The organism is Polynucleobacter sp. 15G-AUS-farblos (assembly GCF_018882445.1).
Taxonomy (GTDB): domain Bacteria; phylum Pseudomonadota; class Gammaproteobacteria; order Burkholderiales; family Burkholderiaceae; genus Polynucleobacter.
In genome coordinates this window covers 1-57671 of the sequence record NZ_JACVOM010000004.1, presented here as the reverse complement: position 1 = coordinate 57671, position 57671 = coordinate 1, and the positions used below count along the sequence as shown (strand labels likewise).

61 protein-coding genes (1 of these 61 running past the window's edge) are annotated in these 57671 nt (G+C 44.6%); 34 read left to right on the top strand and 27 right to left on the bottom strand.

The genetic code is table 11. The annotated features are described in order from the left end of the window. The 6 genes in view from ICN41_RS07260 to waaC are tightly spaced (at most 35 nt apart) and all read left to right on the top strand, a layout consistent with a single transcriptional unit that may run on beyond the window. Window positions 1–1075 carry the 3' portion of a glycosyltransferase family 10 domain-containing protein gene (locus tag ICN41_RS07260; RefSeq protein WP_216292287.1) on the top strand. The gene continues 5 nt to the left of window position 1, outside the view, so 1075 of the gene's 1080 nt are visible here — the last part of the coding sequence; its start codon lies off the left edge, out of view; the stop codon is at window positions 1073–1075. Continuing rightward, window positions 1072–2130, top strand: coding sequence for a dTDP-glucose 4,6-dehydratase (gene rfbB / locus ICN41_RS07255; RefSeq protein ID WP_216292286.1), 1059 nt, complete (start codon window positions 1072–1074; stop codon window positions 2128–2130). Before ICN41_RS07260 ends, rfbB begins: the two co-directional genes overlap by 4 nt. A gap of 25 nt (window positions 2131–2155) precedes the next feature. Further along, the gene (gene rfbD, locus ICN41_RS07250) at window positions 2156–3109 is read left to right on the top strand and encodes a dTDP-4-dehydrorhamnose reductase (RefSeq protein WP_216292285.1); all 954 of its coding nucleotides are present in this window, start codon (window positions 2156–2158) and stop codon (window positions 3107–3109) included. 19 nt (window positions 3110–3128) lie between these two features. Beyond that, window positions 3129–4043 (top strand): glucose-1-phosphate thymidylyltransferase RfbA, encoded by a 915-nt coding sequence (gene rfbA, locus ICN41_RS07245; protein WP_216292529.1) that lies wholly within the window; start codon window positions 3129–3131, stop codon window positions 4041–4043. Window positions 4044–4055: 12 nt separating this feature from the next. Then, window positions 4056–4619: a dTDP-4-dehydrorhamnose 3,5-epimerase gene (rfbC, locus tag ICN41_RS07240; RefSeq protein ID WP_216292284.1), complete on the top strand. Its 564-nt coding sequence runs from the start codon at window positions 4056–4058 to the stop codon at window positions 4617–4619. A 35-nt stretch (window positions 4620–4654) separates the two neighbouring features. Further along, entirely contained in the window at window positions 4655–5692 is a 1038-nt protein-coding gene (gene waaC / locus ICN41_RS07235) for a lipopolysaccharide heptosyltransferase I (protein WP_216292283.1), read from the top strand. A gap of 31 nt (window positions 5693–5723) precedes the next feature. Here waaC and ICN41_RS07230 read toward each other — a convergent pair whose 3' ends face one another. Continuing rightward, the gene (locus tag ICN41_RS07230) at window positions 5724–7346 is read right to left on the bottom strand and encodes a TolC family protein (RefSeq protein WP_216292282.1); all 1623 of its coding nucleotides are present in this window, start codon (window positions 7344–7346) and stop codon (window positions 5724–5726) included. A gap of 121 nt (window positions 7347–7467) precedes the next feature. On the opposite strand from ICN41_RS07230, the gene ICN41_RS07225 reads away from it, so the two are divergent. Genes ICN41_RS07225 through trmB form a run of 4 tightly spaced genes read left to right on the top strand, consistent with a single transcriptional unit; the run spans window position 7468 to window position 10576 of the window. Beyond that, window positions 7468–8313: an undecaprenyl-diphosphate phosphatase gene (locus ICN41_RS07225; protein WP_216292281.1), complete on the top strand. Its 846-nt coding sequence runs from the start codon at window positions 7468–7470 to the stop codon at window positions 8311–8313. Window positions 8314–8340: 27 nt separating this feature from the next. Then, the gene (locus ICN41_RS07220) at window positions 8341–8796 is read left to right on the top strand and encodes a DUF2721 domain-containing protein (protein ID WP_216292280.1); all 456 of its coding nucleotides are present in this window, start codon (window positions 8341–8343) and stop codon (window positions 8794–8796) included. A gap of 48 nt (window positions 8797–8844) precedes the next feature. Next, window positions 8845–9780: a UDP-glucuronic acid decarboxylase family protein gene (locus ICN41_RS07215; RefSeq protein ID WP_216292279.1), complete on the top strand. Its 936-nt coding sequence runs from the start codon at window positions 8845–8847 to the stop codon at window positions 9778–9780. Window position 9781: 1 nt separating this feature from the next. After that, on the top strand, window positions 9782–10576 hold the full coding sequence (gene trmB / locus ICN41_RS07210; protein ID WP_255537934.1) for a tRNA (guanosine(46)-N7)-methyltransferase TrmB: 795 nt from the start codon (window positions 9782–9784) through the stop codon (window positions 10574–10576). Between the two features lie 30 nt (window positions 10577–10606). Here the strand turns inward: trmB and ICN41_RS07205 are convergent, their stop codons facing one another. From ICN41_RS07205 to ribBA, 4 genes are all read right to left on the bottom strand, one after another. Next, window positions 10607–12082: an NAD-dependent succinate-semialdehyde dehydrogenase gene (locus tag ICN41_RS07205; RefSeq protein ID WP_216292277.1), complete on the bottom strand. Its 1476-nt coding sequence runs from the start codon at window positions 12080–12082 to the stop codon at window positions 10607–10609. Window positions 12083–12297: 215 nt separating this feature from the next. Then, window positions 12298–12819 (bottom strand): transcription antitermination factor NusB, encoded by a 522-nt coding sequence (gene nusB / locus ICN41_RS07200; protein WP_370629112.1) that lies wholly within the window; start codon window positions 12817–12819, stop codon window positions 12298–12300. Then, on the bottom strand, window positions 12819–13331 hold the full coding sequence (ribH, locus tag ICN41_RS07195) for a 6,7-dimethyl-8-ribityllumazine synthase (RefSeq protein WP_216292276.1): 513 nt from the start codon (window positions 13329–13331) through the stop codon (window positions 12819–12821). The genes nusB and ribH overlap by 1 nt, the downstream gene beginning before the upstream one ends. A gap of 5 nt (window positions 13332–13336) precedes the next feature. Next, window positions 13337–14482, bottom strand: coding sequence for a bifunctional 3,4-dihydroxy-2-butanone-4-phosphate synthase/GTP cyclohydrolase II (gene ribBA, locus ICN41_RS07190; protein ID WP_216292275.1), 1146 nt, complete (start codon window positions 14480–14482; stop codon window positions 13337–13339). Between the two features lie 122 nt (window positions 14483–14604). Here ribBA and ICN41_RS07185 point away from each other — a divergent pair, with 122 nt between their 5' ends. The 8 genes from ICN41_RS07185 (at window position 14605) to ICN41_RS07150 (ending at window position 18942) form a co-directional block, all read left to right on the top strand. Next, entirely contained in the window at window positions 14605–14961 is a 357-nt protein-coding gene (locus tag ICN41_RS07185) for a hypothetical protein (protein WP_216292274.1), read from the top strand. Then, the gene (locus ICN41_RS07180; RefSeq protein WP_216292273.1) at window positions 14951–15514 is read left to right on the top strand and encodes a hypothetical protein; all 564 of its coding nucleotides are present in this window, start codon (window positions 14951–14953) and stop codon (window positions 15512–15514) included. The genes ICN41_RS07185 and ICN41_RS07180 overlap by 11 nt, the downstream gene beginning before the upstream one ends. Then, window positions 15511–15840 carry a hypothetical protein gene (locus ICN41_RS07175; RefSeq protein WP_216292272.1) on the top strand — a complete coding sequence of 110 codons (330 nt, stop codon included), beginning with the start codon at window positions 15511–15513 and terminating at the stop codon, window positions 15838–15840. Before ICN41_RS07180 ends, ICN41_RS07175 begins: the two co-directional genes overlap by 4 nt. Next, a complete protein-coding gene (locus tag ICN41_RS07170) occupies window positions 15833–16390 on the top strand; it encodes a Tfp pilus assembly protein FimT/FimU (RefSeq protein WP_255537933.1) in 558 nt (185 codons plus the stop codon). The genes ICN41_RS07175 and ICN41_RS07170 overlap by 8 nt, the downstream gene beginning before the upstream one ends. Window positions 16391–16453: 63 nt before the next feature. Beyond that, window positions 16454–17569, top strand: coding sequence for a bifunctional diaminohydroxyphosphoribosylaminopyrimidine deaminase/5-amino-6-(5-phosphoribosylamino)uracil reductase RibD (gene ribD / locus ICN41_RS07165; protein WP_216292271.1), 1116 nt, complete (start codon window positions 16454–16456; stop codon window positions 17567–17569). 9 nt (window positions 17570–17578) lie between these two features. After that, window positions 17579–18196, top strand: a complete 618-nt coding sequence (locus tag ICN41_RS07160; protein WP_216292270.1) for a riboflavin synthase — start codon at window positions 17579–17581, stop codon at window positions 18194–18196. A gap of 57 nt (window positions 18197–18253) precedes the next feature. Then, complete coding sequence (locus ICN41_RS07155; RefSeq protein ID WP_216292269.1) at window positions 18254–18562, top strand: type II toxin-antitoxin system HigB family toxin; 309 nt, start codon at window positions 18254–18256, stop codon at window positions 18560–18562. Then, window positions 18559–18942, top strand: coding sequence for a type II toxin-antitoxin system HigA family antitoxin (locus ICN41_RS07150; RefSeq protein ID WP_216292268.1), 384 nt, complete (start codon window positions 18559–18561; stop codon window positions 18940–18942). Before ICN41_RS07155 ends, ICN41_RS07150 begins: the two co-directional genes overlap by 4 nt. Window position 18943: 1 nt before the next feature. Here ICN41_RS07150 and queC read toward each other — a convergent pair whose 3' ends face one another. The 7 genes from queC to tolQ all read right to left on the bottom strand — a co-directional run bounded on the left by queC (window position 18944) and on the right by tolQ (window position 24339). Beyond that, complete coding sequence (gene queC / locus ICN41_RS07145; protein WP_216292267.1) at window positions 18944–19684, bottom strand: 7-cyano-7-deazaguanine synthase QueC; 741 nt, start codon at window positions 19682–19684, stop codon at window positions 18944–18946. Window positions 19685–19699: 15 nt separating this feature from the next. Beyond that, window positions 19700–20431, bottom strand: coding sequence for a tol-pal system protein YbgF (ybgF, locus tag ICN41_RS07140; protein WP_216292266.1), 732 nt, complete (start codon window positions 20429–20431; stop codon window positions 19700–19702). After that, window positions 20431–20925 (bottom strand): peptidoglycan-associated lipoprotein Pal, encoded by a 495-nt coding sequence (pal, locus tag ICN41_RS07135; RefSeq protein ID WP_216292265.1) that lies wholly within the window; start codon window positions 20923–20925, stop codon window positions 20431–20433. The genes ybgF and pal overlap by 1 nt, the downstream gene beginning before the upstream one ends. A gap of 130 nt (window positions 20926–21055) precedes the next feature. Further along, window positions 21056–22360 carry a Tol-Pal system beta propeller repeat protein TolB gene (gene tolB, locus ICN41_RS07130; RefSeq protein WP_370629111.1) on the bottom strand — a complete coding sequence of 435 codons (1305 nt, stop codon included), beginning with the start codon at window positions 22358–22360 and terminating at the stop codon, window positions 21056–21058. Window positions 22361–22370: 10 nt separating this feature from the next. Then, window positions 22371–23204: a cell envelope integrity protein TolA gene (tolA, locus tag ICN41_RS07125; protein WP_216292264.1), complete on the bottom strand. Its 834-nt coding sequence runs from the start codon at window positions 23202–23204 to the stop codon at window positions 22371–22373. Between the two features lie 45 nt (window positions 23205–23249). After that, window positions 23250–23669, bottom strand: a complete 420-nt coding sequence (gene tolR, locus ICN41_RS07120; RefSeq protein WP_216292263.1) for a protein TolR — start codon at window positions 23667–23669, stop codon at window positions 23250–23252. A 13-nt stretch (window positions 23670–23682) separates the two neighbouring features. Further along, window positions 23683–24339, bottom strand: coding sequence for a protein TolQ (tolQ, locus tag ICN41_RS07115; RefSeq protein ID WP_216292262.1), 657 nt, complete (start codon window positions 24337–24339; stop codon window positions 23683–23685). 64 nt (window positions 24340–24403) lie between these two features. Here tolQ and glyA point away from each other — a divergent pair, with 64 nt between their 5' ends. Beyond that, complete coding sequence (gene glyA, locus ICN41_RS07110) at window positions 24404–25648, top strand: serine hydroxymethyltransferase (RefSeq protein ID WP_216292261.1); 1245 nt, start codon at window positions 24404–24406, stop codon at window positions 25646–25648. A gap of 35 nt (window positions 25649–25683) precedes the next feature. Continuing rightward, entirely contained in the window at window positions 25684–26130 is a 447-nt protein-coding gene (gene nrdR, locus ICN41_RS07105; RefSeq protein WP_068947890.1) for a transcriptional regulator NrdR, read from the top strand. A gap of 7 nt (window positions 26131–26137) precedes the next feature. Here the strand turns inward: nrdR and ICN41_RS07100 are convergent, their stop codons facing one another. From ICN41_RS07100 to ICN41_RS07070, 7 genes are all read right to left on the bottom strand, one after another. Then, the gene (locus ICN41_RS07100; RefSeq protein ID WP_216862313.1) at window positions 26138–26830 is read right to left on the bottom strand and encodes a glycosyltransferase family 2 protein; all 693 of its coding nucleotides are present in this window, start codon (window positions 26828–26830) and stop codon (window positions 26138–26140) included. A 126-nt stretch (window positions 26831–26956) separates the two neighbouring features. Further along, a complete protein-coding gene (gene adk / locus ICN41_RS07095) occupies window positions 26957–27622 on the bottom strand; it encodes an adenylate kinase (protein WP_216292260.1) in 666 nt (221 codons plus the stop codon). Between the two features lie 86 nt (window positions 27623–27708). Further along, complete coding sequence (gene kdsB / locus ICN41_RS07090; RefSeq protein ID WP_216292259.1) at window positions 27709–28479, bottom strand: 3-deoxy-manno-octulosonate cytidylyltransferase; 771 nt, start codon at window positions 28477–28479, stop codon at window positions 27709–27711. A 20-nt stretch (window positions 28480–28499) separates the two neighbouring features. Beyond that, on the bottom strand, window positions 28500–28676 hold the full coding sequence (locus ICN41_RS07085; RefSeq protein ID WP_216292258.1) for a Trm112 family protein: 177 nt from the start codon (window positions 28674–28676) through the stop codon (window positions 28500–28502). Window positions 28677–28706: 30 nt separating this feature from the next. Then, window positions 28707–29795: a tetraacyldisaccharide 4'-kinase gene (gene lpxK / locus ICN41_RS07080; protein ID WP_216292257.1), complete on the bottom strand. Its 1089-nt coding sequence runs from the start codon at window positions 29793–29795 to the stop codon at window positions 28707–28709. Between the two features lie 18 nt (window positions 29796–29813). Next, window positions 29814–30275: a biopolymer transporter ExbD gene (locus tag ICN41_RS07075; protein WP_216292256.1), complete on the bottom strand. Its 462-nt coding sequence runs from the start codon at window positions 30273–30275 to the stop codon at window positions 29814–29816. Continuing rightward, the gene (locus ICN41_RS07070) at window positions 30272–30913 is read right to left on the bottom strand and encodes a MotA/TolQ/ExbB proton channel family protein (RefSeq protein WP_216292255.1); all 642 of its coding nucleotides are present in this window, start codon (window positions 30911–30913) and stop codon (window positions 30272–30274) included. Before ICN41_RS07070 ends, ICN41_RS07075 begins: the two co-directional genes overlap by 4 nt. Window positions 30914–31227: 314 nt before the next feature. Between ICN41_RS07070 and xseA the strand changes: the two genes are divergently transcribed. Beyond that, window positions 31228–32439, top strand: coding sequence for an exodeoxyribonuclease VII large subunit (xseA, locus tag ICN41_RS07065; protein WP_216292254.1), 1212 nt, complete (start codon window positions 31228–31230; stop codon window positions 32437–32439). 12 nt (window positions 32440–32451) lie between these two features. Here xseA and murB read toward each other — a convergent pair whose 3' ends face one another. Next, window positions 32452–33501, bottom strand: a complete 1050-nt coding sequence (gene murB / locus ICN41_RS07060) for a UDP-N-acetylmuramate dehydrogenase (protein WP_216292253.1) — start codon at window positions 33499–33501, stop codon at window positions 32452–32454. 106 nt (window positions 33502–33607) lie between these two features. On the opposite strand from murB, the gene ICN41_RS07055 reads away from it, so the two are divergent. The 7 genes from ICN41_RS07055 (at window position 33608) to ICN41_RS07025 (ending at window position 38623) form a co-directional block, all read left to right on the top strand. Further along, window positions 33608–34093, top strand: a complete 486-nt coding sequence (locus tag ICN41_RS07055; protein ID WP_216292252.1) for a YajQ family cyclic di-GMP-binding protein — start codon at window positions 33608–33610, stop codon at window positions 34091–34093. Window positions 34094–34103: 10 nt separating this feature from the next. Further along, window positions 34104–35042, top strand: a complete 939-nt coding sequence (xerD, locus tag ICN41_RS07050) for a site-specific tyrosine recombinase XerD (protein WP_216292524.1) — start codon at window positions 34104–34106, stop codon at window positions 35040–35042. A gap of 103 nt (window positions 35043–35145) precedes the next feature. After that, entirely contained in the window at window positions 35146–35802 is a 657-nt protein-coding gene (gene plsY, locus ICN41_RS07045) for a glycerol-3-phosphate 1-O-acyltransferase PlsY (RefSeq protein WP_216292251.1), read from the top strand. Continuing rightward, window positions 35799–36170, top strand: coding sequence for an MAPEG family protein (locus ICN41_RS07040; RefSeq protein ID WP_216292250.1), 372 nt, complete (start codon window positions 35799–35801; stop codon window positions 36168–36170). The genes plsY and ICN41_RS07040 overlap by 4 nt, the downstream gene beginning before the upstream one ends. 28 nt (window positions 36171–36198) lie before the next feature. Next, window positions 36199–36978: a GTP cyclohydrolase I gene (gene folE, locus ICN41_RS07035; RefSeq protein WP_216292249.1), complete on the top strand. Its 780-nt coding sequence runs from the start codon at window positions 36199–36201 to the stop codon at window positions 36976–36978. Beyond that, window positions 36965–37933 (top strand): hypothetical protein, encoded by a 969-nt coding sequence (locus tag ICN41_RS07030; RefSeq protein ID WP_216292248.1) that lies wholly within the window; start codon window positions 36965–36967, stop codon window positions 37931–37933. Before folE ends, ICN41_RS07030 begins: the two co-directional genes overlap by 14 nt. A 381-nt stretch (window positions 37934–38314) precedes the next feature. Then, entirely contained in the window at window positions 38315–38623 is a 309-nt protein-coding gene (locus tag ICN41_RS07025) for a high-potential iron-sulfur protein (protein WP_068320557.1), read from the top strand. A 73-nt stretch (window positions 38624–38696) separates the two neighbouring features. Here ICN41_RS07025 and ICN41_RS11380 read toward each other — a convergent pair whose 3' ends face one another. From ICN41_RS11380 to ICN41_RS07015, 3 genes are all read right to left on the bottom strand, one after another. Then, the gene (locus tag ICN41_RS11380) at window positions 38697–38822 is read right to left on the bottom strand and encodes a hypothetical protein (protein WP_255537932.1); all 126 of its coding nucleotides are present in this window, start codon (window positions 38820–38822) and stop codon (window positions 38697–38699) included. An 80-nt stretch (window positions 38823–38902) separates the two neighbouring features. Next, window positions 38903–40036, bottom strand: coding sequence for a glycosyltransferase family 1 protein (locus ICN41_RS07020; RefSeq protein ID WP_216292247.1), 1134 nt, complete (start codon window positions 40034–40036; stop codon window positions 38903–38905). Window positions 40037–40039: 3 nt separating this feature from the next. Continuing rightward, complete coding sequence (locus ICN41_RS07015; protein WP_216292246.1) at window positions 40040–40906, bottom strand: NAD(P)-dependent oxidoreductase; 867 nt, start codon at window positions 40904–40906, stop codon at window positions 40040–40042. A 366-nt stretch (window positions 40907–41272) separates the two neighbouring features. Between ICN41_RS07015 and ICN41_RS07010 the strand changes: the two genes are divergently transcribed. The 3 genes from ICN41_RS07010 to ICN41_RS07000 are packed head-to-tail and all read left to right on the top strand — an operon-like array spanning window position 41273 to window position 45558. Beyond that, window positions 41273–43285, top strand: a complete 2013-nt coding sequence (locus tag ICN41_RS07010; RefSeq protein WP_216292245.1) for an O-antigen ligase — start codon at window positions 41273–41275, stop codon at window positions 43283–43285. A 15-nt stretch (window positions 43286–43300) separates the two neighbouring features. Then, window positions 43301–44224 carry a glycosyltransferase family 2 protein gene (locus ICN41_RS07005; protein ID WP_216292244.1) on the top strand — a complete coding sequence of 308 codons (924 nt, stop codon included), beginning with the start codon at window positions 43301–43303 and terminating at the stop codon, window positions 44222–44224. Window positions 44225–44241: 17 nt separating this feature from the next. Further along, window positions 44242–45558: a glycosyltransferase gene (locus tag ICN41_RS07000; RefSeq protein ID WP_216292243.1), complete on the top strand. Its 1317-nt coding sequence runs from the start codon at window positions 44242–44244 to the stop codon at window positions 45556–45558. Between the two features lie 30 nt (window positions 45559–45588). Here the strand turns inward: ICN41_RS07000 and ICN41_RS06995 are convergent, their stop codons facing one another. Then, window positions 45589–46293 carry a hypothetical protein gene (locus tag ICN41_RS06995; protein WP_216292242.1) on the bottom strand — a complete coding sequence of 235 codons (705 nt, stop codon included), beginning with the start codon at window positions 46291–46293 and terminating at the stop codon, window positions 45589–45591. A gap of 7 nt (window positions 46294–46300) precedes the next feature. After that, entirely contained in the window at window positions 46301–47509 is a 1209-nt protein-coding gene (locus ICN41_RS06990) for a DUF563 domain-containing protein (protein WP_216292241.1), read from the bottom strand. 192 nt (window positions 47510–47701) lie between these two features. Here ICN41_RS06990 and ICN41_RS06985 point away from each other — a divergent pair, with 192 nt between their 5' ends. After that, window positions 47702–49753 carry an acyltransferase family protein gene (locus tag ICN41_RS06985; RefSeq protein ID WP_216292240.1) on the top strand — a complete coding sequence of 684 codons (2052 nt, stop codon included), beginning with the start codon at window positions 47702–47704 and terminating at the stop codon, window positions 49751–49753. A 14-nt stretch (window positions 49754–49767) separates the two neighbouring features. On the opposite strand, the gene ICN41_RS06980 is transcribed toward ICN41_RS06985, so the two are convergent. Together ICN41_RS06980 and ICN41_RS06975 are read right to left on the bottom strand one after the other, a co-directional pair. After that, entirely contained in the window at window positions 49768–51873 is a 2106-nt protein-coding gene (locus ICN41_RS06980; RefSeq protein WP_216292239.1) for a glycosyltransferase family 39 protein, read from the bottom strand. A gap of 34 nt (window positions 51874–51907) precedes the next feature. Next, on the bottom strand, window positions 51908–53824 hold the full coding sequence (locus ICN41_RS06975; RefSeq protein ID WP_216292238.1) for a hypothetical protein: 1917 nt from the start codon (window positions 53822–53824) through the stop codon (window positions 51908–51910). A gap of 551 nt (window positions 53825–54375) precedes the next feature. On the opposite strand from ICN41_RS06975, the gene ICN41_RS06970 reads away from it, so the two are divergent. Then, window positions 54376–55539: an acyltransferase gene (locus ICN41_RS06970; RefSeq protein WP_216292237.1), complete on the top strand. Its 1164-nt coding sequence runs from the start codon at window positions 54376–54378 to the stop codon at window positions 55537–55539. Between the two features lie 157 nt (window positions 55540–55696). After that, window positions 55697–57671 (top strand): glycosyltransferase family 39 protein (locus ICN41_RS06965; RefSeq protein WP_216292236.1); only part of this gene is annotated, 1975 nt, incomplete at its 3' end.

Genomic DNA, 57671 nt, shown 5'->3' with positions numbered 1-57671 from the left:
ACAGACCTTAGGAATTGTGGGCTGGGAGGCGGGGGATGATGATTTATTTAATCCTCAAAGCCTGAGAAATCGCGATGATTGTCTGGAGCCCTTCAGAGTTCTGCGGGCCAAAGCAGCAGAGCGGGGCATTGAATTACACACTATAGATGTGCTGCAGAAAAAAGGACTTACCCCTAGCGCGACGCTCTATCTTGAGTCATTACCAATTACCCCTATTAACAATTGCAAGAACTATCTGATTCGTTTCGAAACAGAGTTGACAGTCCCTATCAATGGCGATGCTGATTATTTAAATCAATTTGATGGGATATTTACTTGGGACCAAGTTTTACTCAGCGGAGATTTGGGGGATGCGCTGAATAAAAAAACAGTATCCACTCCCAAGTTTCCTATTGCATATCCTAATGTTCTGCCTAGAGCATTTAAGGTAAATCAGATAGCCAATCCAGGATTTGCTAAGCGCGATCTTTTTTGTATATTGATTGGCAGTAACCGTCATGCAAATGTACCCGATGCTCGCGAACTTTATTCTGAGAGGGTGAAAGCCATTCGATGGTTTGAAGAGAATGCGCTAAAAGACTTTGCTTTGTTTGGTAATGGTTGGATGGTTCCGCAAAAACGTCAAGGTAAGTCAGGTAAGTGGCGCTACCGTTTAGAAAAAATATTACCTTTTTTGATGGGAAAAGCAGTTTTTCCAAGCTATCAGGGTTCAGCTAAAAGTAAGTTTGAGGTTTTATCAAAATCACGTTTTTGTATTTGCTACGAGAATGCTAAAGACATTCCCGGTTACATTACTGAGAAACTATTTGATGCCTTATTTGCTGGCTGCGTACCTATTTATTGGGGGGAGCCGCAGGTTGAGAGTCTAGTGCCTGCTGGCTGCTTTATCGATTTCCGCCAGTTTGCAAGCAGTCCTAATCCTTATCAAAAATTGTATCAATATCTTAGTAAAATGAGTGAGCAGGACTACATTTCGCATCAAGAGGCGGGTAGACAGTTTTTGGCTTCACCGGCGTTTAGATCATATAGCTCAGAAGCTTTTGCTGAAGCCATTTTAGGACCACTTCAATTATGATTTTAGTTACTGGCGGCGCAGGATTTATTGGGGGTAATTTTGTGCTGGATTGGCTTGCCAATCCAAGTGCAGAAGGCATTGTGAATGTAGATAAGCTGACTTATGCTGGCAATCTCGCCACCTTAGATTCTTTGAAAAACGATGCACGCCACGTATTTGTTCATGGCGATATTGGCGATAAAGAGCTCATCACCAAATTATTAAAAGAGCACAAGCCGCGTGCCATTGTGAACTTTGCAGCAGAGAGTCATGTTGATCGCTCGATTCATGGTCCTGCAGAATTTATCCAAACGAATATTGTGGGCACCTTCAATTTATTAGAGTGCGCACGTGAGTATTGGAATGGACTGGAAGCGAGTGCAAAAGAACAGTTTCGCTTTCACCATGTTTCAACTGATGAGGTGTATGGATCGCTATCCATGACCGACCCTGCATTTACTGAAACCAATTCATATGAGCCTAATAGCCCTTATTCAGCCTCTAAGGCAGCTTCAGATCATTTAGTACGCGCTTGGTTTCATACCTATGGCTTTCCAGTGGTAACAACCAATTGCTCAAACAACTATGGCCCTTACCATTTCCCTGAGAAGCTGATTCCCTTGGTGATTCTGAATGCGCTCAATAGCAAGCCATTGCCTATCTATGGTGATGGACAGCAGATTCGGGATTGGCTCTATGTAGGTGATCATTGCTCGGCGATTCGGGAAGTTTTATCTAAAGGGAATTTGGGAGAGACCTATAACATTGGTGGCTGGAATGAGAAGGCCAATATCGATGTAGTCAAAACAATCTGCCAAATTTTGGATGAACTTAAGCCTCGATCTGATGGCAAATCTTATGCCGAGCAAATTACTTTTGTTAAAGACCGCCCTGGTCATGATCGCCGCTATGCGATTGATGCCAGCAAGGTCGAGCGTGATTTAGGCTGGCGTCCTGCAGAAACTTTTGATACTGGTATTCGTAAGACGATTCAGTGGTATTTGGATAATCCGGTTTGGATTGAGGGCGTTGTCAGTGGCTCTTATCGTGACTGGCTGCAAAAGCAGTACAACTGAAATTTCAAAACCGTAAACCTCACGAATGAATATCCTCATCTTTGGTAAAGACGGTCAATTAGGTAAAGCGTTTCCATCTTTATTTGAGAGCGCAACTCAACTGAGCAATATACAAGTCCAGTATGTCGGGCGTAGTGACTGTGACCTGTCACAGACGGATGCAGTCAAGCAATGCCTAATTGATGCAAAGCCAGATCTCATTATTAATGCCGCAGCTTATACGGCCGTGGATAAAGCTGAAACCGAAGTTGAGCTTGCTTTTGCTATCAACGCAAAAGCACCCGAAGTCATGGCTCTATATGCTGCCGAACATGGCGCCACTCTCTTGCATTACTCCACCGACTATGTTTTTGATGGAAGTAAAGCAGGGTATTACCAAGAAGATGATGAACGCAATCCTTTAGGAGCCTACGGTAAAAGCAAGGCTGCCGGCGAGCTTGCGATTGAAAGGGCATTCTCTGATTCTGCTCGCGGCCAATATGCAATCTTCCGTACCAGTTGGGTCTATGGAGTAGGTGGCAATTTCATTAAAACGATTTTGCGTTTAGCTAAGGATCGTGAAGAGCTCAAAGTAATTCAAGATCAAGTAGGGGTTCCTACATCCGCCAATTGGCTAGCCGCAGTCAGTCTGGATTTGGTTCTCAATTCCAATGGCCAACTTCAGACTTTTGATTCAGGTATCTACCACGCTGTGCCGCCTGGTGAGACCAATTGGTACGCCTTGGCATGTTTGGCTATTGAGTCTGCAAATGCTGCTGGGGCCTCATTAAAGCTATCCCAGAGTGCGATTAAGCCCATTATGGCCGTAGAGTACCCATTACCAGCCCCTAGGCCCATGAATTCTCGTATGGCAACGGAGAAGCTCAAGCAGGCGATTGCAGCTGCTGGGGATGTGTCAAAATTGCAGCGTTGGAATAAACCGTGGTCTGAAGATGTGCAGGCCTATGTGCAGCAATTGGCTAAAGATGGCCAGATATAACAGTAGATAAAAAATGGCAATCAATCGTAAGGGCATTATTTTGGCGGGTGGGTCTGGTACACGTTTGTATCCAGTGACTCAAGCCGTTTCTAAGCAGTTGATGCCTGTGTATGACAAGCCGATGGTCTACTACCCCCTGACGACTTTAATGTTGGCAGGCATCCGAGATATTTTATTAATCTCTACTCCACATGACACGCCGCGATTCTCTGAACTCTTGGGCGATGGTTCCCAGTGGGGCCTCAATATTCAGTACTGCGTTCAGCCCTCTCCAGATGGCTTGGCACAAGCATTTACTCTGGGCAAAAACTTTGTGGGTAATGATCCAAGTGCTCTGGTGCTTGGCGACAACATTTTTTATGGTCACGAGCTGGTTGGTCAATTAGATAGCGCGAATCAAAGAACAAGTGGTGCCACCGTTTTCGCTTATCACGTGACTGATCCAGAGCGTTATGGTGTGGTTGAGTTTGATCAGCATTACAAAGCCCTTTCGATTGAAGAAAAGCCGGCTAAACCGAGAAGTAATTATGCAGTCACTGGCTTGTATTTTTATGACAATCAAGTATGCGATGTTGCAGCATCGATTAAGCCTAGCGCTCGTGGAGAGTTAGAGATTACGGACGTCAATCGCTTCTACTTAGATAAAAATGAACTGAATGTCGAAATCATGGGACGTGGTTTTGCCTGGCTTGATACCGGCACTCATGACTCTTTATTGGATGCTGCCGGTTTTATTGCTACCTTACAAAAGCGTCAGGGCCTGATGGTTGCGTGTCCTGAAGAGATTGCCTACCGCCAAGGCTGGATCAGTGCTGAAGTAGTCCAAAAAGTAGCCGCGCAGCTCAGTAAAAATAGCTATGGTCAGTACCTGAATAAAATTTTGCATGAGCTCAATACCTCAGCTCAGCCTATCTCTTTGTCTCCAAAGAAATAAAGGATATAAAGATTGTCTAACTCAAAGCTCCAAGTTACCCCAACTGCAATACATGATGTATTGATTATTGAGCCTAAGGTATTTGGCGATGAGCGCGGCTGGTTCACGGAGTCTTTTAATGCGCAAGATTTTGCGCAGGCAACTGGGCTCTCTGTGGAGTTTGTGCAAGATAACCATTCTTTTTCTAAGCAATGGACTTTGCGTGGCTTGCACTATCAGTTAGAGCATGCCCAAGGTAAGTTGGTGCGCGTGGTTGCTGGCAGCGTCTTTGATGTTGCGGTAGATATTCGGAAATCCTCCCCTACTTATGGCAAATGGGTAGGAGCTGAGCTCAGCGCACAGAATCACAAGCAAATGTGGATTCCTGCAGGTTTAGCTCATGGCTTTTTAGTCTTATCAGAGGCCGCAGAATTTTTATATAAAACGACCGACTACTATCATCCTCAGAGTGAAGCCTGTTTGGTTTGGAATGATCCTAGTGTTGGTGTGCAGTGGCCCTTACCAGCCGGAATTACTCCGAATATGAACGCCAAAGACCTGAATGGCTTGGCTTGGGACGCAGCACCCAAGTTTTAAATCTTTCTTGCAGTAAAAAATAAGATAATGCTCCTATGAGCACTGCTGCACCCAAAATCCTCTTAGTGAAACTCTCCTCTCTAGGGGATGTACTTCACAATTTACCGCTGGTCTGGGATTTACGAGCGCGTCTACCGAATGCGCAAATTGATTGGGTTGTAGAGGAAGCTTACGTTCACTTGCTTGAACCATTGCGCACTAGAGAAGGTTTTAAGGGAATTGACCGAATTATTCCTTTTGGCTTGCGGCGCTGGAAAAAACATCTTTTCAAGCTTTCCACTTGGCAACAATTTTTTGCTTTTAAGAAGCAGTTGCAAGCAGTGACTTATGACACTGTGATTGAGACCCAGGGCTTATTGAAATCCGCTCTTGTTTGCGCACTAGCTAATAAGTCACCCAATGCAGTAGTGGCGGGTTTAGCTAATGCTACGGAGTTTTCAGGTTACGAGCCAGCTGCTAGATTTTTCTACGGACACTTAGTGCAAGTTCCCGTGCAGACCCATGCCGTCGACCGTTCGCGTATGGTGATGTGCTCTGCATTGGACTGGCCTGCGATTCAGCGTAGTGATAGTCCTCAGTTTTATGGATCACAAATACAGGTCAATTTGGCTAAGCCTGTATTGCCAGAATTAAAAACACCGTACGTATTATTTTTTCATTCGACTGCGCGAGAAGCGAAGCGTTGGTCTAATGAGGCTTGGATTACTTTGGGTAAAGAGTTGGCGAGTCGTGGTTATCAAGTGGTTTTGCCATGGGGCAGTTCCGCTGAAAAGGCTGTGAGTGTTGCATTGGCCAAACAGATTCCCAATGCTTTGGTACCTCCAGGCTTTTCGATTGAAGATGCCTTCAAGGTAATTGTAGGCGCTGCTCTGACTGTTGGGGTGGATACCGGCTTAACCCATTTAGCAGCGGTAATGGGCCTACCCACTATAGAAATTTATTGCGATTCTCCGCGTTGGAAGACAGAGGGATATTGGGCTTATCACATTCGTAATGTAGGTGATATGCAATCACCACCAGATGCTACTGAAGTTGTTAAAGCTTCTTTAGAGTTGCTGACTCGACCTACTTAAGCACTAATTTTAAGTGCTAAATACCTTACTCTTAACGCAGTAGAGTATTAATAGAAATAAGGTCTTCATCCGAAAGCGCAGCAGCATTTGCTTTCAATTTAATTGCATTGAGGATAGTGTTGTAGCGCGCTTGTTGCAATTGTGAGCGGGTGTTGATCAAAGTATCTAGAGCAATCAACACATCGATGTTAATTAAGGTACCCACTTGGAAGCCGAGTTTGCTGGACTCTAGTGCAGAAGTAGAGGAACGCTCTGCTGCTTCAAATGCCTTGACGCTAGCCAGACCACCATAAAAGCCAGTGAAGGCTGCACGCGTATTTTGTGCTGCGGTCCGCCTTGCATTATCAAAGTTGGCTTTGGCGGTATCAACTAAAGCGGCATTCTGACGAATGACAGAGCTGGCATATCCACCCGATACCAATGGGATATTCATTTGCAAGGCAATCGTGTTGTTATATACGTTGGTATTGTTTGGTTGAAAGCTATTCGGAGTACCGTTAGAAGTGTTGTAGCCACTCGTACCGATCAAGTTAATAGACGGATAGTTCAAGGCTTGCGAGCCACGATAGGTACTCTCAGCTAAATTCACGCTGAGCTGGCTAGCGAGAACGTTAAAGTTTGCCGATTCTGCTTGCCTGATCCAGTCGTCTAAGGTTTGGCCTGGAGGCAGTTGCGGATTTACGCTTTCAGCAATCGGTATATTTTTGGCGTCTTTATTTTTAGTGCGCGGATCCTGAATTACACCATCAATTCTGGCTTCTTTAATCAAGGGCTTGAGTAGACCAACAGGGCGGCCCACCAGCTGCTCGAGTACGCCACGCTTCACTATCAAATCAGCTTGCGCTGCAATCTCTTGTGAGTTCGCTAAATCTAGAGCGGCTTGTGCTGTATTAACATCCACAATCGTTGCCAGGCCCGCATCAAATTTTGCTTGAGCAATTTCGAGTTGCTGCTTAATCAAGCTCTTTTTGTTGCGATAGAGCGCAACGTTATCTTGGCTTGTTAATGCATCGAAATAAGCCTGCGATACGCGAATAATTAAATCTTGTTGCGCTAAATAGAAACGCATATCAGCCAGCTTGGTATTTAAATCACCCTGCTTAAAGGCTTCTAGCGCGGTGAGGTTAAAAATAGGCTGAGTGAGTGTGACTGTGTAATTCTTTTGATCGAAAACGCGGGAGTTGCCCGGTGTCGTTGAGACTGCAGTTGAGCCAGCGCCATGCTGGAAGTAACGAGTGCCACCGGGTGTTGCATTGGCTTGTGGCAGCAATAGTGAAAGACCTTGCCAATAGAGTTCTTTGCTTGCTTGGTAATTAAAGCGAGCTGCATTTAATACTGGATCGCTAAATGCAGCCTCTTGATACAAAGAAATTAAATCGCTCATGCGATTGCTATCTACTACCCCAGTATTACCCCCAGTTACATTAGAGGGCGTTGCTTGAAGGGGTATTGCTGGTTTAGGTGTTGCTAGAAACTGTGGCGGCTTATCAAGACCAGTGAGTGATTGAACACTGACTGTTGACGGCAGTGATGGAGGTGCGCCATTGGCACTTTGTCCCCAAGCATTGTCTGATCCCCATCCAAGGCCGAGTGCTTGACTCAGAATCAAGCTGAATGCTGTTATCTGAGGAAGGTGGGGGCGGCTTGGGATCATGTAATTCAGAAGCTTATTCAATGTGCCATGCAGTTTAAGGCTAATTTATCGAAATTGCTCATTTCTGAGCTATTTTGCCAAATAGTCTAAATCCTGCCTGCTTACCTATAAAATTTAGCCCATGGATCTAATTTTGTTTGCTAAAGCGGTAATTCTGGGGGTGGTCGAGGGCTTAACGGAGTTTTTGCCGATCTCCAGTACAGGGCATCTGATTTTGGTCGGGGATTTATTGGATTTCAATGACGACCGCGGTAAGGCTTTTGAAGTCATCATTCAGTTTGGTGCCATCTTGGCGGTTTGTTGGGAATTTCGCCATAAGCTTTTGAGCGTTGCCTCCTCTTTTCAAACGAGTCCGCTTGCTCGTCGTTTTGTGCTCAATCTGCTGATTGCCTCGATTCCGGCGATGGGTCTCGGTTTCTTATTTGGCAAACACATTAAGGCAGTCTTATTTGCCCCCATACCAGTTGCTACAGCTTTTATTGTTGGTGCCCTAGTGATTTTTTGGGCAGAGCGTCGACAGCTTCATCTGAGCCCTTCAGAAAGAGCCATTCACTCAGTGGATGACTTAACACCTTTAGATGCCCTCAAGGTTGGCCTTGCGCAGTGCGCTGCTTTAATTCCCGGTACATCACGATCAGGCGCCACCATTATTGGCGGCATGTTGTTTGGTATTCCAAGAGTCGTTGCAACAGAGTTTTCTTTTTTCTTGGCGATTCCAGTGATTGGTGGAGCAACCGCATATGAATTACTCAAGCTTTGGAAATCCCCTGTGAGCTTTTCTGGGGCTTATAGCTTAGCGATTGTGATTGGCTTTATATCGGCGTTTATCTCTGCTTTTATTTGTGTGCGCTGGCTGATCCGTTATGTAGGCCATCACAACTTTGTTCCGTTTGCTTGGTACCGAATCGCCTTTGGTTTGTTAGTACTGATTACGGCCTATACCGGCTTAATTGCTTGGTCTCATTAATTTATCGATAGACTTTTAGGAATCAATATGGATGCATCCATTGATGCGATTACAAATAATATTCAGCTAGCCTTGGCACCTGTTTTTTTATTGACAGCAGTGGCTACTTTGCTCAATGCAATTTCAACGCGATTGGCCAGATCAGTAGATCGCATGCGATCAATTCAAAAACTGATTCATTCAGATCCAAATTTGACCGATGCAGTGCGTGCACAAATGCGGATTGAGGCCAATGAGGCAAAGACTCGTGGTCGTTTGTGCACTGCGGCGATCTTTTTTGATGTTTTGAGCGGCCTCTTTATTTCTTTAACAGTGCTTGAGCTCTTCTTCTTTCAGGCCGGAGCTGTGAAATCAATGCAAACAGCCTATGTGATTTGGACCTTTGTGCTGGGTTTAGTGTCCTTTATGACCTCATTGGCATTTGTATTGGCTGAAGTGGTGTTTGCTTATCGCTCGGCCGGCTGGGACTCGCCTCATCACTAAGTGATTGATGCCGTAAAATTAGCAGTACTTTAATTAAAGACAGACAATATGAACAAAATTCTCATTACTGGTGGCGCAGGTTTCCTGGGCTCGCACTTAACTGAAAGACTTTTAAAAGAGGGCAATGAAGTATTGGTCGTAGACAACTTTTTTACTGGCTCTAAGCAAAATTTAGCCCACCTATTGTCTAATACTAATTTGGAAGTCATGCGTCACGATGTGACCTTTCCGCTCTACGTAGAAACCAATCAGATTTACAACTTGGCTTGTCCGGCCTCTCCTGTGCATTATCAATATGATCCAGTGCAGACAACCAAGACGAGTGTCCATGGCGCCATCAATATGTTGGGTCTAGCCAAGCGCACTCGCGCACGTATTTTGCAAGCCTCTACCAGCGAAGTCTATGGTGATCCTGAAGTACATCCTCAGCCTGAAGAATATTGGGGAAGAGTAAATCCAATTGGGATTCGCTCTTGCTATGACGAAGGTAAGCGCTGCGCTGAGACTTTATTTTTTGATTATCACCGTCAACATGGCTTAGATATTAAGGTCGTACGTATCTTTAATACCTATGGTCCTCGCATGAACCCGCATGATGGTCGTGTGGTGAGCAACTTTATTGTTCAGGCTTTGGAAGGCAAAGACATCACGATTTATGGCGATGGTCAGCAGACACGCAGCTTTTGCTATGTGGATGATTTGATTGAAGCCTTTGTTCGCATGATGAATTCTGAAGCAGGTTTTACTGGACCAGTGAATACCGGTAATCCTGGTGAATTTACGATGCTGCAATTGGCTGAAACCATTTTGCGTCTCTCTGGCAGTAAATCAAAATTGGTATTTGAGCCGCTACCTTCAGATGATCCAAAGCAACGTCAACCCAATATCGAATTGGCTAAGGCCAAGCTGGGTTGGGAGCCTAAAGTCAATTTGGAAGATGGCCTCAAAGAGACGATCGCCTACTTTAGGAAGGTATTGGCTTAATTTGCCTTCGTATCCAGTAGAGCGTATTCGCTCGTTTGTTTTAAGGGCGGGCAGAACAACCGCAGGTCAGCAGCGCGCTCTTGATGAGTTGGGCCCTCAATTTTTAGTCCCCTTTGTAGATGGGCGCGTTGATCTCCAGGACCTTTTCCAAGGCTCAAGCAAGCCAAAGATTCTCGAGATAGGTTTTGGCATGGGTGAGACGACGGCCAAAATTGCCGCTCTTCGACCCAATGATGATTTTTTAGCAATCGAGGTTCACACCCCTGGTGTGGGGGCGCTGCTCAAGTTGATTGGCGAAGCGCAGCTGACCAATCTTCGACTCATTCAGCATGATGCAGTTGAGGTCTTGGAGAAAATGCTTGCCGAGAATGTTTTAGACGGTATCCATATTTATTTTGCCGATCCCTGGCATAAGAAACGTCATCACAAGCGCCGCTTAATTCAGGCGGACTTTGTGAAGTTATTGGTATCTCGCCTAAAGCCGGGTGGCTATATCCATTTGGCTACTGACTGGCATAACTATGCGGAGCAAATGCTGCTGGTTCTCAATGCAGAAGTAAGTTTGCAAAATACCTCTGCGCAGCAAATCCAGATTGAGACCTTTGGTGTAGCAGATGCTGCAAAAGAGGGTGAGTCTTCAAATGAATTTAAGCCTACGCTCGAGCAACTCAATACTGTACACGCTGGCTATGTAGAAAGACCGGCGTATAGGCCGGTCACCAAGTTTGAGAGCCGTGGCATCAAGCTAGGCCACGGTGTTTGGGATTTAGTCTACAAAAAGGTTAAGGCTAACTAGGTCAATCGAAACTCTAAGAACTCAGCCTTCTTAGAGCGTAATACAAACGTACTTCAACTCCAAGTACTCATCCATACCAAAGACGCTACCTTCTCTGCCTAAGCCAGATTGCTTGACTCCGCCAAAGGGTACGACTTCATTGGCAAGGATGCCGCTATTGACGCCAACCATGCCGTACTCAAGCGCTTCAGCAACCTTCCAGATGCGACCGATATCACGACTGTAGAAGTAGGATGCAAGGCCATACTGACTATTGTTAGCTAACTCAACTACTTCATCATCACTTTCAAAAGGAATAATTGGTGCTACGGGACCAAAGGTTTCTTCATAAGTGATCAGCATATTACTAGTAACGTTTGCCAAAATTGTTGGCTCGTAGAAAGTGCCGCCTAAAGGTGAAGGCTTGCCGCCTGTGACTAACTTAGCACCTTTACTGAGAGCATCTGCAATATGTCTTTCTACTTTTTCTAGGGCAGCATGATCAATCAATGGGCCTTGAGAGACGCCCGCATCCATGCCATTGCCTACTTTGATGGTTTGTACAGCCTTAGAGAATTTTTCTACAAAGGCATCATGTACTTTTTTATGAACATAGATGCGATTAGCGCAAACACAAGTTTGTCCAGAGTTGCGATATTTGGAAGCAATCGCTCCAGTTACTGCAGCATCAATATCCGCATCTTCAAATACGATGAAAGGGGCGTGACCGCCGAGCTCAAGTCCTAGCTTCTTCACGGTGGGTGCGCACTGAGACATCAAGATACGACCCACTTCAGTCGATCCTGTAAAGGAGAGGTGGCGAACTACGGGTGAAGCACAAAGTGTTTTGCCAATCGCGATAGATTGGTCTGCATCAGCAGTGACAATATTCATCACGCCCTCTGGAATGCCAGCGCGAATCGCCAGTTCAGCCAATGCTAAAGCCGACAAGGGTGTTTGTTCTGCAGGCTTGATGACGATGGTGCAACCTGCTGCCATTGCTGGTGCAATTTTGCGGGTAATCATCGCATTGGGAAAATTCCAAGGTGTAATGGCTACGCATACGCCGACTGGTTGCTTGAGCACCATGAAGCGTTTGTCACCCCAAATTGTCGTGGGGATAGTCCCAGAAACTCGCTTCGCTTCTTCTGCGTACCACTCAATAAAAGAGGCGCCATAAACTACTTCACCTGCGGACTCGGTAAGGGGTTTACCTTGCTCTAAGGTCATCAGAATGGCCAGGTCATCTTTGTTTTGCAGGATTAAATCAAACCATTTGCGCATTAAGCCAGCACGTTCCTTGCCGGTGATGCTCTTCCATTTAGGAAAGGCTGCATTCGCAGCGGCAATCGCTTTGTCTGCATCTGCTGCATCTAAATTAGCAACCTGCGCAATGATTTCATTATTAGCGGGATTATTAATTGGGAAGGTTTTCCCTGAGCTTGACTTAACCCATTTGCCGTTAATAAAAGCCTCTTCTTTAAACAGGCTTGGATCTTTTAAGAGCTTGCGAATATCAGTTGTCATGGTGCGCTTTAAATAGTTGCTGCTTGGGGGTTAAGGGAAAGTAAAAATCATTTTATCCCTCAGAGATCATACTTGTATAGATGCTGTATATCTGGTGCCTAGCTGCTGTATAGCGCTTGTATAGATGCTTGTATAGATCATTGGGAGGCCCAAAAGAAAAGCCCCCTATCTACATCTATTCGGGGGCTTTGGCTTAGCCGTATGGCTGATGGTGCTTAGCTGGCTTGAATTTCAGTACTGCGTAGTTTTTGAGCTAAGAGATCCAATACGCCATTAACGTATTTATGACCATCAGTACCGCCAAAGGTCTTCGCCAATTCGACTGCTTCGTTGATTGCCACTTTATAAGGTACGGACAAGTCAGCGGCTAATTCATAGGTGCCGATGAGTAGGGCCGCGTGCTCCACAGGTGAAAGCTCATTGATTGGACGATCCAGGGCTGGTGTAATGATGGCTTCAAACTCATCTGTACGATCCAGTACGCCTTCAAAAATACCCTGAAAGAGCTCATGTTGGCAGCGACGAAACGCAGGATCTTCTGCTAATTGCTTGGCGATAGCAGCTTTATTAGGAATGCTGCCCGCACGACGCATCACTAGGCTTTGGTATACACCTTGAAGGGCGTACTCACGTGCGCGACGTCGTGGAGTGAGGGAGCGCTTTGGTGCGCTAGGCTTACCGTCTTTTGATGCGGGATTATTTGGAGGAGTGGTGCCAGATTTAGACATATTCGTCATTACTCTTCGCTAGAGTTGATCTCAATATCGAGATCAGGAGTCAATGCTAAAGCCAGATTGGCCATTTCTACTACTGCTTTGGCGCAATCAGCGCCTTTGACATCAACGCGAACGTGCGCTTGCTCATCAGTATCACAAGTGAGAATGCCATTCGCGATGGGCAGTCCAGATTCAAGGCAGATGCGTGTAATGCCCGCAGCAGATTCGTTTGAAACCAACTCAAAGTGATAGGTTTCGCCGCGGATCACTGCACCAAGTGCAACAAGGCCATCAAATTCACCGGTCTCTACTAACTTCTGTAGTGCAAATGGAATTTCTAATGCTCCAGGGACGGTCACGAGTTTGATGTCTTCCTGTGCAACGCCTAGAGCCAAGAGTTCAGTGATACATGCATTGGTGAGTGCCACACAGTGCTCTTCATTAAAACGCGCTTGCACAATACCAATGCGTAAATCTTGTCCGTTCAGATCGGCTGCTAAGACGCCAACAAAGTCATTGTTTGAGCTAGTCATGATGTTTATTTTTCTATATGAGGAGCAGTATAGGGGGCATAACCAGTCACCTCTAGTTTGTAGCCAGAAAGACTTGGTACTGGGTTGGGGTTAGCAAGTAAACGCATTTTGCCAACACCAATATCTTTAAGAATTTGTGCGCCAATGCCATAACTTCTGAAATCAGTTTTGCGGGCTAATGGTGTTGAGTCTTCAGTCTTGCTGCCATTCAGTTTTTGAAATTGCGCTAACCAGTCACCATCACTCGGAGCTGCAATGCCAGAGGCGTTGAGTAGAACTGCAACCCCTGCCTTTGAGCTAGCGATTTGTTGCAGAGCTTGAGCCAATGGCCATGAATGCGTACTGACTTTAGCTTCTAAGAAATCCAATACAGTGACCGGCTCGTGAACACGCACCAAGGTTTCTTGATCTTCAGTAGGTTGGCCATGGACTAAGGCAATGTGAATACATGAGCTGGGTTTGTCGCGATAAATAACACCCTTGAATTTTCCCCAAGGGGTAGTAAATTCACGCTCACCTTCGCGCACCACAATACTTTCATGTTGGCTGCGGTACTGAATGAGGTCGGCAATGCTACCAATCTTGAGCTGATGCTCTTGAGCAAATTCCAGTAAATCAGGAAGACGAGCCATGCTGCCATCATCCTTCATGATTTCACAAATGACAGAAGTTGGTGAGCAACCAGCCATAGCTGCCAGATCGCATCCAGCCTCAGTGTGACCTGAGCGAATCAGAACGCCACCAGGTTGGGCCATCAATGGAAAGATGTGACCAGGTTGAACGAGATCACTAGGTTTTGCATTAGGCGCGACCGCAGTTTTTATCGTTAGCGCACGGTCTGCTGCTGAAATACCGGTAGTCACCCCAGTGGCAGCTTCAATCGAAACTGTGAAATTCGTACCCATAGAGGTGCCGTTATCGCGCACCATGAGGGGAAGGTTTAATTGCTGACAACGCTCGCGGGTCAGAGTAAGGCAAATCAATCCACGGCCATATTTGGCCATGAAATTGACGGCCTCAGCAGTCACGTGATCGGCAGCTAGGACCAGGTCACCTTCATTTTCACGATCTTCCTCGTCAACCAAAATGACCATCCGCCCGGCGCGGAGCTCGGCGATGATTTCTTCGGTAGGGGCAAGTTTATTTGGCATAGCTCTCCATTTTAAGCTGATGAGGCAATTGCGGTGATCTCTTACAGTAATACCCCAACTTTCCGACAGGAAGAGCCTCTTAGAGGTGTTTTAGAAGGCCGAGTGTATCTAGAAAATGAGGTATGCCCTTAATAGCCCGTCATTTCTCCAAAGCGCAATCACCAATTAGTATTCCCCAGAAAAAAGAGATGCAACAGGGCTTTGTTTTGCTTGAGGCTCTCCTTGCCATGAGTCTCATCGTGGGAGCGTGGATGGGAATGGTCCAGATTTATCAAGGATTGGCTCTGCACCAGACCAAGCTGCAAACCGAAAAAGTACAACTGAGAAAGGAATCTGATGTTTTTGAACTTAGCGAGCACGCAAGATCTCACGCTCATGGATCTGTAAAGCATGAATCTTCTCGAGTGCTTAGTCGGTCTCGCGCTATGCCTAGTGCTACTGAAGCCCCTCTTAAAAACAAGCGCAGATTTGGCAGCTAAACAAATTCAGTATGAGAAAACTCAAGCACTCATAGCTGATGGTGATAGGGCACTTGAGTTGATTGGGCGCGCTATTCGTATGGCGGGTTATCGCAATATCAATACGTCTACTGTTAGTAGTAAAAAAGTTGATACGAAACAGTTCATTCTCGTTGAGAAAAAATCGGGCTATCGTGGTTCCGACTTTTTAAAAACACATCATGGACTTTCTGGTCAAGCCGATTTGGATTGCATCGGCAATACCATGACATCTGATCGCACAAAACATCAGATGGCTTACCAAGGATTTTTAGTAGAGCGTCAAGCGGGTATTCCTAAAGGCGCAAAAGTCAATGGAGGATCTTTGATCTGCCAGTCTTTGGATCGTCAAGGGCGCATACAAAATACGACGCTGATGAATGGCGTGAATACATTAAATATCGAAGAGATGGATTCATCCCATGCTGCAAGGAGCGGCGAGCAAAAGCTTTATCGCATTAGGCTTCAGATGACCGATGGCCGTTCCTTGAATGTAGATCTGGAACGCACTTTTGCTACGCGGAACCTGCTGTGATCTTAGCTTGGGTCTTGGCTCTCTTGCTACTGGTGTCTTCTTTAATTAGCTATTTGGAGCGCATGACGGCATTGAGCATAATTGAGACAAGCACCATGAGGGCTGCACATCGTCATTTTGTCGCAGCCGAAAAAGCCGTCATGGAGTGCGAGCAGAATATTTCTCAAATTACGGTCTTGACAGAAAATCATTGCTTCATCCAATCTGCTGGAAAAAATATTTGGCTGATTTCTAGTAAGCAAAAACCCAGTATTCAAGTATATGTTTATTTGGATGAAAAAACAGGCATCGCGACTCGTTTAAATTGGCGGCAATCTTTTGAGTAAATCATTCCACCAACAATTTGGGGGAAGTCTTTTGGAGCTCATGGCTGTGGTATTGATTGTGGCGATCATGGCCATGATGACAATGCCACTTCTGCAAGAGCAAATTGCTAAACGAGAAATCGAAACGATTGCTAGGCGATTTATTGCACATGCCCACTTTGCTCGTAATCAGGCTTTGCATTTAGGTACCCCGGTGCTCATCAGCCCCCGCAAGGAAAATCAGTGGGAGAGTGGTTGGCTTGTGAAGGGCGCTTGTTTAGGTAAGACTAAACAAGTTGACTGCAATACTCGGAATTGGTTTTCACAAGAAGGAATTTATCCCATTTACTTTAAGGGTGGAGGTAAAGGCTTTAGTGATCCGCACTCCAATCAAAAAGGCGTTTTGTTTAATGCCGCTGGCGCTGCTAAAACAGGTCAAGGTGGGTTTGTGGCCAATCGTTTAATCCTAGGGCATCAGAAAGCACCCCATCTAGAGCGGCAGTTGATTATGGGAAGCGGCGGGCGTTGGCGGATCTGTGATCCCAGTACAGATTCGAAGGGCTGTAAATAAGCCGTATCGCCTGAAATTAGCCCAAATTTGGCACCGAGCTAGACAATCGGTTTTAATAGACCCATGTATAACGCAGTTGACCACCAATTGATGAGCGAGGCCTTGGCCCAGGCTCAAAAAGCACTTTATTTATCCAATCCCAATCCGCGTGTTGGATGTGTGATCGTGAAAGATGGGCAAGTGATTGGTCGTGGACATACCCAAAAGGTAGGCGGATCTCATGCAGAGATTCAGGCTCTAGCGGATGTTAAGGCAAATGGTTTTAGCGCTGAGGGATCAACGGTTTATGTGACCTTAGAGCCTTGTAACCATACCGGACGAACTCCTCCTTGTGTTGATGCACTCATTGCAGCAAAGCCGGCGATGGTAGTAGTAGCTATGTCAGATCCAAATCCCTTGGTTGCAGGTAAAGGCTTAGAGCGATTAAAAGCTGCTGGTATTGATGTGCGCTGCGGCTTGCTTGAGGCAGATGCGCAAGCGCTGAACCGAGGTTTTATTTCTCGCATGACCCGTGGCTTGCCCTGGGTGCGATTGAAAATTGCTGCTAGTTTAGACGGCAAGACCGCTTTAGCAAATGGACAGAGTCAATGGATTACTGGCCCACTTGCTCGAGCTGATGGACATCACTGGCGTGCACAAGCTTGTGCGATTGTGACTGGTGTTGGTACTGTTAAAGAAGATGATCCCAGTCTCAATGTGAGAGAAGTCGATACCTATCGTCAGCCTTGGAAAATCATTGTGGATTCCAAATTAGAAACACCACCAGCTGCAAAGATTTTCAATCACCTTGATGGCGCTGGCGTGATGATTATCTGTGCTCATTTGAATACTCCTGAGCTGCAGCAAAAAGCAAAACTATTTCAGGAGCGTGGGGTTGAGATCATCGAAATGGCTAACCCCCAGGGCAAAGTAGACCTGCCAAGATTGTTTGCTTATCTTGCGCAAGAGCGCGAGATGAATGAAATTCATATTGAGTCGGGTTATAAATTAAATGGCTCTATGTTGAGAGAAAACTGCGTAGATGAATTACTTCTCTACTATGCGCCCTTCTTGATGGGGGATGGCATCGGGATAGCAAATATCACACCTTTGCAGGGATTAGAGCAGCGTCAAGATTGGCAGATCATTGATCACAGTCTCTTTGGCCCTGATTTACGCTTACGTTTGATTCGGAATTAAAATCTCACTATGTTCACAGGAATCATCACCGCCGTAGGTCAAATCAAAAGCGCTCAAGCAAAGGGCGATGGATTACATTTGCTTGTTGAAGTACCAGACGGATATCTAGATGACGTGGCGCTAGGCGATAGCATTGCCATTCAAGGTGCTTGTATGACCGCAACCCAACTGGAAGCTAATACCTTTGCTTTGGATATCTCACGTGAATCTTTAAACAAGACTGTGGGTCTTGATAAAACAGGCCCCGTCAATTTAGAGAAGGCCTTACGTCTCAATGATCGCTTAGGTGGTCACTTGGTGAGCGGACATGTAGATGGCGTTGGTAAGGTGGATCATTTTGCGCAAGTCGCAGCGGACGCTTATGGCTCTTGGCTTTTGCGTATCGAAGCACCCAAAGCTTTAGCAGCCTTCTTGGCTTACAAAGGGTCTATCGTTGTGAATGGCGTGTCATTGACCGTGAATCAAACGGAAGATAATGCTAATGCATGTTTAGTAGATATCAATATCATTCCGCACACACTCGAGAACACTACACTGGGTAAGTTAAAGCAAGGTGATGCAGTCAATTTAGAAATTGACTTAATTGCGCGTTATGTTGCGCGCATGATGAATTTCATTCAGCCCTAGTTAGAAGTCGCTTTAACCCTACTTGCATTAGTCCCAATTTGGGACTATAATTGGTGAATGAGAGTTATAGCCAAAAAGCACTTAATACAGTTTTGGGTGGTTCATAAAAGCGCAGAACAACCCTTAAAAGCCTGGTATGAAGAGGCAGCTAGTGCTAATTGGCAGTCTCCCCAAGATATTAAAAATCAATATAGAAATGCCAGCTTTGTTGGTAATAACAGAGTTGTTTTTAATATCAAGGGCAATGATTACAGGTTAATTGTGGCGGTTGCCTACCGAATTGGCGTGCTTTATATAAAATTTATAGGTAGCCATGCCGCATATGACAGCATTGATGCTAAGACAGTGAAGATGGAGGGTATATGAAAGATTTAAGACCCATTCGCACCGAGGAAGAATACGAATCAGCATTGGCTGAGGCATCTGACTTTGTGGATCATGAGCCATTGCCCGGAACTAAAAAAGCAGATCGCTTTGAAATGCTAATAATGTTAATTGAAGCCTATGAAGCTAAACATTACGATATTGCCCCACCCGATCCTATTGAAGCTATTAAATTTCGCATGGAGCAAGCCGGCTTAACTCCTAAGGATTTGCAGCCAATGATTGGTGGGCTGAATCGTGTGTATGAAATCCTAAATCGCAAACGGCCATTAACATTGAAAATGATTTGGAAACTCCATTCCATGTTGGGAATACCTGCGCAAAGCTTAATACAACAAGCAGATGAGTTACGTGCAGCGTGAGTTAGTTTTTGCGATACCTTGTAGGATCGGGTAAGTTTGCTTGCTTAAAGCCTGCTTGTCGCAAACGGCATGATTCGCATTCGCCGCATGCTTCCCCTAAATCATTGGCTTGGTAGCAAGAAACAGTTTGCGAGTAATCCACGCCTAAGGTACTTCCTAGTTCAATAATCTGGGCTTTGCTCATGCTGATGATGGGGGCATGCACACGAAAGCGATTTTCATGATTGATGGCTTCCACACCTGCTTTGGTAGCTAGGTTAGCCATTTCCTCAAATGAGGCGACATATTCAGGGCGACAGTCTGGGTAGCCGGAGTAATCAACTGCATTAGCCCCGTAGAAGATATCTAAGCCGCCCAGTGATTCGGCCCATCCCAGTGCAAGTGACAGCAAGATCGTGTTCCGGGCTGGAACATAGGTCACCGGAATCTCATGATCTTTACCTGGCGTAGTTGGCACTGCAATTGCAGAATCCGTTAGTGCTGAGCCACCAAAACGAGTGAGGTCTAGGTTCACCACTTCATGGCGAATAACCCCCATCTGCTTTGCAATATGTTTTGCGGCCGCCAACTCAGAGGAGTGACGTTGTCCATAGCCTACAGAAAGTGCATAGGGGACGTAACCGAGATCTTTAGCTAAGGCCAGTATGGTGCTGGAATCAAGACCGCCTGAAAAGAGGATGACTGCAGGCGCATTTGGTTTGCGGGGAGCAAAAGATGTAAAGGCTGCAGACAACGAAGACATTGCTAATACTTACACTTACTTCGTTGCTGAAATCAATCGTTGAGCATCTTTTGCACTATCCGTGTCTGGGTACTGCGCAACAATTTCAATAAATGTTCTCTTGGCAGCTGCTTTGTTACCGCTTTCTAATTGGCAATTACCAATTGTCAGCAATGCCGCAGGAACACGAGGGTGATTGGGATAGCGAGATATCAAAGATTGCAATTGGGTAGTCGCACCCTTGCAGTCTTTATTGGCATATTTGCTATTACCGCCCCAGAACATCGCTAGCGGAACGTATGGGCTCTTAGGGAAACGGGAGATGAAGCTAGAAAAATCTGTATCCGCTTTCTTGAGACTTCCATTCTGAAATGCTTTTAAGGCATCGTCGTAAGCATTTTTTTCAGCTGGCTGAACTACACCGCTCACTCCTTCAACGGTGATGGTGCGCGGTTCAAAATTGCCAAGGCGATTATCGAGATCCTGATAATAGGTTTTTTGGCTTTTAGAAATATCCTCGCCTTGTTTCTCTATGTTCTCAATCTTTCCCCGTAGCTCTGCATTCTCTGATTTGAGCTTATCGATCTGGCTTTGGAGCTCAAGCTGTGTGTTCGCAAGTGTTTTACGCAGATCGAGGATGGCTTTGCGCGCCTCGTCATCATTAAACAGCGCCCAAGCATTGCTTGAGAAACCGATGGAAAAGGCAAAAGCACTTAAACAAAACGCTCGTGAGAGCGTTTGTTTATTAAGAGTAGAAAACTTCACCATTAGTTAGAGATGTAAACAATGTCAGCACGGCGATTTTCTGCCCAAGCCGCTTCATTATTACCATCTGCTTTTGGTTTTTCTTTACCAAAGCTGACTGCTTCCATTTGATCATTAGAAACACCCATCAAGTTCAGTGACTTGCGAACTGCATCAGAACGACGTTGACCTAATGCTAAGTTGTACTCAGCTGTACCACGGTCATCGGTGTTACCTTGAATAATGATCTTTTGTTTTGTATTTGCTTTAAGATAAGCTGCATGAGCAGATAACATTTTTTGGTACTTGGTTTCAACGGTGTATTCATCAAGACCGAAGTAAACGCTTTTCTCAAACAGTGGGCTCTTAGGATCGTTCCATGGTTGTGAACTAAAGTTACTTTTTCCGTCAGCACCTTCAACATCGTCTAATTTCACGCCAGATGAGCAAGCTACCAAAAGAGCAGTAGCTCCTAAGAGTGCCAGTGTGGCGGCGCGACGTGCGATTGAGATTTTCATTTACTTTCCTTTTTTCCTACAAATTAGCCAAATAATGCGTCCATAGCCAATATTCTAACCCCCTAGAGGGTTAGAAATGACTAAATTGCTATAAAAATTAGGGTGACCCGCTCGGATTAAAGCGGTCTTATTAATCCATGAAGGGACCCCAGGATGGCTGACGAACGTCAGAACCTGGGATGCTTAAGACCTGTTTGGAATTACCGTCAACAGACACTGCGGCCAATACGCGTTTGCCGCCAACCTTGGTGGAATAGAGAACATATTTTCCATTGGCAGCAAATGAAGGAGATTCATCAGTAGTGCCATTGGTCAATGCCTGAGTCTCACCGGTCGCCATATTCATGATGTAGAGGCGGAATGCGCCGCCTACATTGGCAATGTATGCCAAGTATTTTCCATCAGGAGAAATGCGCGGTGATGTCACAAAGCCTTGCTTGAAGCTCACACGTTTTGCGCCCTCAACTTGCTCGCCTTCGGCGCTCATACGATAGATTTGGGGATTGCCGCCACGATCGCTTGTGAAATAAATATAGCGACCATCTGGAGAGTATTGAGGCTCAGTATCAATCGTAGTGCCGCGCGTTAGTCGTTGTAGTCCTGTCCCATCCGCATTGATGGCATAAATTTGGGTATTGCCATCTTTGGATAGGGAGATGGCTAATTTTTTGCCATCAGGCGACCATCCTGGTGCGCTGTTATTTCCCTTTTGATTAGAGAGGGCGATACGACGACCAGTGGCTAATTCATGGACGTAAATCACTGGCTTGCGATCTTCGAAAGATACGTAAGCTACCTTCTTGCCATCAGGTGACCATGATGGAGAAATAATCGGATCACCGCTAGACATTGCATTACGAATATTTTGGCCATCTGCATCAGAGATTACGAGGCGGAAACGTTTGCCATCCTTGATGACATAAGACAGGCGCGTAGAGAAGATGCCGCGCTCGCCTAAGAGCTTCATGATGATGTCATCGGCGATTTTGTGAGCAGCTGCACGCAAATTATCTGCGCTGGAATTGATGTTGAGGCCACCAAGACTTTGGGATTTGCGAATATCAAATAGCTTGTATTGAATTTCAAATTGATCAGCGCCTTTTTGTACTACCGATCCAACAACTAAAGCATCTGCACCGCGAGCAGCCCAAGATTTGTAGTTTGGAGTGCCTTCATCACTCTCGCTCGCATTACCATTTTCGGTATTTTTGAAGTAGCCGCTGCGTGCAAGGTCTTGGCGAATGATGTCAGTCACACTCGCAGGTAATTTGTTTTCGTCTTTAAAGCGCATGACGGCGATCGGGTAGAGGGATTGCCCAACACCGGTAATCTCAATACTCATTTGCGCAAAGCTTGGAAGACTCCATAAGCCGAGCACTGTTACGCTCAGAATCAGAGTGGTTTTTTGCAAAGTACGTGCGATTAAATTCATCATGTTTTGATATTTACTTTGGTTTTAATTTCAGTTCAGGTGTTAATGTCGGAAATTGTCCGTTGTCATCTCTTGGCAAACTCTGCGTTGCATCAATAGCGCTCAACACAGCTTGATCCCATGCATTATCGCCGCTACTACTTGTCATTGTCCTAGATAGGATAGCGCCATCGGGTGCTAAGCGCACCTGAATGATGGTCTGCTTATTGCCTTTAAAGGAATCGGCATTGAAGGTGATATTGGAGCGCACTTTTTTAATCACCTTATCACTCCAGCCAGGCGGCGCATTGCCACCACCGCCAACTCCGCTACCAACAGCGCCTCCGGTGCCGCCATCATTTGCAGCCATACCGCGGAGGCTAGCGATACTTGCTTCACGGCGTTTGTCGGCCTCTGCATTCGCTTTGATTTGTGCTGGAGTGAGCGCAGCGGGTTTTGGTGCTTCCACTTTTTTCGGCGGCTCAGCTTTTTTAGGCACTTCTTTTGGAGGAACTACCTTTGCTTGTTTGGGCTGTTCTTTGACAACTTCCTTCTCTTTTTTAGGAGGCTCTTTTTCTACTTTCTTTTTCTTGACGGCAATATCGGCCGCCTCTTCTTTGAATTCAGTTTTCAGTTCTGGGGCTGGAGGAGTTTCCACTTGTGGTGAGGCATCCCATAGTTCTACTTCCACTCCAGAAGGAGTGCTGTTATTCCAGCTAATACCGATCACTAAAAAAGCCAGCAGACCTAAATGGGCAAATAATGAAAAGGTAAATGCGCGTTTGGTGCTTTCTTGTTTGGCGGGCCGTCCGCGACCATCACGTCCGTGTTGACCAAATGGGTTTTGGGAGAGTTGTGCGCTAGTCATTGATGATGAGGATGCGGAAAGTACCGTTTGCTCAAGATGAATTTCTTATTGACTCTTTACCGCTAAGCCAACCCGTTTAACACCATTCTCTTTGAGCTTAGACATTACATCCATTACTACTTCGTATTTGATGGACTTGTCTGCCGCCAAGACAACAGGCTGCTCAGTAGACTTCTCAGCTTGAGATCTAGCAAAAGCACCAAGCTCAAATTTATCTAGTGTTTGCACGGGCTCACCATCTTTACGGACGATGACTTTTTCATTTGCATCAATCGTCAGAAAGACGGGTGGTAGTGATTGCACCTTAGCGCCGCCTACCGTCGGTAGATTGACTACGCCAGGATTGACCATCGGCGCTGTCACCATAAAGATAACAAGAAGCACCAACATCACATCGATGTAGGGAACCACATTAATGTCGGACATTGCCCGACGTTTTGATTTGCGTAATGAAGAGCCGGCCATGATTTATTTTTTCTTAACGACTAGCATTTTGACGTTGCAAAATATTGGTGAACTCTTCAATAAAAGTTTCAAAACGAATCGAGAGGCGATCAACATCGGTTGCTGCGCGGTTGTAAGCAACCACTGCAGGAATCGCTGCGAACAAACCGATCGCTGTAGCGATCAAGGCTTCTGCAATACCGGGAGCCACTGCAGCTAAGGTTGCATTTTGTACATTCGATAAACCACGGAAGGAGTTCATGATTCCCCAAACGGTTCCGAATAGGCCGATGTAAGGAGAGACAGATCCGACAGAAGCTAAAAATGGCAAATTCGCTTCTAAGTGATCCATTTCCCTTTGGTAGGTTGCTTTCATTGCCCGACGAGCAGCATCGATTTCATGTACTTTGAGGAATTCTTGCATGCCTGCTTCAAAGATGCGCTCTAAAACGGCATCACTGCGGGTATTGCGTTGCGCTGCCTCGAGGAGGGTGCCCAAGTCGCCACCAGACCAGAAATCACGCTCAAAACGCTCTGTAGCCCTTCTGACGCCTCTCAAAATGGCCGTTTTCTTGAAAATGATGGTCCAAGAGGCAACCGACATGCTCAGTAATAACACCATTACGAACTGGACTAATAGGCTGGCATTGAGGACTAGGGAGAGGAATGAAAGGTCTTGTGTAGTGTGCATGGTGGATTTTGTATGATGTAGGTTGATTTTACTAAAGCAGTTCAACTATTCCAGGATTATCGCTATGTTTGACCGTCAAAACACTTTATCTAAAACCGACCCAGAATTGTGGGCAGCGATTCAGGACGAGAATCGTCGTCAAGAAGACCATATTGAGCTCATTGCTTCCGAGAACTACACCTCGCCAGCAGTAATGCAGGCTCAAGGTTCTCAATTGACCAATAAGTACGCTGAAGGCTATCCAGGTAAGCGTTATTACGGTGGCTGTGAATTCGTGGACGTAGCGGAGCAATTGGCGATTGATCGAGTTAAAGCGCTTTATGGTGCTGAGGCTGCTAACGTTCAGCCCCATTGCGGTGCATCTGCAAACCAAGCGGTTTTCTTGGCATTCTTAAAACCAGGTGATACCTTTATGGGCATGAGCTTGGCTGAGGGTGGTCACTTGACTCACGGTATGGCATTGAATATGAGCGGTAAATGGTTCAATCCGATTTCTTATGGACTTGATAAAAACGAAGCGATTGATTACGAGCAGATGGAACGTTTAGCGCGTGAGCACAAACCTAAATTGATTATTGCCGGTGCATCAGCTTACTCCCTAGTAATTGATTGGGAGCGTATTGGTAAGTTAGCAAAAGAAGTGGGCGCGATTTTTATGGTGGATATGGCGCATTACTCTGGACTGATTGCTGCTGGCGTTTATCCAAACCCTGTACCGCATGCTGACATTGTTACTTCCACAACCCATAAGAGCTTGCGCGGTCCTCGTGGCGGCATCATCTTGATGAAGGCTGAACATGAGAAGGCGATTAACTCAGCGGTATTCCCTGGCTTGCAAGGTGGTCCATTGATGCATGTGATTGCTGCCAAAGCGACCGCATTTAAAGAAGCGCAAGAACCAGGATTTATTGGTTACCAAAAGCAGGTTGTTGCCAATGCCAAAGCTTTGGCAGAAACGCTGATTGAGCGTGGTCTGCGGATTGTTTCTGGTGGTACAGATTCACACGTGATGTTGGTGGATTTGCGTGCCAAGAAGATGACTGGTAAAGAAGCTGAAAAAGTATTGGGTGACGCACACATTACTTGTAACAAAAACGGCATTCCAAATGATCCAGAAAAACCAATGGTGACTAGTGGTATTCGTTTGGGCTCACCAGCAATGACGACTCGTGGATTTAAAGAGGCTGAAGCAAGACAGGTCGGCCACTTTATTGCTGATGTTTTAGATAATCCTCATGATCTAGACAATATTGCTAAGGTTCGTGCTCAAGTATCTGAGTTAACAAAGCGCTTCCCGGTTTACGGCTAAGTAAGAGAAGATAAGATAAGAGAAGAAAGCACCCATTGCGCTGCCCTTTTTGCCATAACGACGATACCCAGGTTTTAGATACCCGGGTATCTGACGAGGGCGATACCATTCGTCGCCGTCGCCGTTGCGCTAAGTGCGATAAACGTTTCACCACCTATGAGCGAGTTGAGCTAGCGCTACCAGCAATCGTAAAGAAGAATGGCAGCCGTGTTGAATACAGTCATGATAAGTTAGCTAGTTCTATTAAGTTGGCTCTGCGTAAGCGTCCAGTGTCATCAGACTCTGTTGATGAGTCGATTGCGCGTATTGAAGAAAAGTTACTCAGCTTAGGTGAAAAAGAAATCCCAAGTGAGCGCGTAGGTGAGCTGGTAATGCGTGAGCTCAAACGCTTAGATAAGGTGGCTTATATCCGTTTTGCTTCGGTCTACAGAAGCTTTGCTGATATTGAGTCCTTTGAGAGCGCGCTCAAAGAGTTGAAGTAACTTATAACTACTTAAAGCGATACTTGACGATACAGTAGATGGCTCTGACGCCGTCACGCCAACCAATTTTCTTACCCTCGTCATAAGTGCGGCCATAGTAAGAAATGCCTACTTCATAAATTCTGCAATGGAGTTTGGCAATCTTGGCAGTGATCTCAGGCTCAAATCCAAAACGATTCTCTTCAATCTGGATGCTCTGAATAATCTCTCTTCGGAAAACCTTGTAACAGGTTTCCATATCGGTAAGATTGAGATTGGTGAACATGTTGGATAACAAGGTTAGGAAGCCATTTCCTACTCTATGCCAAAAATACAAAACACGGTGTGCATTGCCACCTAAAAAACGCGAACCAAAAACAACGTCAGCTCGATTATTCAGGATAGGTTCAATCAATAATGGATATTCATTGGGATCATATTCCATATCCGCATCCTGAATAATTACCAAGTCACCAGTAGCAGCGGCTATGCCAGTTCGAAGGGCGGCACCCTTTCCTTGATTTATCTCGTGATAAATCACTTTACTAACCCGCCCTGATTTTTCAATATCAGACTCTAGCTTTTTACGTGTGCCATCTTTTGAGCAGTCATCAACAATGATGATTTCTTTGTCTGGATATGGTGCGGCATTGACAGCATCAATGATGGTGTCAATCGTATTCACTTCGTTATAGCAAGGGATGATTACAGATAGACGCATGGTGGCTTGGATAGGGATAGTTTTCAGATATTGCTTATTTACTATCCATCAGCAAATTATGCCGATGGATAAATTGAGAATTTGATGCCCCATGCTTTTGCTTGAATTGCTTTAGGGTGATATCAGTTATTTTAAAACAGCAAATATTGACGCAGTAATATCTTCCACATTGCCTGTCCCGCTTACTTTGCGATAGGCTGGCGCTTTTACTTTATCAGCAGGGTTGGCTTGAGCTGCCCAGCTAGAGTAGTACTCCACTAATGGACGTGTTTGATCGTTATAGACCTGGAGGCGTTTACGAACAGTTTCTTCTTTGTCATCATCACGCTGGATTAATGGCTCACCAGTGACATCATCTTTGCCTTCAACTTTTGGTGGGTTGAATTTGATGTGGTAGGTACGGCCAGACGCTGGATGAACACGACGACCACTCATTCGATCAATGATGGCATCAAACGGGACATCGATTTCTAAAACGTAGTCGATTGGCACGCCAGCATCTTTCATGGCTTGTGCTTGCGGAATCGTTCTTGGGAAACCATCAAATAAGTAACCCTTGCTGCAGTCAGGTTGAGTTAAGCGATCTTTAACTAAACCGATGATGATGTCATCTGAAACAAGACCACCAGCATCCATAATTTTTTTGGCGGCAATCCCGAGTTCTGTGCCAGCTTTCACCGCAGCACGCAACATATCTCCAGTGGAGATCTGTGGAATAGCAAATTTTTCGCAAATGAACTGAGCTTGAGTTCCTTTGCCTGCACCTGGTGCACCGAGCAGAATCAACCGCATTATTTTCCCCTTAGAAGACCTGTAATTGTCCTGTATTTTGTAAGGAAGCTAGATCACTTCTTCCTAGGATTATCCCCAAGTAAACCCTAATATTCAGATTTACTCAGAATTTGCCGGATTCTTTCAAGATCCTCGGGGGTGTCTACCCCTGCAGGAGGCGCCTTAGGGGCAATATGCACGGCAATTCGATAGCCATTCCAAAGCGCCCTGAGTTGCTCTAAAGCTTCTGCTTGCTCTGGTGGAGCAGGCTCTAAACGAGTGTAAGCCTCAAGAAAATCGGCACGATAGGCATAGATGCCTAAATGGCGTAAGTGGGTGATCTTGAGATCTATATTTTGGTCACGTACAAATGGAATCGGTGCTCGAGAAAAATAGAGCGCCTCCTGAGCGCGATTCAGAATTACCTTTACTACATTCGGGTTCGCAATTTCTGCAAGATCCACAATCGGAGTTGCAACTGTGGAGATGGCACAGTTGATGTTATCCGCTAAGGTTTGGGCCACTTGATTAATGAGTTCCGCGGGAATGAGCGGCTCATCTCCTTGCACATTCACTACCAAGGTATTTGCTGGTAGTTTGAGTAATTGCGCAACTTCTGCAATGCGATCTGTACCTGTGGGATGATCAGGGCTTGTTAGCAAGCATTCGATGCGGTGCTCATCGCAAGCCGCCTGAATCTCTGCTGAATCTGTAGCAACCACTACGCTTTGCGCATTGGATTGTTTGGCACGCTCTGCAACTCTCACGACCATCGGCTTACCACCTAAGTCAGCTAGTGGCTTTCTGGGTAAGCGAGTGGATCCCAGTCTTGCCGGAATCACCACCAAAAAATCAGTGGCTTTAAATGGAGAGTTCATTGAATGAAGATTGAATGAATTTAGACTTCATCTGCACTTAAGCTACGCGCTTCATCCACCATCATGACGGGGATGTCATTACGAATGGGATAAGCCAGGCGATCTGCTTTGCATATAAGCTCTTTTTTCTCTGCATCTAAATGCAAAGGACTTTTGCATAAAGGGCAGACCAAAATATCAAGAAGGCGTTTGTCCATAATGTTCGAGTTTCGTAATAGAGGTGGTTACTACAAAGTGTAACGGTTTGGATCGGGTCTTTGTAGGATGGATTGCAGCCAGTCAGCTAAGTCATCCGAAATCTGCAAATTCATGGGCACCACCCAAATACGCTCATCCTGAATGTGGGCACATTTAACAGCATCCTTTTCAGTAATGAGAATACAAGCAGCATTCAGTGACTCAAAGAATTCGGCCGTAAATTTTTCATGGTCTGGGAGGGGAATGCATTTGCCCGCGATTCCGTTCTTGAGTAGGTCATCAAAAAAGCCCTGAGGATTGCCGATAGCTGCTACTGCAGTAATTTTGTTGGGCAGATACTCATTCGCAATCGCTTCGAGTGATTGAGTATTGCCGTGATTGATTAATTGATAAGGCAAGCCTAATGTACTGCTCAAAGTAAACGCTCTGCGCCCTAAGAAATACTCATCCGCAATTCCTGCCACCGGGGTAGATGATTGCTTACCCATTAAGAGGGTGGCATCACGCTCTCGCGTAGCTGGTTCACGTAAGGGGCCAGCAGGCAATAAAAAGCGATTTCCTTCACCTCTTGCATCACGGACTACGAGTTCGATATCACGACCGCCTTCGCGGGCAGGCCAACGCACTAAACCTTGGTGCTGAAGACCATCGTCACTGATGATGACGTTGACTTCAGGCGAATGCTTTAACAAAGCCCGAATGCTGAGCTTGCGTTTTGGAAAAACCCAAATCGGAAATTGATTTTGTGTGCGCGTGGCAATTAAGACAGGTTCATCACCAACCAGTAATGGATCTGAATCGCTATGAACTTGTAGGGGTGCTGTTTGTGATGTGGAGCCATAACCTCTACTGATAATGCCGGGCTTCCAGCCAAGTTGGCTTAAGCGTTCAGCGATGGCAATCACAATCGGCGTCTTGCCGGTTCCACCTACGCGTATATTGCCGACGATGATGATTGGTACCGGGCAAGCCTCTTGCTGAAATAATCCTAAGTCGGCAATCAGTTTGCGGGCGCGCAGAATGAATCCATAGATCCAAGACAGTGGCCACAAGAGTAAGCTGGTTGGACCACGTCTTTCCCAAAATCGGGGTGCTTTGCGAAAGAAAGAAAAAGACATGTGCTGTGTTGTCTTTCTTTATTTCTTGGTTTGACTGCTAAACACAATATTCGATAGATTGGCATCACGAGCAGCCTCTAGTGCGCTCATGACTGCTTGATGAGGGGCTCTAGCATCAGCGTCGATATTAACTTGCATGGCACTAGGTGTTTCTTTGCTCGATGCACCTTGATTGCTCATTTGAGACAGCATGGCACTGAGCTTTGCGCGATCGGCAACTTTGCCGTTGACAGCAAATCGGCCATCACGACTGACTGCAATATGAATTTGTTTTATCTCGGCTTGAGACTCGTTACCGTTAGCGGTAGGTAAAGTAATTGCGAGTTCTTGAAAGCGAGTAAAGGTCGTTGAGATCATCAAGAAAATCAAGACTACTAACAAGACATCAATAAACGGGATGAGATTAATTTCAGGCTCAGCAGGAGAGGCAATCGTCCCGAGGGAAAACTTTCTGTGAGAGGAAGCGTTCAGCCAGCTCATGGCGTTGTGATGGTATTCGGGTAGAGTTTTTTAAATAACTGTCTTGTGAACTCTTCACACTCACGTTGGCGTTGATTGGCAAGTGCGCGCAATCCACGCCACGCAGCTAATGCGGGAATAGCAATCAACAAACCAAAGGCTGTGTTGTAAAGCGCTACTGAAATTCCGTGAGCAAGTTGTTGTGGACTGCCAGCGATCCCATTGACAGTACCTTGGCTACCAAAGATTTCAATCATGCCAACAACAGTGCCAAATAATCCGAGCAAAGGGGCAACAGTAGCGATGGTGGCAAGAGCGCCTAAATAGCGGTCCAACTTAAGCCAGCTAGTTTGAGCGGCTGCTTGTAATTCTTCTAATGCGGAGTCAGCGCTAGCACCATTGAACTTTTCACGTAAGACGCAGGCAAATAGGTTGCCCACTGGCGAACTTTGTTTAATGGCTGTGATTTCGGATTCGGATATGGATTTGCCACTGGAAATGGCATTTGCGAGGCCAAAGGCGGATTCCAAGCAATCTTTTGGAAATACCTGGATTTGGCGTAAATACCACGCTCTCTCAATGACAATAGCCAGCCCAATAATGGAGATGATTAAAAGAGGCCAGATGGGCCAGCCAGCAGACAGTAAGATTGAGTACATAAGCTCAGTACTTTAGCTGAATTAAAAAACCGTTTTCTGAAAGCCAGCCTGTGGATAACTCTGTGCGTAACTTTTTTGAGAATGGGGTGTAAGTCATTGATTGATTGTGGGCAAGTTTTGTTTTGGGCTGTTTTTGAAAAAATAGAGCCTATTTTTTAGCTATATAAATCAATGGCTTATGTTTTATCTGTTGGATTTATGAGACGTTTTGGGTGAGTGATTACTTACTTATTTTTACTAGCCCTAGGGTCTATACGGCTCTGTGGATATTTATGGCCCTCCAAGCCTTATGTTTTTGTAGATAAAGAGAAAAAATGTCGGAAATATCAAGGGAAATCCTCTCTGTTGGCGATCTGAACCGCGCCATTGCAGCCTCCTTGGAGGAGCGTTTCGATACCGTCTGGGTTAGTGGGGAGATTTCCAACTTCAAGGCCTATGACAGTGGGCACTGGTATTTCTCGTTGAAGGACGAAGAAGGCCAAATTAAATGTGTCATGTTTCGTGGACGTAACGGACAAGTTGGCTTTATGCCCCAATCTGGAGATTTGGTTGAGGTAAGCGCTAACTTAGGGATGTATGTTCCGCGTGGCGATATCCAACTGACTATCCAAACATTACGTCGCGCCGGCATGGGTGGTTTGTATGAAGCGTTTTTAAAACTCAAAGCCAAATTAGCTAAAGAGGGATTATTTGATCCTGATCGCAAGCGGGATATTCCATCTCATCCAAGAGCAATCGGCATCATTACTTCTCCACAAGCTGCAGCCTTAAAAGATGTGCTGAGCACTTTAGCAAGAAGAGCGCCTCATATTCCGATTGTGATTTATCCAACACTTGTGCAAGGACCTGATGCCCCTCCTGGAATTATTTCAGCGTTGAAGGCGGCTGAAAAAGAAAATGCAGTCGATGTCATTTTGATGGTGCGCGGTGGTGGCAGCATTGAAGATCTTTGGGCATTTAATGATGAGCAGTTGGCTTATGCCATTGCAGAGTCGAGCATTCCGATTGTGAGTGGTGTGGGTCATGAGACCGATGTCACGATTGCAGATTTTGTTGCAGATCTGCGAGCACCAACACCAACGGGAGCGGCTGAGTTGGCGGCGCCACGTAAAGATCAAATGTTGCAAGAGCTTGAGGCGATTAAGCAAGCGATGCTACAGCGCGTTCGTCAACGAGTAGAGCGTGAGGCGCAAACCTTAGATCAATTGGCTTTGCGTTTAAGCCATGCATTACCTAATCCAGATCGCATGCGTGAGCAAATCGAAGGATGGCAGAAGCGCCTGAATCAAGCTTGGTCGGTGAGGGTGGATTCATGGAAACGCAATCAAGTCCATTTTCAGTCTCAACTTGAATTGCTAAATCCACAACGTACCTTGGAGCGGGGTTATGCAGTGGTGCTCAATGTCTCAGAGGGTTTGCATGCTGTTCGTGAGCCAGGTGAGCTCACTGAGGGTCCTATGTATGAGATCCGCCTAGCTAAGGGTAAGGCAAACGTGAGACTAAGCGAAGTCAAGATTCAGGAGTAGGGCGCAATTAACTCAAAGAATATTTGGTTCGATATCCAGTGTGACGCCGTATTGCTTTTGAACAGCCTCTTGTATCTGCCTTGCTAAATTCAAAATATCCGATGCACTCGCTTCACCGTGGTTCACGATCACGAGCGCTTGTTTTTCATAAACACCTGCTTCTGCTAGGCGCTTGCCTTTAAAGCCACATTGATCAATTAACCATCCAGCAGCCAACTTTCTTTTGCCTGCGGTATCTGGATAAGAAACGATATTCGGAAATTTTTCTATAAGAGTGTTGTATTGCTCAGCGCTGACAATCGGGTTTTGAAAGAAGCTACCGGCATTACCGATTACTTTCGGGTCGGGTAATTTCTGTGTCCGAATCTGGCACACCGCATCAAAGATTTCTTGTGGGCTTGGATCTTGATCGGTATTGGATTGATCTGCAAAGTACTTGGCTAGGTCGGCGTAATGCACTCGAGCTTGCCAAGCCTTAGGAAATTTAAACAAGACTTCAGTCACAATGTATTGATTAGGGTTTTGTTTGAAATGGCTATCGCGATAAGCAAATTGACAGTCTTTGTTTGAGAGTGTGGCAAAGGTATTCGATTGGGTATCAAACGCAGTCACGCTTTCAATATATTGGGCCACTTCAACACCATAGGCGCCAATATTCTGAATAGGCGTTGCGCCTACTGTTCCCGGAATCAGTGCCAAATTTTCTAAGCCGGGGAGATTATGGGTCAGCGTCCATTGCACCAGTTCATGCCAGTTCACACCAGCACCAACTAAAAGATAGGTGTCACTCACATCTTCTTGGGTGACCTCTTGGCCAGTGATATTCATCAGCAGGGTGGCACCAGATAAAACAGGCGGAAGAATGACATTACTGCCACCGCCTAAAACTCGCCAAGCCCATTGATTTCGTGCAATCTCATCCATCAATGCCGGAATTTGATCTGGCTGGGTAATTTCAAAGGCGCGCTCGGCACTGACTTCGAGGCCGAAGGTATTCCTAGATTTGAGCCCAAGATTGGGGATCAATTTAGGTGACAGAGGCGCATTTTTTGCACGGTTCATGCCACAATCTTATTCGTCTTCGGATTTTCGGGAGAAATTTCTGGAAAATCCTCACAATGCACTCTTGCAGTAGAGATGAATCACAAAAGATAAACAAGGAGTTGATATGCCCTCATTTGACGTAGTTTGCGAACCGGATATGGTTGAGCTGAAAAATGCGATTGAGCAATCCAATAAGGAGATTAGCAATCGTTTTGACTTTAAGGGCTCCGATAGCCGAGTAGAGCAAAAAGACGAAACCTTAATTTTGTTTGGCGATGATGATTTCAAATTAGGCCAAGTTCGTGATGTGCTCTTTGGCAAAATGGCTAAACGCAATGTAGACGTCCGTTATTTAAAGGATGATAAAAAAGAAACGATCGGTAGCGATAAGCGCAAGCAAACCATGAAGATCCAAAAGGGAATTACTTCTGATTTAGCAAAAAAAGTCGTGCGCATTATTAAAGATAGCAAGATCAAAGTGCAAGCCAGTATTCAGGGTGATGCTGTGCGTGTCACTGGCGGCAAACGAGATGATTTGCAAGAAGTCATGAATCTACTGCGCAAAGAAGTTACAGAAGCGCCATTGGGCTTTAATAACTTCCGTGACTAAAAAAGAGGGATTGGCAGGCGCTCGCAACAAGCCAGTGCCTGCTGACATTGCGCCTGCAAGCCAAGAGGCTATTGAGCGCTTTTGTGATGCCTGCTGGTTGGAAGACGGTCTGGCACAAAATAGTTTGTCGGCTTATCGCCGTGATTTATTGCTTCTAGCGCAGTGGCTACATAAACAATCTGGCGCTGACTTATATCGAGTTACTGAAAAAGATTTAACCGCTTACTTTGCATTTCGTCGTGCCGATAAAGCGACTACCGCCAATCGCAGGCTGACAGTTTTTAAACGCTTCTATCGTCATGCACTCCGCATTAATTTAGTTAAATCAGATCCTTGTATTGGAATGCGTGCAGCCAAGCAAGCGATGCGCTTTCCAAAAACCTTGAGCGAAGATCAGGTCACGAATTTATTGAATGCACCAGATATTGAAACTCCTCTTGGATTGCGTGATCGCACTATGTTGGAGTTGATGTATGCCAGTGGTTTGCGTGTCTCTGAAATTGTTTCTCTCAAGACGGTTGCGCTTGGTATGAACGAGGGTGTGGTGCGGGTGGTTAATGGTAAAGGCGGTAAAGAACGTTTGGTTCCGTTTGGTGGAGAGGCGGGGCAATGGTTGCGCCGCTATCTGGCAGAAGCTAGAGCGATCCTGCTAGAGGGAAAAACGACTGATGCCGTGTTTGTTGGGCGCCATACTGGAACGGGCTTAACTCGCCAGGCATTTTGGGCTCTGATTAAGCGGTATGCCACGATCGCCAATATTCCAGTGGCCTTATCACCTCATACCCTGCGCCATGCCTTTGCAACCCATCTCCTGAACCATGGAGCCGATTTAAGGGTGGTGCAACTGCTTTTGGGCCATGCTGATATCTCGACAACTCAAATCTATACCCATGTTGCTAGAGAGCGTCTGAAATCGATTCATCAACAACATCACCCCCGTGGTAGTTAGTGCAGAGTGATGATTGTGTCCTTATTAGCCGATATGGGGTGCCAACTAGAGGCTTCTGTAGTCCTGATGCCTGCATAAAGCCATTACTGTTTAAGATAGCACTATGAATTCCAATTTAGCCCTTTTCTTGATCCCAATCGCATATTTGATTGGCTCAATTTCTTTTGCAGTGGTGGTGAGCAAATGCATGCGCTTGCCTGATCCCCATTCCTATGGCTCTGGTAATCCAGGAGCTACCAATGTGCTGCGTACAGGAAATAAATTAGCGGCCGTGTTGACCTTAATAGGCGATGCTCTCAAGGGATACATCGCAGTGATATTGGCTCGCATTCTGTTGGGTGATGAGTCGCTTACTTCTACTTTAGGTTCATGGGTCTTATGTGGTGTCGTGATCGCCGTTTTCTTAGGCCATTTATTTCCGATCTTTCATGGCTTTAAAGGGGGTAAAGGCGTTGCGACAGCCTGCGGTATTTTGTTTGGCATTAATTGGATCTTGGGTCTAGCCACTTTAAGTACTTGGATTATTGTGGCCATGTTTATGCGCTACTCCTCTTTGGCAGCATTAGCGGCGGCAATATTTGGCCCCATCTATTTTGTTTTTCTATTTGGCTTGCAGCCGATGGGCTTAGCGCTTCTAGTAGTTTGCATATTGCTGATTTGGCGTCATCGCAGCAATATTCAGAACCTGATGAATGGCACCGAATCCCGAATTGGTTCTAAGAAAAAAGCAGCTACAGAGAATAAGGATTCTGCAAAATGACGATTGCTTACTTTTGTGTATTAGTGATGGGTTTACTCCCTATCGTCGCAGCTGGCATTGCCAAAAAAGGCTTTGATAATTACGACAATGCGCAGCCACGTGAATGGCTAGCCAAGCAGACGGGATTTCGGGCGCGTGCAAATGCTGCACAAGCCAATCTCTTTGAATCGCTCCCCTTCTTTTTTGCAGCTGTGATTATTGCTTCTATATCGCAGGTTCCGCAAATCCGAATTGATGTATTAGCGGTAGGTTTTGTCATAGCTCGTATTGCCTATTTAGCTTGCTATGTTGCTGACTGGCCAACAACTAGATCAATCGTATGGTTGATTGGTATTCTTTGTGTTGTGGCCCTCTTTTTTCAGATCTAATTCAATATCACCCGAGAACCTATTCTTCATGCCTATCAAAAAATCACCTGCTAAAACTGTAGCCACTAAAACAGTGCCAGCAAAAAAAGTTGCTTCCAAGACTGCCATAAAGGCGGTTAAAAAATCAGAAGAGGGACTTCCTTTATCGGTCATCATTCGCAAGCGTATTCAGGCACAAAAGGCCCGTTTCCATGCCAATGACAATATTTCAGCCTTTATTAAGCCAGGTGAATTAGAGGGCTTAGTAGAAGAGGTTGCAGCGAAGATGCAGGCTGTTCTGGAAAGCTTGGTCATTGATACGCAGAGCGATCACAACACGCAGGATACTAGTCGTCGTGTTGCCAAGATGTATGTTCAAGAAGTATTTAATGGGCGCTACGTTGAGCAGCCAGTCTTAACCAAGTTTCCCAATGTCAGTCGCTTAAATGAACTGATGATTATTGGCCCCATTACCGTTCGCAGTGCTTGCTCACACCATCTTTGCCCCATCATGGGCCGTATCTGGATTGGGGTTTTGCCAAGCAAGAACTCTGCACTCATTGGGCTCTCAAAATATTCCCGCTTAACTGAGTGGGTCATGTGCCGCCCTCAAATTCAGGAAGAGGCAGTAGTGGAGTTAGCCGATATGCTGGAGAAGAAGATTAAGCCGGTTGGGGTGGCGGTTGTCATGGATGCTGATCACTTCTGTATGCAGTGGCGCGGCGTCAAGGATCGTGACTCAAAAATGATTAATAGCGTGATGCGCGGGGCTTTTTTAAAGGATTCTAATTTACGTCGTGAGTTCCTGGCCTTAATTGAGCGAAAATAAGGTAATGAAGAAAGTCGTCCTACTCTTATCGATCTTAATTACGGCTTGTACATTTTTACCGTCAGCTCCTCCGGTAAATAAAATTACTGCAGTCCCTGTAGAGCATCCTTTTTTTAATATACCCCCAATGAATTTGGAGGATTATCAAAGTCGTACATGGATATTGCTTGCAGAGTCATCGTCTCGGGCGTGGTTTTATGACCCCTATAGTTTGACTCAAGATAAAGATGAAATAGTTAGCTACGACGCTTTTTTTGTGCCGCGCTCCGACAAAGATAATTTGCAACAATTCAATGCCACTATGGTTGGCCCATATCGACAAAAAATTGACTGCTTTGGTAACCACCAGTGGTCAGAAATCTTTTATGCCGATAAGATGCCTAACCAGGAAACATATAAAAATCCACAAAAGCCAAACTTAGAGTATGGCTGGATCAAAATTAAGCCTTCAACTGCTTTAGCTTACGTTCGTACGCGTATCTGTGGCCGTAAATTTATTGATGATAAAAGTATTAATTACTTTTTATATCAAGAGGGCACAATGAAGTACATACCGCCAAAGCTTGTTGATTCAATGGGCGCCCCTGTAAAAGACGCGATAAAGTCCCTGGAGCCCAAGGGGGATTCAGTTATCACCCCAGACAATGCGACAGTCAATGTACCTATTTTTTATGATGTCATTAATAATGAAATCAGGAGAGTTGATGCCAAGAAAGATATTCGCTCTATGAGGATTTCTTCTTATTTTCTGAATAAAAATTTGACTAAAAAATCAGACTATCTTTTTACCGCTAATTGCCAAGCAAAAACTTTTAGCTTTGCACCTCTAGGTAAGCTACCTCAGTTTCAGGAGCTTGACGCTTCAAAACAGTCTCTTTCTAATGTTGCATTTGATCGTGCCTGTGGCAATCACGGGGACTATATGAATATCGTGACTTCAGGTAGAAGTAAATGAAAAGCTACTTGAAGATTTTGATATGCAGCAGTATTTTTTTATTTGTTAGTGCCTGCACCAGTTTCCCTTCTGTAAACCAAGACCCTGCAAAAGATAACCGAGACAATTTTCGTAAAGATTTGGCTGAGTGCAAGGAAGACTATCCAGAGTCCAGTGCTGGCTTACATTATCAACGCTGGATTGATTGCATGAAAATAAAAGGGTGGAGATAGTAAGTCTGGATGACTTACGACTTTTAATCTCTTTGAGAATTATTCTCAATAAAATATCTATATAAATCAAGTAATTACAGCTTCCCTAGTGAGGAATGTATTCCTCTACTATGATTCATCTTAGTAATTATTCCTAGCATTTATCTTTTACTTGATCTCTGGAGTTCACATGAAAAATAGTCGTCGCCAATTTATGATTTTGTCTGCTGCTGGTGCTTGCACATTAGCCTTGAACGGTAAAGTTCAAGCTCAAGCAATGGTTGCAGAAACTGATCCGCAAGCAGCAGCTTTGGGTTACAAGGCTGATGCTTCTAAAGTAGATAAAGCGAAATTTCCTAAGTACGCTGCTGGTCAAAAGTGTGATAACTGCGCTTTGTACCAAGGTAAACCAGGCTCTGCTGCTGGTGGTTGCTCACTGTTTGCTGGCAAGCAAGTTGCTGGTCCAGGCTGGTGCTCTGCTTACGCTAAGAAGGCTTAATTGCCCCATAGCGAAAAACAGTATTAAAGAAAAAGCCACCCTTAGGTGGCTTTTTTATTGGCTAAGTAAAAATTTACTTTTGTGCTGCAATCGATTTGATGCAGTCTTTAATTGCATAGTTATAGTATTTACCAGCATTTTCTTTTTTGACTGACTGAGCGCATTCTGTTACTGAATTACGCAGATCGATTTTTTTCATCTTATTCTCCTAAGGTAATTGAGGAAATTAATAATAGTTTTGCTTGTTGAAAGATCCTCAGAACAGAAATATAGCGCATTCTAAAGAAGCGATCTATAGACGTCCAGGGTGCGATTTGCTACTAGTTCCCAGGTAAATTTCTTAGCCTGACTTAGTCCTTTGAATTTGAGACTTGTGACTAATGATGAGTTATGAATCAAGCTTAGTAAGGCCTCTCTAATAGATTCCACATTGTTCGGGTCAACTAACAGGGCATCATCACCAGCGACCTCAGGCATTGAAGTGCAATTAGAGGTGATAACCGGGGTATTGGAGGCGAAGGCCTCCAGAATGGGTAGTCCAAAGCCTTCATATAGGCTTGCAAACACCATGCCCTGGGATGCTTGTAATAGGCAGCGTTTATCAAAGTCGCTGATGTAGTCAAGCCAAATGCAGCGTTTCTCATCTACCCCTTTGTGAATTTCTTTCAGAGTTTGGCCATCATCCCAGGCTAATTTTCCAGCAATCACCAAAGGAAATTCAGTGGCTAGTTTTTGAGGCAAAGAAGCATGCGCCTTTAAAAGGCGCAGTAAATTTTTCCGCGGCTGAATAGAGCCTATAAAAAGGAAGAATGGAGTATGAATTGAAAATCGATTTAAAGTATTTTGAATATCTTCATTGGCAATTTTCTCAAAATAACGACTGTCTACTCCAAGGGGTATGGACGTTATTTTTTCTAAGGGGAAATGCATCAAGCGACTAATCTCTTTTTTAGAGAACTCTGAAATCGTAATGATGTGATCGGACTGCTGGGTTAATTTTTTCCACAGAAAGGGCTTGAGATAGCGTGAGTGTGAGCGAAGAAACTGTGGATGACTCAATGGGATGGTATCCATCACCGTTGAGACCATTGGTTTATTGTGTCGAATAGGAATCAGCTGATCAGTAGCATGAATTACATCCACATCAGCAAAAAATTGTCTTGCAGTGGTTTCTTGATTGGCGCTTAAAAATGATTTAGCAAGATAACTTGGATAACTTGGCAATATAGTCGCTGAGCAGTAAGTTTTATTTGTGCCAAAAGAAAAGGCTTGAATTTCAAATTCTGTGGGATTTAATGAGTATTGATTTAAGAGCTCTTGGCAGTACTGGCCAATACCATCAAGACCCCCAGAATGAAGCCCTCGATCAAGAAGGGTGCTACCAAAAGCCACCTTGGGAAAGGCGGTTTTCATCCGTTATTGCCCAGAACTAGCAATCATATTGCCAAGAGTGGTTTCAAGATCAATTTTGCGTAGCTCAAGATGATGGCGTTTAAGTAAAGTATTTAACTTTGCAGGGTCACCGCACATACGGTGCACTTCATTAGATCTGATGAAATCTGGATTGATCACAATCTCAATGGGGTGGTTTGTGATACGAGTTAATGTACTGACTACATCCTGCAGGGACCTCGCATTACCGGAGCAAACATTATAGGTTTCGCCTGGCTCACCAAACTGTAAGAGTGCCAAATAGGCATCGCAAATCATTGCTACATCATTAAATTCACGCTCAACATTGAGATTACCCAATTCAATCGCGGGTAACTTTTGCACAAAATGTTTTACTAGTTTTGGTATGAGGAAATTATCTCGTTGTCCTGGGCCCGTATAGTTAAAAGGGCGAGCAATGATGACTGGTAACTTATCAAAATAGGTCTTTGCCATTTCCTCCATTGCAACTTTACTCATCGCGTAGTGATCAATGGGGGATGGAGTTTGTGTTTCTACTGAAAAAGGATTATCGCTATTGCCATAGATCGTAGCGCTACTAGCCAACAAAATTTTCTTTGGCAATTTTTCTAGTTTTAATAGAGCATTTAAGAGATTGCTGGTGCCTAGGGCATGAACGCGATAAAAAGCTTCATTGTCTTTGGAGGCTACAAAACTGATGCCAGCAAAGTGAATCACAAAATCTGGCGAAACTCTCAGAACTTCAGCATCCAAGGCATCAATCTCATTGAGATTGGATTGCAGTGGCACCACTTCATGGCCTGCTGCAGTTGCAAGCTTTGAAAAATGCTGGCCTGTGAAGCCCTTTGCGCCGGTAACAAGTATTTTCAAGGGAATGGGATTCTGATTGTCTAGATGTGATTTTGTTGAATTTGACTACTAGTTTAATGAAAGAAGGCTGGATGGGCGGAATTCTCAGCAGTTCAAACAAATGCCCCGTTATAGAATCAGCTTTTTGAGGGCTTCCAGATGATTTTCCTCAATTATAATAATGGGTTAGAACATAAATTGTGGCTTTCACGAGCGCAAAACTACCCATGACTCCGTCATCCCAATTTAAGACCCTCGCTTGGTGTGTATTCGGTGTTTGCTAAAGCCAATAGAACTCTTGCTTCTTTGAGGTTATCTCTTTCCCTATCTGGGTTGGTTTTATCTCTTGTGGCGACCCTTGCTGTATTTGCAAATAATTGGTTGACAATGCCCGAGCCTCAATTTGTGATTACCGTTTCTTATTTCGTACTTGCATTTGTTTTAGGGCTGTTGCCAGGGTCTTGGGGTCTGATGGGCTTTGTATTTCTGGTGCCGATCAGTCCTAATCTACATGGACAGATCAATTCATTATTCAGTCTTGCTATTCAAGCGCAAGCGAACGCCGGAATTGATCTTGCAGCAGGCTTCTTCTTAGGGGTGCTATTCCAACAAATTCTGCGCACTAGGTCTAGCAGTACAAGATTTTCCAAGGCTCATCGTTGGCAATCAGCCATTCAATTTTTACCTCCTTGGCCGGTTGCGCTTGGTTTATTGGTCATCACAGCTTCTACTGTATTGGCGGTTGTGCGTAATGCCTGGCAATCCGCTGCACCAATTTCAATGAAGGGGCTGTTATTTAATTTTCAGCACTTTAGACCCATGGGTTGGCATGATGATTTTTTTCCACTTGCCGAGTGGATGGCATTTGCGCTTGCCATGGCTGCATTCATTTCAGTCATGGTGAAATTGAGTCAGATAGAGAGCGCTCAAGAAAAAAATAAAGTAATCTTCTTACCCCTGATGTTAGGCATTATTGCTGCCGGTCTGATGGGCATCATTCAGGCGAGAACGGGCCTAGGCTTATTAGAATCCAGTTTGGAATTTAGAAAAGATCGCATTGGTTATGCTGCGCAAGGCTTTCAGCCGGATATCCATTCCTTTGCAGCCCATATGCTCATTGGGGTTGTCGGTCTCTGGGGTTATTGGTATGCCTTTCTGAGAGGCGGCTATCAGGATCGCGGGCATTCAATGCAGCGATGGATTCTAGTCGTTGCTATGGCAATAGCTTGGGTAGGCTTGATTCTGAGTAAGTCTCGTTTTTCATTTTTGATTGCCGTATTGGCTATCACTATCGGTGCATCCATTTATTTATGGAGAAATCATCGTCGATGGTTTTATCCGCTAGCCGGTGGATTTAGCTTGCTTGCAGTGTTGGCATTGATTACTTTATTTGCTTATAGCAATCAATCGAGTTTTTGGATGATTCATCTACTTTCACAATTACAAGAGCGCGGATTTGCAAGCATTACTGCAGTTGGTGGAATTTTTGGCGATAGACCAGAAATCTTTTCTGCAGCGATTCGGATGTTTGGCTCCTTTCCACTAATGGGTTTAGGCTTGGGTGACTTTTTCCGCATGTCGAGTAATTCGGCATTTAGTCAATCTGCATTGCTTAGCGTACGTGGTGGTGAAAATGCCCACAACTATTTTTTACAGACGCTGACAGAGACTGGAATTGTCGGTAGCTTAGCTCTCGCATTTGCTTTAAGCGCACCGCTTTGGTTCGCCCGCCGCCGTTCGCCACTGATTCCCGCGGCTATCGCCTTATTTGCTGTTCTCCTAGGTAATGTTTATGCCCATTCCCTTTTAGTCCGAGAGAACCTCATTCTCTTGTCGATCTTGTTGGGTCTCATGTATTCCATTTATCAGGCTGAGGACTTGCAAGAGGGTCGCATTGAGAGCTCCCTATCGAGCCCCACATACACGCTCAAAGGTATCGTGATCACTTGTTTTTGCGGAATACTTGGCTTTGGGGCATTTGTAGAGGTGTATCGGTCTTTTACTGCTTTTCCATTTCAATATGGAAGCGCCTGTTTTGTGCCTAAGTCTTTGACTGCAGACGGCTGGAGCTCAGGCAAGACGATGGGATTTGTATTGCCTGCTGGTGCTCATGGCATTCGTTTGCCTGTGGAAGTTACTCGCCCCGGAATTACAATTCATCCTTTGGATGCCAATTTGCAAATTATTGGTTATCGCTGGAGCGTGATGGCTAGCAGTAATGTGACCTGGAATGCGGCAGGTAAAAATGTCATTGAAGTGGTTTTGCCAAATGGGCAAGTTTCTGATGGCAGTATTGATGCAGTACTGACCTTATCGACTTGCTACACGCCCCGCAATCAGGGTGTCAGCGTAGATGGTCGCAGGTTAGGAGTATTAATTCGTGCGCCTGAGTTTTTCTGACCGCATAATCCTCTTATGAATAGCCCAGTCCTCTTTCTGGTTTTTAATCGGCCCAGCACCACTAAGCAAGTGTTCGCGGCGATTCGGGCTGCACGTCCACCACGTTTATATGTGGCGGCTGATGGCCCACGAGCAGGGCGTAGTGGCGAAGCGCAATTGTGTGAGCAGGTTCGCGCGATTGCTACCGCAGTAGATTGGCCATGCGAAGTCAAAACCCTTTTTCGCGACAGTAATTTGGGTTGCAAGATGGGCGTCTCGAGCGGAATTGATTGGTTCTTTGAGAATGAGCCTGAAGGCATCATCTTAGAAGATGATGTGTTGCCATTACCCAGCTTCTTTCCCTATTGTGATGAGCTCTTAGAGCGTTATCGCCACGATGATTCGGTATGGATGGTGAGTGGTTCTAATCTCATTCCTGGAAAAATACCTTTGGATGAGAGTTATTTCTTTTCGAAAAATGCCTTAATCTGGGGTTGGGCTTCTTGGCGCCGAGCATGGCAGCACTACGATGTGCGAATGCAAGCGTGGCCCAAGCTTAAACAAGAAGGCTGGCTCAAATCCGTGTTTCCAGGCCAACCTCTCTTGGTCTCTCATTGGACCTATTTGTTTGATGAGTTGTACGCAGGCAAACGGGATACTTGGGATTATCAATGTGCTTACACTTGTTGGCGTACCAATAGTGTCACCATTACACCAGCACAAAACTTAACAGAGAACCTCGGATTTGGTGAAGCAGCAACGCATACTTCATCTCAAAAACCTACTTTTTTATTAGAGGCCATTCCTGCAGATTTATCATTTCCCCTGATACATCCAAAGTCACAAGCACCCAATTCCACAGCAGATCTCATGGTGTTTGAGAAAGTACATGGGATTACTTTATTTAAAACTATGAAGCGGTTTTTAAGGCCGCTGAAAAAATTATTGAACCCGGCTTAGTCCCAGAAAAAATATTCATGCCTAAGCTCAAAACTTATCTACTCAGTCACTCAGACTCTATTGGTGGTGGTCCAAGGGCGGCATATCGAACCCACTCTGCCCTGAGAGAAACGGGAGTGGATTCGGTGATGGTGGTCAATCAGGCTGTGATTGGTGACTGGACAGTAAAAGGTCCCAGTAGTGCGCTGGGCAAGCTTAAGGCGAAGCTATATTCAGGCCTAGGCGGAATCATAGGTCGACTGGTTAAGGATGGCAACCCTACGCCACATTCTTTAGCCTGCTTACCTACCAATCGCGCTAAAGACTTTAATAGTGCCCCCGTTGATCTCATGCATCTGCATTGGGTTAATGGCGAGATGCTTTCTATTGCAGATATTGGCAATCTTCGTAAACCTTTAGTTTGGACTTTGCACGATATGTGGGCGTTTTCTGGCGCCGAGCACTATGTTGCTGATGATGGCGCAGCACGCTGGAGATCGGGATACAACTCCAGCAATCGCCCAAAATCCGAGAATGGATTTGATCTCAATGCATGGACTTGGCAGCGCAAGAAAAAAGCGTGGAAGCATTCTCAACCTATTCATATCGTGACCCCGAGTCGTTGGTTAACGGAGTGTGCATCTCAAAGTGCATTAATGCAGGGTTGGCCAATGCATGTAGTGCCTAACCCACTGAACACAGAGGTATGGAAGCCAGTGGATAAGGCCACTGCACGTGAGCTATTGCATTTACCAGCTAAGGCACCCTTACTCATGTTTGGTGCTATTGGTGGCGCAGCTGACCCTCGTAAGGGCTTTGATCTACTTCGTGAGGCGCTTACTTTCCTAAAGAAGGCGCAAGCAAAAGTCCAAGCCATACCCCAAGCCACTCATTCTCCTTTACAGGGTTTGGAGTTGGTCATTTTTGGTCAGCACGCACCGCAAGTGCCAGAAGACTTGGGATTCCCAGTGCATTACATGGGACATGTACATGACGATGTATCTTTACGTTTACTCTACAGCGCAGCTGACGTGATGGTGGTGCCTTCACGTCAAGAGGCATTTGGTCAAACAGCGAGCGAGGCTTTGGCTTGTGGCACCCCTGTAGCGGCTTTTAATGCCACCGGCTTAATGGATGTTCTTGAGCATCAGGTATCCGGATATTTAGCTAAACCTTTTGAAGCAGAAGATTTAGCCATTGGGATTGAGTGGCTTTTTTCTGAATTAGCAAAATCCAATCAACTCAATATTGCTGCCCGTAAAAGAGCGGTAGATGTTTTTAGCTATCCTGTGGTGGCAAAACAGTACGAAGCGATCTATCGCCAAGCGATTGCTGACCAAGCCAACGCTGGATAGTCAGCCGGCAATAAGCTCTTTTGATGTAAATTAATTTAAGAAGGAGCGCAACCAGCGCTTCACAGCTCCACGCCAAGTTGTTTTTGTTTCGCCCTCTTTCCAAGAAGAGGGGCGTGGGATCTTGTGCACATTGGGTGGTTCTGCCCAAAACGATTTGATATCTAAGGTTTTGAGTAGGTGGTTGTATTGGTGATCGGAGACATGCACAAAGGGCAGAAAATGATCAAGCATTAATTTTGCGGTACGCTGGTTCATGAGAATGAAATTAGCACCTCGACTACCGCCATCGCATTGTGGTGTTTTCTCATTGGACTTGAGATATACCGATTTCTCTTTAGTCACAGGTCCTTCGGTGTAATGCAGTCCTAAGATGTCACCATCAAAGACGCAACCCCAATCCTCTGGTAAGTCACTTAAGTACTGTGCAATTTTCTTGGGAACATTGTCATAAAAACAAATATTGTCTTCCATGATGACCGCTAGAGGATGCCGCTTCTCAACTATGTCTTTGAGAATTAAGTAATGCTTATAGGTCACTACCTTTTGACCAATAGTAAGTGTGGGGTTAGAGCAAATCCCCTCTGGTAATGGATCGCCTTTATTAGGAGCTAGTACCCACTGAACATGATCTTGTGGAATCCCAAATAAATCAAATTGACTACGCATAAAAGGCGCACGCATGGCATCGGTGCCATGAATCAAGTAGTACTGAATGAGGGTATTGGTTGACTGCATCTATCTATTATGAAGTAGCGTTTAGCATGGATAGTAACTGCTTCACATCAATTGAGTAATCGAGTTGCCGATTTTGGTGTCTTCCAAAGAGGAAACCATAAGGTTGGCCCAATGCTTTGCTAATCGTGAAATACACACTATTAGGCCATTTAGGTGAGTGCAATTCAATTACATTGCATTCTGTTGGCGCAAAGAGCAGGTGAGCCCCGGCGGCACCATGCGCTAGCACGATGGTTTTAGCATTGCGCATGGTCTCAATCTGCTCTGCCGGAGAGAGAGCACTCATGACAATATGTTCAAAACCTAAAGGTGCCAACACCTTCATCACTTCATCTTCATTGCTCACACGACGGGCGTTGGCATCTTTGCGGGAGATATAGAGCTTTCGGTCGACAGATTTGGATGAAGGTAAAGATCCCAAAATCTTTTGACGCAGCCAGGCCACCGTTTCAGGATGAATGGAGGGTGGTGAAGTAATCGAAGCAAAATACAGTTGCGCTACTTTTGCTGATTTGCCGCCAGTAGTCAGAATGCGATTCGTGATGCCCATCAAGCGTAAAGTGGTTTCTTGAAAAGTATTTAATGGATCTCGTACTAATAACGGTAAATCCCGTAATTGAGGAACAAGATCTAAACACCTGAGTCTAGGTAATACTTCAAAGAGCCAATGAAAGATATTGCCATCATGGGCGCGCAAGGTTAAGTAAATACAAGGCTCTGTAATTTCGATTAAAGGTTCTTCAAGCGTATACCGTTGGATACGTGGCGCTGCAATCTTGCCGGTCTTGAACAGTGAGAGTAGTCTGGAACCAATAGATTGCCGTGGGTAATTGTGGGCATCTGGCCAAGCACCTAATTGATATTGCTTCCAACGTTCATCACCATAGGATTCAGTGAGAGCAAGATGCTTATCTACCAAAACGAGTAGAGCATCATCTTTAACAATACTTGGCCCCAAATTAGCCACTACTGAGCCAGTAATAGTGAGTGGGGCAAGTAAATCTTTGACGGCAAAGCCACCAGTAGAGGCAACATCGTAAAAAAGCTGACCTTCAGGGGTTTCCTTGCCTGGACCCCAATTTGCAGGGCTCAGGCACACCTTGGCATCCTCAAATAGGGCTAAGTAGCTTCTGGGCTTAGAAAAGAGGGTGGCGGGGCTATTTGCCAGCTGGCACCAATCTTTGACGCTGATAAATTCGAAGGTGTTGGTGATCATGAATGTGCTGGGCAATTAGAATGCACCGAAGTGATAGGTCATTTTATACGCTTGGGCTTAAATCACTCGATTTAGCGTTTAAGATCGGCTTTTGCTAAAAATGAGTAAAAATAGTTGGAATTTAGCAAGCCATCATCCCAAACCTAACTTCAGTAAGCCTTAATAACTCCTTAAATCCCTTACCCCCACACTTTGATCACCAGCAATTCCAACTCCCCGCACCATGCTTTGCACTATCGATCGGATATTGATGGATTGCGGGCGGTCGCTGTGCTCATGGTGGTGGCCTTTCATGCCTTTCCGGCATGGTTTCCAGGTGGCTTTATTGGGGTGGATGTTTTCTTTGTCATTTCCGGATATTTGATTTCATCTATCTTGTTTAAAAACTTTGAGGCAGGCACTTTTAGCCTCGCCGATTTTTATATTCGCCGTATACGTAGAATCTTTCCTGCACTGATTGTTGTGCTCGTAGCATCCTTAATTGGTGGTTGGTTCTTTTTCCTATCGGATGAGTATGCGCAGTTAGGTAAGCATGTCGCTGCAGGTGCAGGCTTTGTTTCTAACTTAGTGCTTTGGCATGACAGTAGTTACTTTGATAATGAATCAGCCAGCAAGCCATTACTTCATCTGTGGTCACTCGGTATTGAAGAGCAGTTTTATATCGTCTGGCCGATAGTTCTGATGGTTTTATATCGCTTGGTTGGAAATTCAAAATCAACCGATGTAAGTGATCAAAATTCTGCCAAGAGTTTATCTAGCAACTTATCTAGAGATTTAGGCAAGAAGTTATGGATGGTGATTGGCATTCTTACGGTTCTATCATTCGCACTTAATGTGATATTGATATTGAGCAATCAAGTGGCTGCTTTTTATTCCCCGCTAACGCGGTTCTGGGAGCTTTTGATTGGGGCTTTATTAGCTAACCTGGCTTTGCATCAAGCTAACCGCCTTGAGCGGTGGCGAGCACGGTGGGCAAACCCGATTTCCGTATTAGCAATCATCCTTCTCATTGCCGGGATGTATGTGCTCAATCGCTTTAAGTTATTCCCAGGCTGGTGGGCTCTCATTCCAGTTATAGGAGCATTTTTATTGATTGCGGTAGGTAAGGATGCCTTGATTAATCGCACACTCTTATCGAATCGCTTGATGGTGTGGATAGGTGTGATTAGCTATCCACTCTACCTTTGGCATTGGCCATTACTCTCCTTTGTCCGAATTGTTGAAGGGGATTTTCCGAGACTCAAGGTTGGGGCAGTAATCCTTTCTTTTGTATTGGCTTGGCTTACTTATCGCTTGATTGAAAGCCCTTTGCGTTTTGGTGCCAGGGCTAAAGTAAAGGCGCTCGGTTTAATCGCTGCCATGTGCTTGGTAGGTGCAACAGGGTTTGCCATTTACCAGCAAGATGGTGTTGAGGGCTATGGCATTCGCACAGGTGAGGCTAATGCCTTTGCCAAGTATTTTGAGAACAACCCTCCTGATTGGAATTACTTTACCCAGGCTGATATTTTGAAAAAGTATCGCCATGAATGTAACTTCTATGATTTCAACCCCATTACGCCAAAGTGCTATGAGCCTGATCGCAGCAGCGGGCACGAGCATGATCCCTTGTTGATGATTTGGGGCGACTCAACTGCGCAGATGCTCAGTTACGGCCTGAGTCAAGTCAAGCCAGCAAATTGGCAAATATTACAAGTGGCAACATCAACCTGCCTACCTGATCCCAATGCCAATACCGATTCGTATACGGATTTTTGTCGGCGTTCGAATTGGCGTACGCTAGGAGCGATTGCTCAGTTCAAGCCGGATGTGGTCTTGATATCACAAGAGAGCGGTCAAAATATTCAAACTATGCAGACCATTGCTGAAAAACTCAAGGCAGATGGTGTCAAAAAAGTCATCTTTATGGGACCAGCGCCGCATTGGAAAACCGTTCTGCCTAAATTGATTCTCAGAAAGCTTTGGCAAGACACGCCTGAGCGGACCTGGACTGAAGTTGATCTAAAGTACATCAAAACCAATCAAGAGCTCAAAAGTCAGTGGCCAAAAGATGGCGCAACCCATTATGTGGATCTCATTGAGTTGATGTGTAATGAGCAGGGTTGTTTAACGAGAGTAGGCCCTGATAAGCTCGTTGATATTAGCGCCTTTGATTACGTTCATTTTAGCCCCGCAGCTTCTGAGTATGTAGCGCGCAATTTATTAGAGGAGGTGGTATTTGGTAATGCTAGCCCGAGCACTAAATAGTTTAGTTGGTTAGCCTAGTGAAACACTGCGCTGGTAATGCCTACAGATAGTTCGCGGTCATCATTTGCAATGCCAAGTTTGCTTGGAGTAACTCTGTCTGGAAGTAAAAAATTGACAGTAATAGCTTCAGCTTTCAAATCGCTACTGGTCAAGGGTATATGAATAACATTATTCAAGTTGCTTGTAAGTATTGCCGTTTGATTTAATTTCCCATTTACATAAATATTGACCCTCTGAGTTGGCCAACCAGGCGTTACTAAGGCATTGAGAGTTAAATTAAGTGATTTTGCAGTCTGCAAGGATGTGGAGATTGGAAAGCGAATAGAGGCCCGCCGCCCTTCTGCCCAAACACCCCAGGACTCCTGAGAAGACCAACTAGAAACATCGGGCATTGGTTTTTGCATCCCCATTAGAAAAAGTCTGCAGTTATAGGGGTCCTTGAAGTCAATAATTTCATTAAGTTTAAGTACGGGCGCACCCATTTCTCGATGATTATTTTTAAAGACAGATTCAATTATTTCATCCCCTATTTTGATTTCATAGATGAGCTTATACTGCGGATCTTTAAGGGCATAGTTGGTTGGATTAGCACGGTAATTTGTAATGATGTAATCAGCCTGCTTGAGCTGATTAACAACCAAAATTCTCACACGATCGTTAGGATCTAGGATAATTGCAGAGATATTTAAATCTGAATCACTACCTGCAAAAACAGTGATGGTATTTCTTGGATCTGCCTCAAGAATATATTCAAGTGCCTGTCGATTTGCCAGCCCCCAATAATCTACATCAAACTTAGATTTCCAGTTTTTGCCAACAAGAGCATTAAAATAAACATTTTGCAAAGGATGAGCATGGACCATCCAGTTGGCAGTTAATAACACTGAGACGATTAAAATCACTGTCGAGCTAATGCGCAGCGGGGGATAGGCGCGAAACTTTCGCCAAATGATGATGCAACCTTTAGTAGCCAATAATAGTATGGAGGGGTAGATAAAATATAGATGTCGCCAGCCATCGTAAATAACAGAGTGTAAAAAGATCACTGCTAAAACTGGGCTAGCACACAGCCCCACAAAAATTAGATCTTGCAATTGCTCTTCAGAGGCCCAAAGGGAGAATGGTTTTTTGAGAAATTGAAAAATAGTCGCAAGTGCCCCGATTAAAAATGTGAATAAATAAAGTAGGGGTGTTGTAATGGCAATCCATACAGGCGCATATTCCCATGGTAGCTGGGTAGATCGAATAAATTGCCCCATAAAAAATAATAAGGAATCCGATCTAGTCCATCGAGAAAATGCCTTGAGTGCTTCAAGGAATCGAGGCAATGGTGAAGACCAAAGCCAGGGCCACATTGCCACAATAGCAATTGCAATGGCTATTAGGTACAGCGCCCCCATCTTGCCGATAGCAGACCATAAAATTTCCTTTTTGGTCGCCCTGAGGATCAGAATCGTGAGGGTCACTGCTGGTAAAACGATGCCAGTAATGCGAATGTCAATAACGATTGCCGCAGTAAATGCTGCAAATATCATTGCCCCAAACTGAGGTTTTAAAATAAATTGAATCATGCAATTGGTGGCAATTGCAAATACAGATAAAAATACTAAATCTTTATTGTTATAAAAGGACTCTGCAAAGAAGCGCGGGCTAAGTACAAAAAAAGAAAGGGTTAGTAGACCAATTCTCCAATCGCTAAAGCGCCTCTCAGATAGGCGAAAGATAGCAAAACCTCCCCCTAGTACGATCAAGAAAGTCAAAAGATGGCGAAATTGAAAAATCTCCTTTTCATTCCAGCCCCCACCAATATGAAGTGCGCGCTCAAGTACAACGGAGATAATACCAAACAGGGGGCCAAAGACGCGATCTGGATAGGTTTCAAGCTGGTGGTGCTTAAATCTACTTAGCGTTTCATTATTAATTATTGGAGATAGATGAAGTTTATCCCCAATATAGTTAACTGATACGATACCTGTAGTTCGTTCGATACTTTCATCCCAAGAGATTCCATATTGTTTATATATGGAAATTCCCAGCGCAAACCAACAGAGAAAAAATAAGCTAACACACCATGCTCTAGCTTTGCGATTATGAGAATCAAAAAAGGAGTGGATATCCATTGTGGGTGAGGCCTATGAACGATATATGTCTAGCTTACTGGAATTGAATGGACACAATGCCTATTGCGGGCTCGCGTTCATCTGATGCGGTATTCAGTGTGCCGCCTAAAACTTGTTTAAATTGAGGGCCGAGGATTTTGGTGCTTATCCGATCCGGTAGTCTAAATTCAAGTAGAGCATATTTATCCGTATGCGGTGGAATGGTTACATCAATGGTGTTAAGTTGCTCACCCCCATTTTTCAAAACTACACTCTTTTGGTAAAAGCCATCAACCCAAATATCAACCCTTTGCTGGGGATTTTTTGTATCAATCAGAGCGCGTACTTTGACTATAATAGTTTTGGCGGATGGAGTATTGGCGTTATCAGCAATGCCAGTGGGCAAGGGAACGGCTAGCTTAGCAATTGCACGTGTGGACCAGCGACCCCAAGTATCAGGGTGTGACCAGCCGCAGATAAATTCTATTGGGCGGTCAGCATCCTTAACGCGATTGGAAAAATCGATCGATTGCCCAGGTTCAATGGAGGCCATCCCAAAGTTCGGACGTGGGCGCAGTTGATCGGTATTGAGAACTACTATGCGCTTGGCAAGTGCTTGTACTTGCTCGGGATCAAGATGGCGATACTGAGCATAAGCTTGTAAGCGATCAATTTCTGTAAAACATCTATCTGGCGCGCGGTAGACTTTGCCGGGAGGTGATTGCCCTGAAAAACCATTGATTGTGGGCACTCCTAGATCTTGAGCTAGGATCATTGCATCTAAGCTTGTCATGTAATCCCATTCATTGAGTTTTTGAGTGCTAAATAAAATGGCGTCAGGATCCAAAGAGTTTGGCAATAATGTACGTGCTGTGTCGATCCTTTGCTGCCAGGTGCTAAATGGAGTGGTGGGGATTTGGCAAAATAAAGACTCTGCACAAATTAAGATGGTAACGGCGCCAATGCTCAGATTGCGCTGAATTAATTTTTGCGGTGGTCGTAAGAGGATTTGCAATTGTACATATTGTGCTGCGATTGCAGCTAATATCGATATGGGTAACAACATCACTAGGATTATGCGAGTTACCACGCGAAGTCCATTAATACCTGGCAGCTTGAGCAGATAAGAATAGATAGAGTGATCCGCAATACTGATGGTTGCGATAAAAAGCAAAACAAGGGTGAAGCTGGCAATCTTACCTAAATATTTAATACGCCTACTAGGCTCATCTAGAAACGACAGCTGAGTTTTATTCCACGTAAAGATGAGGCCGCAGATGAGTGCAATGGCTGGACCAATGCCAATAAATAGTTGATGTGGGGCACGCCATGCAATGTTATCCACGCTCGCCCCAACAAAGGCACTGATGCTTGAACGATCAGCAATCAAATAGCTAGTCAAGCGTGGCAGCATACTCAGTATTTCATCTGTACTCCAGCTATAGCCATAATCCTTTGCCACCATAAGGTACTTTAGCAAGAGGGTAGCAATTCCAATTATCGATACAGTGCTAAGTGCAATTCCTATAAATTTAGATCTAGTTTGAGTTATTTGCCAGCTTTTCCAAAGATTACGCAGATAGCCCTTAGGAGATAGGACAAGCTGTGCAATCGCAGTAGCAAGCAATAGATAGACTAAAAAGATGCCTAAATAAATTGAGCAATAAAGTTGCTCAGTAGCCCATAGTAGTGACCAGCCCAATAAGGCTGGCCGATAAAGGTTGCTTACATTACTATCAGAACTCGAAGTTTGGTTTATGTTCCCAATCGCTAACCAAAAATAGTAAAACGATAAAGGGATGGCAAAACGGTAAATGAGTTGAGCATGATCAGGCTCGCCTAAAGTAGGCAAGCTTGAGGCAAATAAAAAAGCACCAACTCCAGATGCTAGCGCTGAAAAAGATAGGCGTCGCAGAACCCAGTATGCCGAGAGAAAATTAAGAGCACAACCAATGGCAATCCATAGAGCCATGGCCATCTCTCGACCAAAGCCTAGTAGGCGCCAAGGAACGTAAAAAATTACGGAGCCAAAGTGGTTGTCACTAAAAGCGAATACATTTTCAAAAGGGTAAAAAAATGGCGCGTTCCATAGGGAAGGCCAGCGACCTAAGAGCCAACTATAAACATGCTCTAAAAAAATACTGTTTAACCGTGGGTCTACTAAATCCCCGGAGATAGCCGTAAACCAGCCTAAAGACCGTAGGCTTACCCCAATAAAACTAGCTGCAAAAAAAAGACTAAAAATCTTCCAATCAGAAAGTCTCCGCTTTTGTAACGCCAAGCTCCGAGAGGTATTAAACAAGGTTGTCTCTAACATAAGAACTTTATTTTAGGTGAATAAGCAAACTAGCTATCTATTTGAGAGATTTGCCCAGTTCTTCAGTGTCATAAAGGTGTTTAAAAGGGCTTGATGGATGATATTTGGGCGGAATGATTTTTGATCTGTAATAATATAAATAGGCCAGTCATGCCCTTTAATTTACTGGGGTATAAATCGCATTTCAATTTTTTGGATTTTCTTGAGTGACACAGATTACCGATATTCATAGAGCCGAAACTTTTGAACCACGGCCATTTATTGGTGAATTGGAAAGTATTAGGGGGCTTGCTGCATTGTTGGTAGTCCTATTTCATGCTCCCGGATGGAATACTGGTAAAGAATATATCGGCATAATTCAAAAGGGCTATTTGATGGTAGATCTATTCTTTGTTATTTCAGGTTTTCTGATTTACAAAGCGTATGGGTTGCACTTAAAAACTGGGGCAAGCGTATGGCGTTTTCAGTTTTTACGTTGGGCTCGCTTGTACCCAGTGCATTTAATTTTCCTACTCTTTTTTTTAGGCGCAGTTGCTACTCCTTGGCAGGAGATGAAAACAGCTTTCTTTGAGCATCTTTTTTTGGTGCAAGCTATTGGCCCTACTGGAAATGCCATCACCTTAAATTACCCAGCCTGGTCTATTAGTGTCGAGTTTTATACTTACTTGTTGTTTGCTTTAATTATTTATTGGGGTGAACGTGCATGCTCAGATCAATCCAGGCGAGGGCGTCACAGTCTAGTAATGTTCGGCTTGATAGCTTTGATATCTTGGGGCTTGCTATTTTTTAACGAACTACATGGTTTTCGAGATTTATTACGCTGCCTTGCTGGCTTTTTGATTGGATGCCTCGCTTCCGCACTTTCCAATACCATTCGAGTCCATTATAAAAAGTGGCAATGTCCTCGTGCGCTTGCCCCACTTCTATTTATAGCCATTGGAATTTATCTAGAGTGGTGCCCCAGTGGTGATCATGTCTATGAATCATTTATTTATCTTCTGACCGCTGGCCTGATATTGGCTATTGAATTTTCAAGCGCAAGTTGGTTTCAAAAGATTTTATTGAGTAGGCCGCTGCTTTGGTTGGGCGAGATTTCATACTCTTTATATATGGCGCAATTAGCCTGTATTTTTTTATGCGAAGAATTTCTGAGAAGATTACACGGCTACTCTTCTTTATATAGAATCCTGGAGAAAACCTCTGGTATTAATTTAGCTTTTCCTAGTAGTTTTGTTGACGGACTAATTAAATATGGATTCTTTTTTATACTGCTATTAGTTGTGAGTAGCTTGACTTATTACGGGATTGAGAAACCGTGCCGTGAACTATCGAGAAGATGGATACGTCGACCTAAGTTAATTACCCCTTAGATTATTCCCATTTCTCATTTACCGCTATATATCAACCAAAACTCTTTTTAAATGCACTAAAAAGAGGATAAGTGCTGATATTAGCGTTGGCATTTTTTTGCTTCTAAGGGCGTATCAAAAATCTCAGGCCTTAGTAATTCTATAATTACACAATTAATTGGGATTATTCATAAATGAAAGATGCAGTATGGGCATTCTAAAGCACCTGATACTCAGCTCCAAGATATTTTACTTTTTGGTATTTGGGACTGCTGCTTTCATTTTGATGCGTAATAGTGCCCTATATCCAAGTATTTTTGCTGATGAATATACCTATAGCACGAGTGCGCGACTGATGCCCATAGCGCAGTCCCCAATTGCAAATTATCTTTATTTATTAATCTATCGCTTAACTAATTTTTGCGGAGATGGTTTTTTATCCTGCGCACGCATTCTCAATACGCTTTTCTTTATTCTTGCCTGCCCTTTCATTTATCAAACAGCTAAAAGGGTTTGTAGTAAATCATTAGCCAGGTATATAACTATTCTTGCTTTGGTTGGACCGATCAATATATATACGGCAAACTTTATGCCAGAAGCAATGTACTTTTTTGCTTTTTGGGCATTTGCATGGTTTGCACTGAGCTTAAATAGTGACTCACGAATTTCATCATGGTTAGGGGTTGGGACACTAATCGGCTTATGCATGCTTATTAAGCCTCATGGGGTGTTTCTACTCATTCCTACAATCTTTTATTTAATAATTTTATTTAGAGGCCAAGAATTATTTCGCTGGAGTAAATTTGCATATTCTTTTCTGGCCATCTGCATTGGGGCCTTGATTATTAAAATGACACTTGGGTATTTAATTGCTGGTGCTACTGGTTTAAGCTTATTAGGGCATCTTTACTCAGCTACAACCATGCATTTTGCGAGTGCAGCAACAGCTGGTCTTGGCGATTCAATCCAATTAAGCGGTATTTCAACAGCTAGCTTATCCAGTCAGAGTGACAGCATCTCCTTAATTCCGAAGTGGGCTAATGGGTTTTCGAGTTTAATGTATTTTTGGTTAGTAAATTTACGAGGACACATTTTGGGCCTATCTCTTTTATATGGGATTCCCTTGCTCATTATTTTTCAGTCTCTTAGCGTTGGCGCACGTAAAAATCCAAGTTTGTGTATACAGAGAAGATATGCGTGGTTCGCCTTTATTTTTGTGGCATCACTTTTATTATTTTCAAGCTTATATTCGGGATTCATTAGCCTAAGTTATGGCGGTGAAATCCTGCGTATACATATGCGTTATTACAATTTTTCCTTTCCACTTCTTTTAATGGTTTTACCAGCAGTCATAGCAACAGATACGAAAATTTTTTTCACCAATAAATCAGGTTGGATTGGTTTATGCCTATGGGGCTTGATGGTTCTATTAGTTTTATGGGCTGGATGGAAATCTATGGCTCCCTATATGCCTTCGGCAATTGATGCGCCTGAAGTAAGAGGTGTGATTCAGTGGGACTGGTTATTTTATATAGTCTTTGGATTGGCTCTAGCGTCATTAGCCTTGTGGCCTAAATTTAAATCAGGATCTGCGCTGTTATTTTTATGGGCGATTGCTCCGATTCTGCTTATTGCAGGATCGTTTGCTACTAATCAAAATATTTTTCAGCGTACTGTTGCTGATCAATATGATCGGGCTGGATTAGCAATAAAGCAAATTTTGAATAAAGAGGAGCTATCCCAATTAGTGGTGGTTGGAGATAACCCCATTGAATTATCTAGAGTGTTATTTTATTTGAATGCACCTGACGCTTCATTGCAGGTTATTTCCGGTGATGCAGTTTATGAGAAAAATATGCTTCCAAAGGAGAAACATTGGGTTCTACTGATGGATAAACATTTGATGTCCGCTGATATTCAAAATCAAATCCATTTCAATGGCTTTACATTAGGCGGTGGCACAGGTGTAATTAAGGTTGACTTTAGCGGGAAGATATTGGATCTAAGGAATGTGAAATTAATTCAAGGCCTCTACCTGCCCCCAGAGTCTTGGGGTACTTGGTCGATTGGTAAAGAGGTTAGCCTAGTATTTATGCAGGCCCTTCCAGAGCAATTTGCCTTGACTCTTGAGGCACGAGCATTTGGGCCCAATA

Coding starts and splice junctions, on each gene's coding strand:
- ICN41_RS07055 (WP_216292252.1), top strand. CDS start 33,608: ATGCCCTCATTTGACGTAGTTTGCGAACCGGATATGGTTGAGCTGAAA.
- nusB (WP_370629112.1), bottom strand. CDS start 12,819: ATGACGAATATGTCTAAATCTGGCACCACTCCTCCAAATAATCCCGCA.
- tolQ (WP_216292262.1), bottom strand. CDS start 24,339: ATGCACACTACACAAGACCTTTCATTCCTCTCCCTAGTCCTCAATGCC.
- tolA (WP_216292264.1), bottom strand. CDS start 23,204: ATGACTAGCGCACAACTCTCCCAAAACCCATTTGGTCAACACGGACGT.
- ICN41_RS07230 (WP_216292282.1), bottom strand. CDS start 7,346: ATGATCCCAAGCCGCCCCCACCTTCCTCAGATAACAGCATTCAGCTTG.
- ICN41_RS07225 (WP_216292281.1), top strand. CDS start 7,468: ATGGATCTAATTTTGTTTGCTAAAGCGGTAATTCTGGGGGTGGTCGAG.
- ICN41_RS07220 (WP_216292280.1), top strand. CDS start 8,341: ATGGATGCATCCATTGATGCGATTACAAATAATATTCAGCTAGCCTTG.
- pal (WP_216292265.1), bottom strand. CDS start 20,925: ATGAAAATCTCAATCGCACGTCGCGCCGCCACACTGGCACTCTTAGGA.
- ribH (WP_216292276.1), bottom strand. CDS start 13,331: ATGACTAGCTCAAACAATGACTTTGTTGGCGTCTTAGCAGCCGATCTG.
- ICN41_RS06975 (WP_216292238.1), bottom strand. CDS start 53,824: ATGGCTCTATGGATTGCCATTGGTTGTGCTCTTAATTTTCTCTCGGCA.
- ICN41_RS07070 (WP_216292255.1), bottom strand. CDS start 30,913: ATGTACTCAATCTTACTGTCTGCTGGCTGGCCCATCTGGCCTCTTTTA.
- folE (WP_216292249.1), top strand. CDS start 36,199: ATGCCTATCAAAAAATCACCTGCTAAAACTGTAGCCACTAAAACAGTG.
- ICN41_RS07005 (WP_216292244.1), top strand. CDS start 43,301: ATGAATAGCCCAGTCCTCTTTCTGGTTTTTAATCGGCCCAGCACCACT.
- rfbB (WP_216292286.1), top strand. CDS start 1,072: ATGATTTTAGTTACTGGCGGCGCAGGATTTATTGGGGGTAATTTTGTG.
- waaC (WP_216292283.1), top strand. CDS start 4,655: ATGAGCACTGCTGCACCCAAAATCCTCTTAGTGAAACTCTCCTCTCTA.
- ICN41_RS07075 (WP_216292256.1), bottom strand. CDS start 30,275: ATGAGCTGGCTGAACGCTTCCTCTCACAGAAAGTTTTCCCTCGGGACG.
- rfbD (WP_216292285.1), top strand. CDS start 2,156: ATGAATATCCTCATCTTTGGTAAAGACGGTCAATTAGGTAAAGCGTTT.
- ICN41_RS07010 (WP_216292245.1), top strand. CDS start 41,273: ATGCCCGAGCCTCAATTTGTGATTACCGTTTCTTATTTCGTACTTGCA.
- ICN41_RS07000 (WP_216292243.1), top strand. CDS start 44,242: ATGCCTAAGCTCAAAACTTATCTACTCAGTCACTCAGACTCTATTGGT.
- kdsB (WP_216292259.1), bottom strand. CDS start 28,479: ATGAACTCTCCATTTAAAGCCACTGATTTTTTGGTGGTGATTCCGGCA.
- ribD (WP_216292271.1), top strand. CDS start 16,454: ATGTATAACGCAGTTGACCACCAATTGATGAGCGAGGCCTTGGCCCAG.
- ICN41_RS07020 (WP_216292247.1), bottom strand. CDS start 40,036: ATGAAAACCGCCTTTCCCAAGGTGGCTTTTGGTAGCACCCTTCTTGAT.
- ICN41_RS07155 (WP_216292269.1), top strand. CDS start 18,254: ATGAGAGTTATAGCCAAAAAGCACTTAATACAGTTTTGGGTGGTTCAT.
- ICN41_RS07215 (WP_216292279.1), top strand. CDS start 8,845: ATGAACAAAATTCTCATTACTGGTGGCGCAGGTTTCCTGGGCTCGCAC.
- ICN41_RS06995 (WP_216292242.1), bottom strand. CDS start 46,293: ATGCAGTCAACCAATACCCTCATTCAGTACTACTTGATTCATGGCACC.
- tolB (WP_370629111.1), bottom strand. CDS start 22,360: ATGATGAATTTAATCGCACGTACTTTGCAAAAAACCACTCTGATTCTG.
- ICN41_RS07185 (WP_216292274.1), top strand. CDS start 14,605: ATGCCCTTAATAGCCCGTCATTTCTCCAAAGCGCAATCACCAATTAGT.
- adk (WP_216292260.1), bottom strand. CDS start 27,622: ATGCGGTTGATTCTGCTCGGTGCACCAGGTGCAGGCAAAGGAACTCAA.
- plsY (WP_216292251.1), top strand. CDS start 35,146: ATGAATTCCAATTTAGCCCTTTTCTTGATCCCAATCGCATATTTGATT.
- queC (WP_216292267.1), bottom strand. CDS start 19,684: ATGTCTTCGTTGTCTGCAGCCTTTACATCTTTTGCTCCCCGCAAACCA.
- lpxK (WP_216292257.1), bottom strand. CDS start 29,795: ATGTCTTTTTCTTTCTTTCGCAAAGCACCCCGATTTTGGGAAAGACGT.
- ICN41_RS06990 (WP_216292241.1), bottom strand. CDS start 47,509: ATGATCACCAACACCTTCGAATTTATCAGCGTCAAAGATTGGTGCCAG.
- tolR (WP_216292263.1), bottom strand. CDS start 23,669: ATGGCCGGCTCTTCATTACGCAAATCAAAACGTCGGGCAATGTCCGAC.
- xseA (WP_216292254.1), top strand. CDS start 31,228: ATGTCGGAAATATCAAGGGAAATCCTCTCTGTTGGCGATCTGAACCGC.
- ICN41_RS07160 (WP_216292270.1), top strand. CDS start 17,579: ATGTTCACAGGAATCATCACCGCCGTAGGTCAAATCAAAAGCGCTCAA.
- ICN41_RS07100 (WP_216862313.1), bottom strand. CDS start 26,830: ATGCGTCTATCTGTAATCATCCCTTGCTATAACGAAGTGAATACGATT.
- ICN41_RS06980 (WP_216292239.1), bottom strand. CDS start 51,873: ATGGATATCCACTCCTTTTTTGATTCTCATAATCGCAAAGCTAGAGCA.
- ICN41_RS07085 (WP_216292258.1), bottom strand. CDS start 28,676: ATGGACAAACGCCTTCTTGATATTTTGGTCTGCCCTTTATGCAAAAGT.
- ICN41_RS07150 (WP_216292268.1), top strand. CDS start 18,559: ATGAAAGATTTAAGACCCATTCGCACCGAGGAAGAATACGAATCAGCA.
- glyA (WP_216292261.1), top strand. CDS start 24,404: ATGTTTGACCGTCAAAACACTTTATCTAAAACCGACCCAGAATTGTGG.
- murB (WP_216292253.1), bottom strand. CDS start 33,501: ATGAACCGTGCAAAAAATGCGCCTCTGTCACCTAAATTGATCCCCAAT.
- ICN41_RS11380 (WP_255537932.1), bottom strand. CDS start 38,822: ATGAAAAAAATCGATCTGCGTAATTCAGTAACAGAATGCGCTCAGTCA.
- ybgF (WP_216292266.1), bottom strand. CDS start 20,431: ATGGTGAAGTTTTCTACTCTTAATAAACAAACGCTCTCACGAGCGTTT.
- ICN41_RS07205 (WP_216292277.1), bottom strand. CDS start 12,082: ATGACAACTGATATTCGCAAGCTCTTAAAAGATCCAAGCCTGTTTAAA.
- ICN41_RS07025 (WP_068320557.1), top strand. CDS start 38,315: ATGAAAAATAGTCGTCGCCAATTTATGATTTTGTCTGCTGCTGGTGCT.
- ICN41_RS07040 (WP_216292250.1), top strand. CDS start 35,799: ATGACGATTGCTTACTTTTGTGTATTAGTGATGGGTTTACTCCCTATC.
- ribBA (WP_216292275.1), bottom strand. CDS start 14,482: ATGCCAAATAAACTTGCCCCTACCGAAGAAATCATCGCCGAGCTCCGC.